This is a genomic window from Pseudochelatococcus sp. (genome assembly GCF_050946405.1).
Classification (GTDB): Bacteria; Pseudomonadota; Alphaproteobacteria; order Rhizobiales; family Beijerinckiaceae; genus Pseudochelatococcus.
In genome coordinates this window covers 502998-558229 of sequence record NZ_JBMNUS010000002.1, presented here as the reverse complement: position 1 = coordinate 558229, position 55232 = coordinate 502998, and the positions used below count along the sequence as shown (strand labels likewise).

General features: G+C 65.9%; 54 protein-coding genes, 2 tRNA genes and 1 pseudogene (2 of these 57 cut by a window edge). 36 read left to right on the top strand and 21 right to left on the bottom strand.

Translation table 11 applies throughout. The annotated features are described in order from the left end of the window. The 5 genes from ACOYJQ_RS06195 to ACOYJQ_RS06175 form a co-directional block, all read left to right on the top strand. Nucleotides 1-171: the 3' portion of an LLM class flavin-dependent oxidoreductase gene (locus tag ACOYJQ_RS06195; protein WP_433457126.1), read on the top strand. It extends 828 nt beyond the left edge of the window; 171 of the gene's 999 nt are visible here — the last part of the coding sequence; its start codon lies beyond the left edge, outside the window; the stop codon is at nt 169-171. Continuing rightward, on the top strand, nt 168-629 hold the full coding sequence (locus ACOYJQ_RS06190; protein ID WP_433457125.1) for a hypothetical protein: 462 nt from the start codon (nt 168-170) through the stop codon (nt 627-629). The genes ACOYJQ_RS06195 and ACOYJQ_RS06190 overlap by 4 nt, the downstream gene beginning before the upstream one ends. 161 nt (nt 630-790) lie before the next feature. Further along, nucleotides 791-1216 (top strand): OsmC family protein, encoded by a 426-nt coding sequence (locus tag ACOYJQ_RS06185; protein WP_433457124.1) that lies wholly within the window; start codon nt 791-793, stop codon nt 1214-1216. A gap of 68 nt (nt 1217-1284) precedes the next feature. Beyond that, complete coding sequence (locus ACOYJQ_RS06180; protein WP_433457123.1) at nt 1285-2481, top strand: MFS transporter; 1197 nt, start codon at nt 1285-1287, stop codon at nt 2479-2481. A 136-nt stretch (nt 2482-2617) separates the two neighbouring features. Further along, a complete protein-coding gene (locus tag ACOYJQ_RS06175; RefSeq protein WP_433457122.1) occupies nt 2618-3277 on the top strand; it encodes a phosphoribosyltransferase in 660 nt (219 codons plus the stop codon). A 76-nt stretch (nt 3278-3353) separates the two neighbouring features. Here the strand turns inward: ACOYJQ_RS06175 and ACOYJQ_RS06170 are convergent, their stop codons facing one another. Next, a complete protein-coding gene (locus ACOYJQ_RS06170; protein ID WP_433457121.1) occupies nt 3354-3806 on the bottom strand; it encodes a MarR family winged helix-turn-helix transcriptional regulator in 453 nt (150 codons plus the stop codon). 327 nt (nt 3807-4133) lie between these two features. On the opposite strand from ACOYJQ_RS06170, the gene ACOYJQ_RS06165 reads away from it, so the two are divergent. After that, entirely contained in the window at nt 4134-4487 is a 354-nt protein-coding gene (locus tag ACOYJQ_RS06165; RefSeq protein WP_433457120.1) for a DUF1428 domain-containing protein, read from the top strand. Nucleotides 4488-4497: 10 nt separating this feature from the next. Continuing rightward, nucleotides 4498-5265 (top strand): VOC family protein, encoded by a 768-nt coding sequence (locus tag ACOYJQ_RS06160; RefSeq protein ID WP_433457119.1) that lies wholly within the window; start codon nt 4498-4500, stop codon nt 5263-5265. Nucleotides 5266-5289: 24 nt separating this feature from the next. Here the strand turns inward: ACOYJQ_RS06160 and ACOYJQ_RS06155 are convergent, their stop codons facing one another. From ACOYJQ_RS06155 to ACOYJQ_RS06140, 4 genes are all read right to left on the bottom strand, one after another. Then, nucleotides 5290-6720, bottom strand: coding sequence for a bifunctional enoyl-CoA hydratase/phosphate acetyltransferase (locus tag ACOYJQ_RS06155; protein WP_433457118.1), 1431 nt, complete (start codon nt 6718-6720; stop codon nt 5290-5292). A 6-nt stretch (nt 6721-6726) separates the two neighbouring features. Beyond that, entirely contained in the window at nt 6727-8421 is a 1695-nt protein-coding gene (locus ACOYJQ_RS06150) for a PHA/PHB synthase family protein (RefSeq protein WP_433457202.1), read from the bottom strand. Nucleotides 8422-8762: 341 nt separating this feature from the next. Further along, on the bottom strand, nt 8763-9701 hold the full coding sequence (locus ACOYJQ_RS06145; RefSeq protein ID WP_433457117.1) for an aldo/keto reductase: 939 nt from the start codon (nt 9699-9701) through the stop codon (nt 8763-8765). A gap of 84 nt (nt 9702-9785) precedes the next feature. Then, nucleotides 9786-11348 carry an efflux transporter outer membrane subunit gene (locus tag ACOYJQ_RS06140; protein ID WP_433457116.1) on the bottom strand — a complete coding sequence of 521 codons (1563 nt, stop codon included), beginning with the start codon at nt 11346-11348 and terminating at the stop codon, nt 9786-9788. Between the two features lie 787 nt (nt 11349-12135). On the opposite strand from ACOYJQ_RS06140, the gene ACOYJQ_RS06135 reads away from it, so the two are divergent. The 3 genes from ACOYJQ_RS06135 to ACOYJQ_RS06125 all read left to right on the top strand — a co-directional run bounded on the left by ACOYJQ_RS06135 (nt 12136) and on the right by ACOYJQ_RS06125 (nt 16614). After that, a complete protein-coding gene (locus ACOYJQ_RS06135; protein ID WP_433457115.1) occupies nt 12136-12789 on the top strand; it encodes a hypothetical protein in 654 nt (217 codons plus the stop codon). Further along, nucleotides 12786-13835, top strand: coding sequence for a glycosyltransferase family 4 protein (locus tag ACOYJQ_RS06130; RefSeq protein ID WP_433457114.1), 1050 nt, complete (start codon nt 12786-12788; stop codon nt 13833-13835). Before ACOYJQ_RS06135 ends, ACOYJQ_RS06130 begins: the two co-directional genes overlap by 4 nt. Before the next feature lie 178 nt (nt 13836-14013). Then, complete coding sequence (locus tag ACOYJQ_RS06125) at nt 14014-16614, top strand: glycosyltransferase (RefSeq protein WP_433457113.1); 2601 nt, start codon at nt 14014-14016, stop codon at nt 16612-16614. On the opposite strand, the gene ACOYJQ_RS06120 is transcribed toward ACOYJQ_RS06125, so the two are convergent. Continuing rightward, a complete protein-coding gene (locus ACOYJQ_RS06120; protein WP_433457112.1) occupies nt 16604-17167 on the bottom strand; it encodes an SH3 domain-containing protein in 564 nt (187 codons plus the stop codon). The genes ACOYJQ_RS06125 and ACOYJQ_RS06120 overlap by 11 nt on opposite strands. Before the next feature lie 304 nt (nt 17168-17471). Between ACOYJQ_RS06120 and ACOYJQ_RS06115 the strand changes: the two genes are divergently transcribed. Then, nucleotides 17472-18467 (top strand): 2-hydroxyacid dehydrogenase, encoded by a 996-nt coding sequence (locus ACOYJQ_RS06115; RefSeq protein WP_433457111.1) that lies wholly within the window; start codon nt 17472-17474, stop codon nt 18465-18467. A 144-nt stretch (nt 18468-18611) separates the two neighbouring features. On the opposite strand, the gene ACOYJQ_RS06110 is transcribed toward ACOYJQ_RS06115, so the two are convergent. The 3 genes from ACOYJQ_RS06110 to ACOYJQ_RS06100 form a co-directional block, all read right to left on the bottom strand. Then, entirely contained in the window at nt 18612-19904 is a 1293-nt protein-coding gene (locus tag ACOYJQ_RS06110) for a methyl-accepting chemotaxis protein (RefSeq protein ID WP_433457110.1), read from the bottom strand. 505 nt (nt 19905-20409) lie between these two features. Beyond that, on the bottom strand, nt 20410-21861 hold the full coding sequence (locus tag ACOYJQ_RS06105; protein ID WP_433457109.1) for a methyl-accepting chemotaxis protein: 1452 nt from the start codon (nt 21859-21861) through the stop codon (nt 20410-20412). A 1-nt stretch (nt 21862) separates the two neighbouring features. Further along, the gene (locus tag ACOYJQ_RS06100) at nt 21863-22096 is read right to left on the bottom strand and encodes a hypothetical protein (RefSeq protein ID WP_433457108.1); all 234 of its coding nucleotides are present in this window, start codon (nt 22094-22096) and stop codon (nt 21863-21865) included. A 380-nt stretch (nt 22097-22476) separates the two neighbouring features. Here ACOYJQ_RS06100 and ACOYJQ_RS06095 point away from each other — a divergent pair, with 380 nt between their 5' ends. Next, entirely contained in the window at nt 22477-23229 is a 753-nt protein-coding gene (locus ACOYJQ_RS06095; protein WP_433457106.1) for a sulfate transporter family protein, read from the top strand. 112 nt (nt 23230-23341) lie between these two features. Here ACOYJQ_RS06095 and ACOYJQ_RS06090 read toward each other — a convergent pair whose 3' ends face one another. After that, entirely contained in the window at nt 23342-24343 is a 1002-nt protein-coding gene (locus tag ACOYJQ_RS06090) for a complex I NDUFA9 subunit family protein (RefSeq protein ID WP_433457104.1), read from the bottom strand. Between the two features lie 220 nt (nt 24344-24563). Then, nucleotides 24564-24866, bottom strand: a complete 303-nt coding sequence (locus ACOYJQ_RS06085; protein ID WP_433457103.1) for a GNAT family N-acetyltransferase — start codon at nt 24864-24866, stop codon at nt 24564-24566. Between the two features lie 678 nt (nt 24867-25544). Here ACOYJQ_RS06085 and ACOYJQ_RS06080 point away from each other — a divergent pair. The 3 genes from ACOYJQ_RS06080 to ACOYJQ_RS06070 all read left to right on the top strand — a co-directional run bounded on the left by ACOYJQ_RS06080 (nt 25545) and on the right by ACOYJQ_RS06070 (nt 27234). Continuing rightward, nucleotides 25545-26048 carry a MucR family transcriptional regulator gene (locus ACOYJQ_RS06080; protein WP_433457102.1) on the top strand — a complete coding sequence of 168 codons (504 nt, stop codon included), beginning with the start codon at nt 25545-25547 and terminating at the stop codon, nt 26046-26048. A gap of 387 nt (nt 26049-26435) precedes the next feature. Then, nucleotides 26436-26840 (top strand): hypothetical protein, encoded by a 405-nt coding sequence (locus ACOYJQ_RS06075; RefSeq protein WP_433457100.1) that lies wholly within the window; start codon nt 26436-26438, stop codon nt 26838-26840. 130 nt (nt 26841-26970) lie between these two features. Further along, complete coding sequence (locus ACOYJQ_RS06070) at nt 26971-27234, top strand: hypothetical protein (RefSeq protein ID WP_433457099.1); 264 nt, start codon at nt 26971-26973, stop codon at nt 27232-27234. Between the two features lie 56 nt (nt 27235-27290). On the opposite strand, the gene ACOYJQ_RS06065 is transcribed toward ACOYJQ_RS06070, so the two are convergent. The 4 genes from ACOYJQ_RS06065 to pncA form a co-directional block, all read right to left on the bottom strand. After that, on the bottom strand, nt 27291-28340 hold the full coding sequence (locus ACOYJQ_RS06065) for a YcjF family protein (RefSeq protein ID WP_433457098.1): 1050 nt from the start codon (nt 28338-28340) through the stop codon (nt 27291-27293). A gap of 377 nt (nt 28341-28717) precedes the next feature. Beyond that, complete coding sequence (locus ACOYJQ_RS06060) at nt 28718-30127, bottom strand: YcjX family protein (RefSeq protein WP_433457201.1); 1410 nt, start codon at nt 30125-30127, stop codon at nt 28718-28720. 248 nt (nt 30128-30375) lie between these two features. After that, on the bottom strand, nt 30376-30903 hold the full coding sequence (locus ACOYJQ_RS06055; RefSeq protein WP_433457097.1) for a SixA phosphatase family protein: 528 nt from the start codon (nt 30901-30903) through the stop codon (nt 30376-30378). A gap of 134 nt (nt 30904-31037) precedes the next feature. Next, nucleotides 31038-31673 carry a bifunctional nicotinamidase/pyrazinamidase gene (pncA, locus tag ACOYJQ_RS06050; protein WP_433457096.1) on the bottom strand — a complete coding sequence of 212 codons (636 nt, stop codon included), beginning with the start codon at nt 31671-31673 and terminating at the stop codon, nt 31038-31040. 408 nt (nt 31674-32081) lie between these two features. Here pncA and irrA point away from each other — a divergent pair, with 408 nt between their 5' ends. Next, entirely contained in the window at nt 32082-32540 is a 459-nt protein-coding gene (gene irrA / locus ACOYJQ_RS06045; RefSeq protein WP_433457199.1) for an iron response transcriptional regulator IrrA, read from the top strand. Between the two features lie 129 nt (nt 32541-32669). Next, nucleotides 32670-32759: transfer RNA gene (locus tag ACOYJQ_RS06040), tRNA-Ser, on the top strand. A 115-nt stretch (nt 32760-32874) separates the two neighbouring features. Here ACOYJQ_RS06040 and ACOYJQ_RS06035 read toward each other — a convergent pair. Both ACOYJQ_RS06035 and ACOYJQ_RS06030 read right to left on the bottom strand, forming a co-directional pair. Next, nucleotides 32875-33321, bottom strand: coding sequence for a hypothetical protein (locus ACOYJQ_RS06035; RefSeq protein ID WP_433457095.1), 447 nt, complete (start codon nt 33319-33321; stop codon nt 32875-32877). Nucleotides 33322-33339: 18 nt separating this feature from the next. Then, a complete protein-coding gene (locus tag ACOYJQ_RS06030) occupies nt 33340-33708 on the bottom strand; it encodes an antibiotic biosynthesis monooxygenase family protein (protein WP_433457094.1) in 369 nt (122 codons plus the stop codon). Nucleotides 33709-33806: 98 nt separating this feature from the next. Between ACOYJQ_RS06030 and ACOYJQ_RS06025 the strand changes: the two genes are divergently transcribed. Then, complete coding sequence (locus ACOYJQ_RS06025) at nt 33807-34283, top strand: MarR family winged helix-turn-helix transcriptional regulator (RefSeq protein WP_433457093.1); 477 nt, start codon at nt 33807-33809, stop codon at nt 34281-34283. 133 nt (nt 34284-34416) lie between these two features. Here the strand turns inward: ACOYJQ_RS06025 and ACOYJQ_RS06020 are convergent, their stop codons facing one another. Continuing rightward, on the bottom strand, nt 34417-36054 hold the full coding sequence (locus ACOYJQ_RS06020; RefSeq protein WP_433457092.1) for a methyl-accepting chemotaxis protein: 1638 nt from the start codon (nt 36052-36054) through the stop codon (nt 34417-34419). Between the two features lie 111 nt (nt 36055-36165). After that, nucleotides 36166-37260: an ABC transporter substrate-binding protein gene (locus ACOYJQ_RS06015; RefSeq protein WP_433457091.1), complete on the bottom strand. Its 1095-nt coding sequence runs from the start codon at nt 37258-37260 to the stop codon at nt 36166-36168. Nucleotides 37261-37682: 422 nt separating this feature from the next. Between ACOYJQ_RS06015 and ACOYJQ_RS06010 the strand changes: the two genes are divergently transcribed. Together ACOYJQ_RS06010 and ACOYJQ_RS06005 are read left to right on the top strand one after the other, a co-directional pair. Beyond that, complete coding sequence (locus ACOYJQ_RS06010) at nt 37683-38249, top strand: helix-turn-helix domain-containing protein (protein ID WP_433457090.1); 567 nt, start codon at nt 37683-37685, stop codon at nt 38247-38249. A gap of 119 nt (nt 38250-38368) precedes the next feature. Further along, nucleotides 38369-38899, top strand: coding sequence for an N-acetyltransferase family protein (locus tag ACOYJQ_RS06005; protein WP_433457089.1), 531 nt, complete (start codon nt 38369-38371; stop codon nt 38897-38899). Nucleotides 38900-38967: 68 nt separating this feature from the next. Here the strand turns inward: ACOYJQ_RS06005 and ACOYJQ_RS06000 are convergent, their stop codons facing one another. Both ACOYJQ_RS06000 and ACOYJQ_RS05995 read right to left on the bottom strand, forming a co-directional pair. Continuing rightward, nucleotides 38968-39357, bottom strand: a complete 390-nt coding sequence (locus ACOYJQ_RS06000; protein WP_433457088.1) for a barstar family protein — start codon at nt 39355-39357, stop codon at nt 38968-38970. 577 nt (nt 39358-39934) lie between these two features. After that, nucleotides 39935-40024, bottom strand: a tRNA-Ser gene (locus ACOYJQ_RS05995). Nucleotides 40025-40306: 282 nt separating this feature from the next. On the opposite strand from ACOYJQ_RS05995, the pseudogene rplU reads away from it, so the two are divergent. The 16 genes and pseudogenes from rplU to ACOYJQ_RS05915 all read left to right on the top strand — a co-directional run. Continuing rightward, nucleotides 40307-40621: pseudogene (gene rplU, locus ACOYJQ_RS05990) on the top strand (50S ribosomal protein L21); the annotation flags it as partial. A gap of 227 nt (nt 40622-40848) precedes the next feature. Further along, entirely contained in the window at nt 40849-41115 is a 267-nt protein-coding gene (gene rpmA, locus ACOYJQ_RS05985; protein ID WP_433457087.1) for a 50S ribosomal protein L27, read from the top strand. A gap of 407 nt (nt 41116-41522) precedes the next feature. Continuing rightward, nucleotides 41523-42062 (top strand): GNAT family N-acetyltransferase, encoded by a 540-nt coding sequence (locus ACOYJQ_RS05980; protein WP_433457086.1) that lies wholly within the window; start codon nt 41523-41525, stop codon nt 42060-42062. 155 nt (nt 42063-42217) lie between these two features. Continuing rightward, a complete protein-coding gene (obgE, locus tag ACOYJQ_RS05975) occupies nt 42218-43255 on the top strand; it encodes a GTPase ObgE (protein WP_433457085.1) in 1038 nt (345 codons plus the stop codon). A gap of 114 nt (nt 43256-43369) precedes the next feature. After that, nucleotides 43370-44545: a glutamate 5-kinase gene (gene proB, locus ACOYJQ_RS05970; RefSeq protein WP_433457084.1), complete on the top strand. Its 1176-nt coding sequence runs from the start codon at nt 43370-43372 to the stop codon at nt 44543-44545. 214 nt (nt 44546-44759) lie between these two features. Next, complete coding sequence (locus ACOYJQ_RS05965) at nt 44760-46001, top strand: glutamate-5-semialdehyde dehydrogenase (RefSeq protein WP_433457198.1); 1242 nt, start codon at nt 44760-44762, stop codon at nt 45999-46001. Nucleotides 46002-46066: 65 nt separating this feature from the next. Further along, on the top strand, nt 46067-46639 hold the full coding sequence (locus ACOYJQ_RS05960; protein WP_433457197.1) for a nicotinate-nucleotide adenylyltransferase: 573 nt from the start codon (nt 46067-46069) through the stop codon (nt 46637-46639). Nucleotides 46640-46928: 289 nt separating this feature from the next. Then, a complete protein-coding gene (gene rsfS, locus ACOYJQ_RS05955) occupies nt 46929-47255 on the top strand; it encodes a ribosome silencing factor (RefSeq protein WP_433457196.1) in 327 nt (108 codons plus the stop codon). 7 nt (nt 47256-47262) lie between these two features. Next, nucleotides 47263-47742: a 23S rRNA (pseudouridine(1915)-N(3))-methyltransferase RlmH gene (gene rlmH / locus ACOYJQ_RS05950; protein WP_433457083.1), complete on the top strand. Its 480-nt coding sequence runs from the start codon at nt 47263-47265 to the stop codon at nt 47740-47742. Between the two features lie 28 nt (nt 47743-47770). Further along, nucleotides 47771-49168 (top strand): murein hydrolase activator EnvC family protein, encoded by a 1398-nt coding sequence (locus ACOYJQ_RS05945; protein WP_433457082.1) that lies wholly within the window; start codon nt 47771-47773, stop codon nt 49166-49168. Next, on the top strand, nt 49168-50577 hold the full coding sequence (locus tag ACOYJQ_RS05940; protein ID WP_433457195.1) for a S41 family peptidase: 1410 nt from the start codon (nt 49168-49170) through the stop codon (nt 50575-50577). Before ACOYJQ_RS05945 ends, ACOYJQ_RS05940 begins: the two co-directional genes overlap by 1 nt. A 122-nt stretch (nt 50578-50699) precedes the next feature. Further along, entirely contained in the window at nt 50700-51251 is a 552-nt protein-coding gene (locus ACOYJQ_RS05935) for an RNA pyrophosphohydrolase (protein WP_433457081.1), read from the top strand. 114 nt (nt 51252-51365) lie between these two features. After that, nucleotides 51366-52976 (top strand): ABC transporter ATP-binding protein, encoded by a 1611-nt coding sequence (locus tag ACOYJQ_RS05930; protein ID WP_433457080.1) that lies wholly within the window; start codon nt 51366-51368, stop codon nt 52974-52976. Next, nucleotides 52966-54027: an ABC transporter permease gene (locus tag ACOYJQ_RS05925; RefSeq protein ID WP_433457079.1), complete on the top strand. Its 1062-nt coding sequence runs from the start codon at nt 52966-52968 to the stop codon at nt 54025-54027. The genes ACOYJQ_RS05930 and ACOYJQ_RS05925 overlap by 11 nt, the downstream gene beginning before the upstream one ends. Further along, the gene (locus ACOYJQ_RS05920; protein ID WP_433457194.1) at nt 54027-54944 is read left to right on the top strand and encodes an ABC transporter permease; all 918 of its coding nucleotides are present in this window, start codon (nt 54027-54029) and stop codon (nt 54942-54944) included. The genes ACOYJQ_RS05925 and ACOYJQ_RS05920 overlap by 1 nt, the downstream gene beginning before the upstream one ends. 134 nt (nt 54945-55078) lie before the next feature. Continuing rightward, nucleotides 55079-55232, top strand: partial view of a BMP family ABC transporter substrate-binding protein gene (locus ACOYJQ_RS05915; RefSeq protein WP_433457193.1) — the start only. 908 nt of this gene lie beyond the right edge of the window; 154 of the gene's 1062 nt are visible here — the first part of the coding sequence; the start codon lies at nt 55079-55081; the stop codon falls past the right edge of the window.

Below are 55232 nucleotides of genomic sequence, written 5' to 3'. Positions count from 1 at the left end.
CGCTCGATCGTAGGCGCGCCGGAAACCGTTCGTGCCGGCATCGCGGCGCTGGTGGCGGAAACGGGCGCGGATGAACTGATCGTCGTCTCCGACGTCTACGAGCATGCGGCGCGCCTGCGGTCGCTCGCGCTTATCGCCGCCGCCGCAGGGCTGGGCAATCCCCGCCCATGACGCAGAACCTCCGCCGCATCACGCTTACGACCGGCCGGGTGACGCAGGTGGCGCGCCACGATATCCGCGACGACGCTATCGCCGCCATCGCCGAAATGCTCGACGGCGTGCTGCTGGGCGGCCTGCTGCCGGCGCCCGGCGGGAGCGACGGATATCTGGTGGATGGCTCGCATCATCGCGACAACCTCATGGTCACGCTCTGGCGCGGATCGCGCGCGCAGCGGATGCCGATCCTCACGACCGCGGTCGCGCGCGGGCCCGGCCCGGCGCTGACGCTGTGGCGCGAGATGCACCGCAGCGCGCAGATGTCGCTGGCCACCGATACGGGTTCTCCGCCCCCGGAACCGTGGATTGCGGACCGTCCCGAGCCCGGCTCGCTTCTGCTCGCCGATACGCCCGCGTGGATCGAAAACTGGTCGCGCGGCCTGGGATGGGCGTGGATGGAATACGGCAGATAGAGCGTTTGCCGCCCGGACGGATTCAACCGAGAAACCGGAGGCGCATCGACGCCGAAATCCGGCGGCTTTCTCGATTTGTTAATTGCGGTTTATTAATTGCATTTTTTCGAAATAGACTGTACGGCTGCCCTCCGATCGGCAACGCAGCGAAAGGAACGGCCATGTCGGCTCTCGACCACCGCAACGTGGTTCATGTTCAGGAAAGCGGTCACGGCCCCTACGGCCAGTTCGTCAGCATCGGCCAGCACATCATGGGCGCGGACGAGCCGGGCGCGATGGGCGGGCGCAACACGGGGCCGGATCCGTTCGAGTTCGTGCTGGCCGGCATCGGCGCATGCACCGCGATGACGATTCGCATGTATGCCGACCGCAAGAAGTGGCCGCTGGACAATGTGCGCGTGTCGGTGAGGCATACGCGCGCGGGTGCAGACAAGGCGGGCGGCAAGCCGCATGCCGTCGAGCGCCGGATCGTGCTCGACGGCGCGCTCGATGACGAGCAGCGGGCCGCGCTGATGGCCATCGCCGCACGATGCCCGGTGGGCCTGGCGCTGGAAGCGGGCATGGAAATCACATCGATTGCGGGGTAAAGAAAATCCCTGCGTTCCGCGTTGCCGCGTCTCCGGCCTCGGGGCGCGTATCGGGCGAAAGCGACATCATGACGGCAGAAGCGCTCGCGCGCAGAAATATCCTCGTTCTCACGGCTGCGACGGCGCTCGGGGCGGCCGGCCCGCCGATCATCATCTCGCTCGGCGGTATCGTCGGCCAGATGCTGTCGCCCGACGCGGCGCTGGTCACGCTGCCGGTCAGCCTCTACAGTCTGGGCCTTGCGATGGGCACCATTCCCGCCGCGCTCGTCATGCGCCGTTTCGGCCGCCGCAGCGGCTATCTGTTCGGCGCCGGCATCGGCGTGTTCGCGGGGCTGGTGGCGACGCTGGGCATCGTGATGGCGGCTTTCGTCGTCTTCTGCCTCGGCACCTTCATGGCCGGTTTCTACGGCGCCTATGTGCAGAGCTATCGTTTCGCGGCGACGGATGCGGTGGAGGGCGCGCTCAAGGCCAAGGCGATCTCATGGGTGATGATCGGCGGCCTCATGGCGGCGGTGATCGGGCCGCAACTCGTCATCCACACGCGCGACGCCTTTCCGGCCGCGCCTTTCGCCGGCAGTTTTCTGAGCCAGGCGGCGCTGGCCCTGCTGGCGCTGCCGGTGCTGATGCTGCTGCGCGCGCCGCCTGCGACGGCCGGTCACGCGCCGGCGGGCCAGCGCCGTTCTCTGCGCGAAATCCTGCTCCGGCCGCGTCTGATGCTGGCGATCGCGGCGGGCATCGTGTCCTATGGCCTCATGAGCTTCGTCATGACGGCCGCGCCCATCGCCATGATCGGCTGCGGTTTCACCGTGGGCGAGGCGGCGCTCGGCATTCAGTGGCATGTGCTGGCGATGTTCGCGCCGAGTTTTGTCACCGGGCATCTCATGGCCCGTTTCGGCAAGGAGCGGGTGACGGCGGCGGGCCTGCTGCTCACCGCGGCCGCCGGCGGCGTCGCCTTGATGGGGCTGGAACTGGCCCATTTCTGGATCTCCCTGATCCTGCTCGGCGTGGGCTGGAACTTCGGTTTCATCGGCGCCACCGCGATGGTGACGGATTGCCATACGCCGGAAGAGAAGGGGCAGGTGCAGGGCCTGAACGATTTCCTGATCTTCGGCACGGTGGCCGCCGCTTCGTTTTCCGCCGGCACGCTGCTGACGGCATCGGGCTGGGAATTGATCAACTGGCTGATATTCCCGACGGTCGCTCTCGTGCTCGTGCCGCTGCTGTGGCGCTTGCCCGGCCGGCGCGAGCAGGGAGCGCTGCCGTAGGCCGGCGCGGCGGAAGGTTGACGCGGGTCAACGCGCCGCGCGGCGCGGCAGGGTATGCTGCGGAATGTGAAAGGCGGCGGCCGCGAGGAGCCGCACCGCAAACGCCGCTCCGGGAGGCGTGCAGTTCGGATACGCCATGCCGTTCAGGAATCGTACCGATGCCGGCCGGCAACTCGCCGCGGCGCTTCTGCCCTATCGAGACCGAAAGCCGGTGGTTCTGGCGCTGCCGCGCGGCGGCGTTCCCGTCGCAGCCGAAATCGCGGCGGCGCTCGATGCGCCGCTCGATCTCGTCATCGTGCGCAAGATCGGCCTTCCGCACGATCCTGAATTCGCCATGGGCGCGGTGGTCGATGGCCCGGAACCCCTGACCGTCCGCAACCTCGGCGTCATCGCCGGCAGCGGCGTCGGCGAACAGGCGTTCGCGCAGGTGCGCGACCGTGAACTGGCGGAGATCGAGCGCCGGCGCGCGCGCTATCTCGGCCGGCGCGCCCATCCCGATATCGCCGGTCGCACCGCCATCGTCGTCGATGACGGCGTGGCCACCGGCGCCACCACGCGCGCGGCGCTGCTGGCGGTGCGCGCGCGTGGGCCGGAGCGGATCGTGCTGGCCGTGCCCGTCGCGCCGCCGGACGCGCTCGAAACGCTGCGAGGCGAGGCCGATGATATCGTCTGCCTCGAAACCCATGCCGATTTCGGCGCGATCGGCTATTATTATCGGGATTTCGATCAGGTGCCGGATGATGAGGTCGTCCGGCTGCTCGCGCAACATCCGGTGCGGGATGGCGATTCAACCTGATCGCATCCCGCTTTGAATTCCATATCTTGCCGCAACTTGCGTTCAATTCGATGGATCGGCCTGAAAGCGGACTGCTTTAGCCGAAAGCCCCCGACAGGGCGATGAGGCCGGCGCGCAGGGCGTCGGGAGACTCCAGCCCCGCCTCGATCTCGGCATGCACGCGCTCCCAGATGGGGGTGGCGGAGGCCAGCACGGCGCGCCCGGCGTCGGTGAGCCGCAGCAGGCGCATGCGTTTGTCTTTCGTGTCCGTGGCGGTTTCGATCAGGCCGCGCCGCTCCAGCGGCTTGATGTTCGCCGTCAGCGTGGTGCGATCCATCGCCAGGAGGGCGGCGACGCTGCCAAGGTTCGGCGGTTGCGGCCGGTTGAGCGACATCAGCAGCGAGAACTGTCCGTTGGTGATGCCGGCCGGCTTCAGCGCGATATCGAACCGGCGCGCCAGCGCGCGCGCCGCGCGCTGCGCATGCAGACAGAGGCAGGTGTCGCGCACCCGTAACGTGGTTTCGAAGGGAACGTCGAAAAATGGTTTCATCGCCCGAGGGGTTGACATTCGTTGCATAAAAACGTTGATATCAACATTGGCGATGGCGCGTCAAACGGCAAAGATCACGATGCGACATCATGTCGGTGTTTTATCGCATCAGGCGGACAGCGCATGCACTTCCCGGTTCCTCGGGCCGGGGAAACCTGATGCGAAAACAATATGACGGAGCGGCGGCGCGATTCCGTTCGAACGTTCGCCGCTCCGGCCGGGGAACGCGGTGGGAAGCCTGCACGGACGGGCGCGCCGCGAGCGGGGGCGCACCTGCGGCCGTTTGTTCGGACGGCGGCCGCTTCATGCGGATCAGGGAGAGAAGCGATGAACTATGTCGACGGTTTCGTGGCGGCCGTGCCGGCCGCCAACCGGGAGGAATACCGCAAGCATGCCGCCGGGGCGGCGCCTCTGTTCAAGGAATATGGCGCGACACGGGTGGTCGAATGCTGGGGCGACGACGTGCCCGACGGCAAGATCACCGATTTTCGCGGCGCGGTGAAAGCGGAGGAGGGCGAGGTCGTCGTCTTCGCCTGGATCGAATATCCCTCGAAGGAGGTGCGCGATGCCGCCTACCGGAAGATGGAGGCCGACCCGCGCATGAAGGAAATGGGCGAACGGATGCCCTTCGACGCCAAACGCATGATCTTCGGCGGCTTCGCGCCGCTTCTCGACGTTTGAGGAGAATGACATGACCTCGCAGCACGGTGCCTTCATCTGGTATGAACTGATGGCGAACGATCCGGAAGCGGCCGCGGCCTTCTATGGCGAAGTGGTCGGCTGGACCAGCCGGCCCTTCGATCCCGCCGATCCCGGCCGCTATCGCATTTTCGCCGCGGGCGGGGAAGATATCGGCGGCCTCATGTCCGTTCCTGAAAACGGCGTTCCGGGCTGGGTCGGCTATATCGGCGTCGCGGATGTCGATGCAACCGTTTCCGCCCTGGCGGAAGACGGCGCGAGCCGGCATGTGCCGCCGACGGATATTCCGGGCGTCGGGCGCTTCGCGGTCGTCGCCGATCCGCAAGGGGCGGTCTTTTGCCTCATCGCCAGCGCGGAGGAGGGCGAAAGCCGCGCCTTCTCGCTGAACGACGCCGGTCATTGTCGCTGGAACGAACTGGCGACCAGCGACCCGGAAGCGGCTTTTTCCTTCTACGCCCGCCATTTCGGCTGGACGAAGGGGCAGGCGATACCGATGGGTGAGCAGGGCGTCTATCAGTTGCTCGATCGCGGAGACGTCACCTTCGGCGCCGTGCTGCCCGCTCCGCCGGAAGTGCCGCATCCGGTCTGGACGTTCTACTTCGGCGTCACGGATATCGACGCCGCCATCGCCAGAATCACGGTGAACGGCGGGCAGGTGGCGCATGGCCCGCACGAGGTGCCCGGCGAGGAATTCATCGTGATCGGCCGGGACCCGCAGGGCGTCTACTTCGCTCTCGTCGGTCCGCGCCCCGCCCGCTGAGCGGGGCGAACGGCGAGAGCGAAATCAGTGGATTTTGCTCTCGCTGCCCCAATATCCGATCCGATGCGCGCACATCAGCTTGATGAGCGCGGCGGAGGCGACGCGGGCGCGCAGCGAGTCGGCGCGGCTCGTGAGGATGATCGGCACCCGCGCGCCGAGCACCAGCCCGGCCGTGTCCGCGTGCGCGAAATAGACGAGCTGGCGCGCCAGCATGTTGCCGGCCTCCAGGTCCGGCACGAGCAGGATGTCGGCCTGCCCCGCCACCGGCGAGACGATGCCCTTGGCCGTCGCGGCGTCGCGGTTGATGGCGTTGTCGAACGCCAATGGCCCGTCGACCTTGCCGCCGGTGATCTGCCCGCGCAGCGCCATGACGGTGAGCGCCGCGGCCTCCAGGGTCGCGGGCATCTTGTCATTGACCTTTTCCACCGCCGCGAGCGCCGCGACCAGCGGTTCCTCGACGCCGATGGCGCGCACGAAATCGATGGCGTTCTGGCAGATGTCGCGCTTGTGCGCCAGCGTCGGGCGGATGTTGATGGCGGCGTCGGTGACGATCAGCGGCTTGTCGTAGGCGGGCACGTCCATGACGTGGATGTGGCTGATGCGCCGTTCCGTGCGCAGGCCGGCGGCGGGCGCGAGCACGGCGGCGAGCAGTTCGTCGGTGTGCAGGCTGCCCTTCATCAGCACCTCCGCCTTGCCGGCGACGACGAGTTCGACGGCGCGGGCGGCGGCGGCGTGGCTGTGCGCCGCCGGCTCGATGGCCATGCCGTCCAGCGCCACGCCGGCTTCGGCGGCGATCTCGCGGATGCGCGCCTCCGGGCCGACGAGCACGGGGTCGATCAGCCCCAGTTCCCGCATCTTCACGGCGGCGATGAGCGCATCCGACGAACAGGGATGCACGACGGCGGTGCGCGGCGGCGCGCCGTCCCTGGCGCGGGCGATGAAGCCCTCGAACAGATCGTGCCGTTGAACGGAAATCTGCGGCAGCGGCTTCTGCGGCCATTCCACCTTGGTGTCGGGGGCGATGACCGTCGCCGTGCCGGTGAGCACTTCCGCGCCGTGCTGGTTGGTGCAGCGCGTGTCGAGCGTGAGGATGCGCTTGTCGGGGCGCCGTTCCGCCACGGTGACGGTGGCGGTGATGGTGTCGCCGAGGCTCACGGGCTTGATGAAGCGCAGATCCTGCCCGAGATAGACGGTGCCGGGGCCGGGCAGCCGCGTGCCGAGAACCGCCGAGATCAGCGCCGCCGTCCACATGCCGTGCGCCACCACATGGCCGAACAGGCCGGTCGCGGCGAAGGCGCTGTCGAGATGGGCGGGGTTGACGTCGCCGGAAACGGCGGCGAACAGGTCGATGTCGTCGCGCCCGACGGTGCGCGTCAGCGACGCCGTGTCGCCGACGGCGATTTCGTCGAACGTGCGGTTGCGCAGGACGGGGCCGGCTTCCGGGGCGACGCTCATGATGCTCTACCTCTGCAACACATAGGTGCCGGGGGCGTCGGCGACGGCGGGAAAGCCGCGCTCGGGCGCGCCCAGGGCGGGGGGCGGCACGAGGCCGGGCGATGAGTGGCGGTGCAGCCATTCCGTCAGCGCGGGCCACCACGAGCCGTCGTGCGGCGCGGCCGCCTCGGCCCATTCCTGCGGGCTGAGGCAGGTGTCGGTCGCGGCCTTGCGCGCGATGCGGTAGCGCCGCCGCGGCCGGCCCGGCTCGCTGACGATGCCGGCGTTGTGACCGCCGCTGGTGAGCACGAACGTGACTTCGGTGTCCGTGATGTAGTGGATCTTGTAAACGGACGGCCACGGCGCGACGTGATCGCGCTCCGTGCCGACGACGAAAAGCGGCGTGCGGATGTTCTGGAGCGCCGCCGGCCGGCCGTCGACGAGGAGACGCCCCGCCGCCAGCTCGTTGTCGAGATAGAGCCGCTTGAGATACTCGGCATGCATCCGGTAGGGCATGCGCGTCGAATCGGCGTTCCACGCCATCAGGTCGATGAGGGGCGCGCGTTCGCCCAGCAGATAGTCGTGCACCAGCCGCGACCAGATGAGATCGTTGGAGCGCAGAAGCTGGAAGGCGCCGGCCATCTGGCTGGAGTCCAGATAGCCCCTGTTCCACATCACGCTCTTGAGGAAATGCACCTGGCTGTGGTCGATGAAGAGGGCGAGTTCGCCCGGCTCCGAAAAATCCGTCTGCGCCGCGAGCAGCGTCACCGTCGCCAGCCGGTCGTCGCCCGCGCGCGCCATGGCGGCGGCGGCGATGGCGAGCAGGGTGCCGCCCAGACAATAGCCGATCGCATGCGTCTTGCGGCCCGGCAGGACGGCGTTCACCGCCTCCAGCGCGGCGACGATGCCGAGCTTGCGGTAATCGTCGAGCTTCAGGTCGCGGTCATCCGCGTCCGGGTTGCGCCATGAAATGCAGAAGACGGTATAGCCCTGCCCGACCAGATAGCGGACCAGCGAATTGTGCGGCGACAGGTCGAGGATATAGTATTTCATGATCCACGCCGGCACGATCAGGACGGGCTCGGCATGCACGTTCTCCGTCGCCGGCGCGTACTGGATCAGCTCGATGAGGTGGTTGCGGAACACCACCTTGCCCGGCGTCACCGCGACATCGCGGCCCACGACGAAGTTTTCCGAACCCACGGGCGGCTGCCCGGTGACGGTGCGGCTCGCGTCCTCAAGCCAGTTCCACCAGCCTTGCAGAAAATTCGCGCCGCCGGTTTCCTGCGTCTTGCGGATCACTTCCGGGTTGGTGAACGGGTTGTTCGAGGGCGCGAAGACATCCAGGATCTGGCGCGCGATGAAGCTCACCACATCCTCGTTGTGCGGCGTGACGCCCGGCACTTCATGGGTGATGTTGTGCCACCACTGCTGATGCAGCAGGAACGCCTGCGCGATGAAGCAGAACGGCGCTTCCCGCCACGCCTCGCCGGTGAAGCGCTGATCGCCGGGCAGGGGCGCGATGCAGGGGGGCGTGTTCGGATCGACGGCCGTCGCCGTCAGGTAGTTCGCGAAGCGGGCGCCCTTGCGCACGGCCTTGTAGCCCAATTCCGCCCGCTTGCCGGGCGCGTGCGCGAGATGGATCGCCCAGTCGTAAAACGCCAGCGACAGCGCCGCCGGCGACAGGCCGCCGGAAAATTGAGCCGTCAGCGCCTCGCGCATGCGGTCGAACGATTTGAAACCTTCCTGCCCCAGCACCTCCTCGGCGCTCGGCAGCGAGAACAGCTCCCAATCCTTCGCGGGAGGGGCGAAAGGCGCCGCCGCCTGCCGCGGGAGGGGCGCGGGCAGGATCGACGTGCTGTCTGCGGTTTCGGTCGGCTTCGCCATCGGGACTGAGATCCTCGTCGCGTACACGCTTGACGGTTTCGTTGTACATCGCGGGCACCCGGCCCGCCAGCATTTCCCGTCGCGCCGGCGTTTTTCGTCCGAGCGCGCCTTCCGATGGAAGCGGAACATGCGCTCGGATTTCATATTTTACCGCAGCGACCGTTTGCCGCGGGCGGTCAGCGGCCGGCTTCCGTCAGCAGCGCGAGGTCCTCCGGCGCGAGGGCGAGGCGCGCGCCCCTGACGAGGCTTTCCAGTTGCGGGAGCGAGGTGGCGGAAGCGATGGGCGCGGTGATGCCGGGCTGCGCGATGATCCACGCCAGCGCGATTTCGGAATGGGCCGCCCCGGTCCGCCCGGCCACCGTGTCGAGGGCGGCCAGAATGCGCAGGCCGCGCTCGTCGAGATAGCGCCTGACGCTTTCGCCGCGCGCTCCCTTCAGGTCCGCCTCCGTGCGGTATTTGCCGGTGAGGAAGCCCGCGGCCAGCGCGTAATACGAGATGACGCCGATTCCCTCCCGCAGCACCAGTTCCTGCACCGGCCCCTCGAAGGTATCCCGCTTGTGCAGGTTGTATTCGTTCTGAAGCGTCCGGTAGCGCGGCAGGCCCTTGTCGGCCGATACCGAAAGCGCCTCCGACAGCAGCGCGGCGTCGTAATTGGACGCGCCGATGAAACGCACCTTGCCGGCCCGGATGAGGCGGTCGTAGGCGGTGAGCGTCTCTTCCTGCGATACGGTGGGATCGGGCCAATGGCTCTGATAGAGATCGATGTAATCCGTCTGCAGGCGTTGCAGCGACGCTTCGACGGCCTGCTCTATCCATTTGGCGGAAAGGTCGATCTTTCCCTGCCCGACATCCGAGCCCACCTTGGTGAAAAGGTGGATTCCGTCCCGGTTGCCGCGCGCCTTCAGCCAGCGCCCGATGATCCGCTCGCTCTCGCTGTCGTTGCCCGGCACCCAGCGCGAATAGACGTCGGCCGTGTCCAGCGCGGTGAAGCCTTCCGCGACGAAGGCGTCCAGCAGGGCGAAGGACGTCGCCTCGTCGGCCGTCCAGCCGATGACATTGGTGCCGAAGACGAGCGGGGCGATGGCGATGTCTGTCTGGCCGAGTCGGCGTGTCATGCTGGCTTCTCCTCATGCGCCCGGCGTCGGGCGACGCGATTCTTCCACTATAAGAAGTGAGCGTCCCGCTTCATGTGCGCTGTGTCACTTCTTTTCCGCCGTGCGCAGGAACGCGGCGGGGCGCGGCCCCATCCTGTCGACGATTTCGGGTTTGCCGGCGTCGGCCGCGCCGTCCCATCCGCCGCCGAGCGCCTTGTTGAGCGCGATATAATGCAGCGTGATGTTCACGCCGCTCTGGATGAGGGCATCCTCGGCGGAATAGAGCGAGCGTTCGGCGTCGAGCACCTCGATGAAGCTGGTCGAGCCACTTTCGAACAAGGTGCGGGCGAGGCGGGCGGATTCGCGGTAGCTCGCCGCCGCCTGCGACAGCTTCTGATAGCGCAGGCGCTCCTGCGCCAGCGCGACGATGGCGTTCTCGACCTCTTCCAGCGCGGTGAGCACGGTGGCGCGCAGGTTGAGGAACTGCTGGTCGCGCTGCGCCTGGGCCGCTTCCACGGCGGCCTGCAACTGGCCGGCGTTGAACACCGGCACGCTGAGGCTGGGCCCGAAAGACCAGCTTATCGAGGAATTCTTCGCCAGATCGCCGAGCCGTACGCCTGCGGTCGACACGTTGCCGGTGAGGCTGATGGCCGGGTAGCGCGCCGCCTCGGCCGCGCCGATGCGCGCCGTCGCCTGCGCGAGCTGGCGCTCGGCGACGCGGACGTCCGGCCGGGCGAGCAGGATGTCGGCGGGCACGCCGACGGGCAGCGGCAGGCGGGGCGAGGGCACCGGCGCGCTCTTGCGCAACTGGCCGGAAAGGGCGGTCGGCGCCTGGCCGGTGAGCACGCCGAGGCGGTGAATGGCCTGCGCCAGCGCCGCTTCCAGCGTGGGAATGCCCGCCTCCGTGCTGGCGGCCTGGCCGGTGGCGTTGGCGAGATCGACGCCTGACGCCGCGCCGGCCTCGTATTGCGCTTTCGTCAGCGCCGCCGTGGCCCGCTGGGCGGCGGCGGTGCGGCGGGCGAGGGCGAGACGCGCCTGGTAGCTGCGCACGTCGACATAATTGGTGGCGATATCGCCGATCAGCGTCAGCAGCGTGGCGCGCAATTCCTCTTCGGCGGCGTCGAGCCCGTAACGGGCGGCTTCCACGGTGCGGCGGTTGGCGCCGAACAGGTCGACTTCCCACCCGGCGTCGAGCCCGGCGCGCAGGCTGTTCGATATGTTGCCGGACGCCTGTCCCGAGCCGCCCGGCCCGCCGCTCTTGCTGCGCGAGGCGGAAGCGGAGGCGTCGAGTGAGGGAAACAGGCCGCCGACGGCCTGATCGTAGCTCGCGCGGGCCTCGCGGATGCGCGCCCGCGCGGCGGCGGCGTCGAGGTTGCCCGCCACGGCCTGCGCGACGAGACCGTCCAGAACCGGGTCGCGCAGGCGCTTCCACCAGCGGGCGAGATCGGCGGGCCTGGCGGCGGTTGCGCTGCCGCCGCCGCTCCAGGCCGCCGGCACGGCGAGCGGCGGCTTCTCGTAATCCGGCCCCACGGCGCAGGCGCAAAGCCCGCCGGCGAGCAACATCGCCACGCCGCCCCGCAACAGGCCGCGCGCGCGAGTGCCGTGGCCCGCGATGGCGCTTGTCGTGGTGTCCCGGCGGTGGTCGCGATGTCGCTGGCGGTGGATCATGTTCCGAAGTCATCCCTGAAGCGCATTCTGCCGTCGATGAGAGCCGCCGCGACGAGCCGGAGGACGGATTCGCGCGGAGGGGGCGCAAATGAAAATCGACAGGCGACGTTTGGCACGAGAACGCCGCCGATTCCATCCCGCATCTGCTTTTGGCGGACAAATGTATCTCGGATATGTCCGACGACATCAGCCGGCCCCGCGGGCGCGCCCTCCCTGCCGGTCGGGAAGGGCCTTCGGAGCCCGTGCAATGGTATAAACGCCACGCTGCCGGTTGAACGACAGTACGTTGCGGGACAACGCCCATAAAGACGATGATCACCGCGCCCCCGTGTATCGTCTAGAATGAATTTCTTCTTGCGTTTCGTGCACGTCCGCCGGGCAGCTCTTGCGTTGATCCGGTCAATTCGGAACAATAACGATCGTGATCCCGCCGCGAGATCGGCCGATCCGTCGGGTCTCGCCGTCCTGCCGGGCGCCGTGCCCGTTCGCCGTTTCGAATGCAGATGCAGGTGCGTGAAAATCATTAACCATTTTACGCTTATTAATACGCATATGTATTTCGGTATGCTGGATATCGAATTGAGAAGGATAAGTCCTGTGTATGGATCGTCAAATTGACTTGTTGTGATGAGTTCCGATGTGGGGTAAGAGGCGCTGTCCTGTCGATGTGAGCGCCGTCATGATGCCTCCGGGGTTCCGGCGGCGTCGGTTTTTGTCCGCGTGTATCGCTGTAGGCCGCAGGCCCGCGGGAGCGCAGGGAGGCTTCGTTGTTCGGGGGAATGGCGACGTGAGTGAACAGGTGCCGCTGGACGATCTCGATGCGCTGATGCAGCGGGTCCGTGCCGATGTGGAGGCTCGCAAGGCGCGGGCCAATGCCGAGATTGCGGCGGTCAACGGGGCGGATGTCATCCCTCCGCCTGTCGACGCCGCGCGGCTCGACTACACCGCGACCGAGCTTCTCGCTCATTACGATGTGGTGTTCATGCGGGCGGCGCATCTGGCCGTGCTCGGGCGCGAGCCCGCCGGCGAGGATGCGGCCCGCTTCCTGCAACGGTTGCGTCTCGGCGAGATGAGCCGGATCGAGGTCATCGACGCGCTTGCCGCGACCGATGAGGCGCAGGCGCGCGGCGCGCGGATTTCCGGCCTCGCGCGGGAGCGTTTCGTGGAGCGCGTTCGCCGCTCCCTGCTCGGCCGCAAGCTCGCGGCGCTGGCGCGCATCATGCGCAATATTCCCCGCCTCGCGAGCTACATGCGGCAGGTGGTGGCGCGCGTGGACGCGGCCGAGCGCAAGGTGCAGCAGCTCGAGCGCCGTCTGGAAGAGACGATCGAGGCGCGCAAGGCTTCCGAGGCGCAGCTTGGCCAGCGTATTCAGGCCCTCACGCAGCAGATCGGGGCTCTTGAGGCGCGCGCCGGCGGCGGACAGGACGGGGAGCGGCCATGAAGCCGAAGGTAGCCATTGTCGCCGCGGGCTCGGGATCGGGCGAGACGGGCGGCGCCGAGCGCTTTTTCGCCGGATTGCGCGATGCGCTGCGGGATATCGGGCTCGACGTCACCTTGCTGCAAATCCCGTCGAACGAGGCGGATTTCGACAGCATCAAGGAAACCTATCTGCGTTTCTACGACCTCGACGTGAGCGCCTATGACGGTGTGATCACCTCCAAGGCCCCGTCCTATCTCGTGCGCCATCCCAATCATGTCTGTTACTTGCAGCACACGATGCGCGTTTTCTACGATATGTTCGATGTGGAATTCGGCAGGGGATCGGACGAGTTGCGCACCCAGCGCGAGTTGATTCTCGCCCTCGATTCCGCCGCCCTGCGTTCGCCGCGCACGCGCAAGGTATTCGCCATCGGCGAGGAAGTGGCGCAGCGCCTGCGCCATTTCAACGGGCTCGACGCCGAAGTCGTCCGGCATCCGACGAGCCTCGCCGGCCTGCGGGAAGGCCCGTTCCGCCACCTGTTCATGCCGGGCCGCCTGCATCGCTGGAAGCGGGTCGATCTCGCCATCGAGGCGATGCGGCACGTCCGCGCGCCCGTGGAACTGGTCATCGCCGGGGCGGGCGAGGATGCGGAGCGCTTCAAGGAACGCGCCGCCGGCGATCCGCGCATTCGCTTCACGGGATGGGTCAGCGACGAGGAACTGCTCGGCTACTACCGCGATTCGCTCGCCGTGCTGTTCATGCCGCGCAACGAGGATCTCGGCCTGATCACCTTCGAGGCCTTTCTCAGCGGCAAGCCCGTCATCACCTGCGCCGACAGCGGCGAACCCGCGCGCGTCGTCGAGGACGGCGTGACCGGCTTCGTCGCGGAGCCGAACCCCGTCGCCATCGCCGAACGGATCGACCGGCTGGTGGAAGACCCGGCGCTCGCCGCCGACATGGGGCGAAAAGGCATGCGGGCCGCGGCGGATGTCACCTGGGAAAAGGTGGCCGTGAAGCTGGCCACCGCACTCGGGCTGCCCTTTCAGCCGCTCTCGCGCGCATCCTGAGCCGGCGTGGCGATTCCCCGCCGTGACGCGCCGTTGACGGCGGGATGGAAAGAAAATAAAACCTCTACATCAGATTCATGTGTGCGCGTTTACGTGTATTGTTGGCTCGATCAGGCGCGGATTCCATCGTTTTTCGTGCATTCGTTCGACGGTGTAACTTATCAAAAGGGCTGCTGTAATGACGTTGCGCACGGCCGTACTTGACATGCAGCCTATCGATCCGCCGACGGGCGGGGGCAGGCTGCGTCTTCTGGGGCTCTATCACGGCCTCGGCCTCGGCCACGGCCATCAGGCGCATTATGTCGGCACCTACGACTGGCGCGGTCCCGGAGCGCGCACCCAGCAGCTCACGCCGACCCTGCTTGAGGAACTCGTCCCGCTGTCCGAGGCGCATTTCGCGGCTGCCGACCGGCGGGCGGGCGAGGTCGGGGGCAAGTGCGTCATCGACACCACGTTTCACGCCATGGCGCATCTCTCGCCCGACTATGTCGAGGCGGCGCGCAAGGCGGCGCGGGATGCGGATATCGTCGTGTTCTCGCATCCGTGGATTTACCCGCTGGTGCGCGACGTGCTGACGCCGGAACGGCAGCTTGTCGTCTACGACGCGCACAACGTGGAGGGGCTTCTGCGCACGGAGCTGCTCGACGACGGCGCGGCGGGGTCGGAGGTGGCGCGGGGCGTCGTCGCCGTGGAAAGCGAGATGTGCCGCGCGGCGGATCTGATCCTCGCCTGCTCCCACGAGGACCGGGAAGCCTTCGCGAACCTTTACGGCGTGCCGGCCGGGCGTATCCGCGTGGTTCCCAACGGCACCTTCACACGCAAGATTCTGTCTCCCTCCGTCGATGAGAAGCATGCCGTGCGCCAGCGGCTCGGCGTCGAGGGGCGGCCGGTGGCGTTCTTTCTCGGCAGTTTCTACGGCCCCAACCTCGCCGCCGCGCGTTTCATCGCCGATGTGCTGGCGCCCGCGTTGCCCGATGTGCTGTTCGTCATCGCCGGCGGCGTCGGCGAGGGGCTGCGCGACATCGCCCAGCGGGCCAATCTCAAGGTGACGGGGCAGATCCCCGAGGACGACAAGATCGCCTGGCTGCATGCCGCCGATATCGCCGTCAACCCGATGTTCGGCGGTTCGGGCACCAATATCAAGATGCTCGACTTCATGGCCGCCGGCCTGCCGATCGTCTCCACGGACATCGGCGCGCGGGGCATCGAGACTTCGGAAAGGTCTTTCGTCATCGCGCATGCCGGCACCTTCGCCGACACGGTGCGCGGCCTGCTCGCCAACCCCGACGAAAAGGCGCGGCTCGCGGACGGTGCGCGGGCACAGGCGGATCGCTTCTATTCGTGGGAGCGCATTTCCGACAACCTCGGCGCGCTGCTCGCCCGCTGGGCGGAGCCGAAGCGGCAGGGAAGGGCGCGGCCGTATTTCTCGGTCGTGGTGCCCACCTACGAGCGGCCCGCGTTGTTGACGAAGCTCGCGGGTTACCTCGCCCGGCAGACGTGGCGCGACTTCGAGGTCGTCATCGTCGATCAGAGCGCGGAGCCGTGGCCGGACCGCGAGCGCGATTTCGGTTTCGAGATGCTTTATATCCACACCGACCGCAAGGGCGCGGTGACGGCGCGCAACACCGGCGCCGGGCTTGCGCGCGGCCATGTCATCGCCTTCACCGACGACGATTGCGAGCCGCACGAGGGCTGGCTCGCCGGCGCTCACGGATGTTTCTCCACCGCCGATATCGTGGGCCTCGAAGGGCTGATCACATCGGACCGCGCCGGCGATCCCAACTGGCGGCGCGTCACCAACGACGGTTTCGAGGGCATCGGTTTCATGACCGCGAATCTGTTCGTGAAGGCGGACGTGTTTCACGCCATCAACGGTTTCGACATCGCTCTCGAAAAGCCGCATTTTCGTGAGGATACCGATCTCGGCTGGCGCTTGCAGGCGGTCGGCGAAATTCCCTTCTCGCGCGAGGCGTGGGTCTATCATCCGCCCCATCCGCGCGTGATCGAGCGCGAATCGCTCGAGGTGCGCTCGAAATTCTTCCTCAACGACGCCATCCTGCTGCGCAAGCATCCCGACCGTTATCCCGATCTGCTGCTGCGGGAAGTGCAGTGGGTGCACAATCCCTATTTCTGGGATTATTTCCTGAAGGGCGTGGAACTGCACGGCGTGGACGTGCCCGAATCCGTGCGCCAGATCATGCGCGACAACGCCGGTATCACCTATACCGGCCTGCTGGCCGCGTGCGCCGATGCGGCCGAGGCGACGCCGCCGGCCGATGCGCCGGAGGCGGCTTTCGGCGCGACGTCGGAGACCGGGCGGGAACTGCCTCCCAACATCGCCCTGCGCGACAGCATGCGCCGCTCGGTTTCCTGGGCGGTGCGGCCCGTCTGGCGGCGCATCTGGGCGCGCATCGAGGAGCGCGTGCGGCCCATCGATACGCGGATGGACGAGGTGCACCGGTCCCTGGCGGGCCTGCGGCAGGAAGTCACCGACAAGCTGCGCGAGATCGACGCCGGTATCGAGGCGCTCGACGCCCGTATCAGCGCGGCGCTGGCGCGGGATGAGAAGGGCGCCGGAAACGGCGCGGCCGTCGACGCGCGCCGCGCCGGGCAGGCTGCGGATGCGCCGCCGCCGGACGCCGAGGAGGTGTTGCGCGCGGCGCTGCTCGTGCTGCGTCAGCGCGCCGCGCTGACGGCCGTCTGCCAGCGCCTCGACGGCGACGGCGAGACGCCGGACTGGCGACGGGCCGGGCTGAAGGCGGGGCAGTCTATTCGATGACCTCGTCGGGATAGACGCCCCAGAGGCGGCCTTGCTGGAGGTATCCCTGCACGTTGCGCACGGATATGCGGCACCAGGCGCCGTCGCAGGTCTCTATGCTGACGATGACGCCTGGCTCCAGCCGCGCCTTGACGTCGGCGTTTTCAGAGGCGCGTGCGAGAAGCGGCGTGGCGGGCTTGCCCTTGTCCCGGTCCCACGGGGTGACGAGCGCCGTGCGCCGGCCGGAAAGGAGGCTGTGCAGCACCCATCCCTCGGTGCCTTCCGAATCGCGGATACGCCGCCATGTCGCGAATTCCGCCGTGATCTCGACCGGCAGGCCCGCGCGCTGGAACACCCAGAGCGTGCGGTGATCCTTGGCCGGACCGGCGCGCAGGTTCACCCGGTCCGACTTCAGGCTCACGTATCGCGGAACCGGCAGCTTGCTGTTCGAGCCGATCGTCTGCCCGGCTGCCGGCTGTTGCTGGGCGCGGGCCGCGGCGGCCGGCAGCAGGGCGAAAGCGGCAAGGACGAGGACGGCGCGGACGAGAGCTGTCGGAACGGCGGCTTTGAGCATGGTCGACTTTCTGTAGCGGGCATTCTGTGCGGACTTGACCGTTGAGACGTGATGGAGCCGGCGGCGCTGTTGCATCTTCCCGCCATCATGCTCTAACAGAGAACGAGCGGTTGCTGCATGTGGGGAAGCCGTTTCTCCGCGGATCATGATCGGACGATGTTATGCGGTGCGATATCATGTTTTCGGTCGAAGCGGGTTTCATACAGGTGGAACGGCGTCGGAATTGTACGATACCGCTTGCAGTTGTGCCTCCCTGGTTCTTAACGTGGCGTGAAATCGAGCGCCGGGATCGGAACTTTCATCCATGAAGAAGAAGCCCCTTGTCGTCGTGACCCGCACCCTGCCGGAGAGCGTCGAAACGCGCATGCGCGAGCTGTTTGATGCCCGTCTCAACATGGACGACAAGCCGCTGACCTCCGAGCAGCTCCTCGAGGCCGTGAGGATCGCCGACGTACTGGTGCCGACCATCACGGACCGGATCGACGCGGAACTGATCGCGCAGGCCGGCCCGCAACTGCGCCTGATCGCCAATTTCGGCAACGGCGTCGACAACATCGACGTGGCGGCGGCGCTGACGCGGGGCATCACGGTGACGAACACGCCCGGCGTGCTCACCGAGGACACCGCCGACATGACGATGGCGCTGATTCTCTCCGTCGCGCGGCGGCTGTCGGAGGGCGCGCAGCGGCTCATCGGCCAGGAGCAATGGGCCGGCTGGTCTCCGACATGGATGCTGGGGCGGCGCATCACCGGCAAGCGCCTCGGCATCGTCGGCATGGGGCGCATCGGGCAGGCGCTGGCGCGCCGGGCCAAGGCGTTCGGGCTCTCCATCCACTATCACAACCGCCGCCACGTCTCGCCCGAGATCGAGGCGGAGCTGGAAGCGACCTATTGGGAATCGCTCGATCAGATGCTGGCGCGCATGGACATCGTGTCGGTCAATTGCCCGCACACGCCCGCGACCTATCATCTGCTGTCCGCGCGCCGGCTGCGGCTGCTCAAGCGGGACGCCATCCTGATCAACACCGCGCGCGGCGAGATCATCGATGAGGAAGCCCTCATCCAGATGCTCGAATCCAGGGAACTGGGCGGGGCGGGGCTCGACGTGTTCGAGGCCGAGCCCGCGATCAACCCGCGCCTCCTGAAGCTGGCGCGCAACCACGGCGTCGTGCTGCTGCCGCATCTGGGCTCCGCCACCATCGAGGGGCGCACGGAGATGGGCGAGAAGGTCATCGTCAACATCAAGGCGTTTCTGGACGGCCACCGCGCCCCCAACCGCGTGCTGCCGAGCATGGTATGAGGGCGTCCGCCCGCAAGGTCGCATGATGGATCGGCCGGGGCGGGGGCTTCCCCGCGCGACGTCATGGCATTTCCGCTTGCCGTCGAGATGCGGAAATGCCCCAAGTGCTCGATCGCCGCGCGGTTCGCTCCTTTGAAAGACGCCCTATCGGGCCGGATTCGCCTGCGCGGCGCCTATGGCGGCCGAGAGCACGTTCAGCCGCTCTATGACTTCCTCGCTGGCCTGATCCATTTCGGCAAGATGGCGGATGGCGTCATCCATCCGGCCTGCCTCGTGACATTGCAGGGCGGCGCGCGCCATTTCATGGATCCGCTTGTGGGGCTCCACGAGACTTTTGAACGCCGGCAAATCGCAGATGCAACCGGCGCTCGTCGCGTTATACCATTTCCCCAGCCGGCAACTGTCGTGATCGGGCACCTCGCCGGAAGGCCATGACGCCCTTCCGGTGAGGCTGTCTACGACGCGCTTCTTGAACAGCACATGGTCTATCTTGGCCATTTCGCAGAGCGCTTGCGGCGAGGTCGCCTTGAACCAGTCTTCCGCGCTGGCCGAAAGGTGGTCGTTGCCGAGATGAAGCTTTTCGCTCATGTGATGAAGCGAGGCTTCATTTTCCACGTTGAGGCGCGCTTCCGTTTCGATCGTCGCGGCGATCTCGCTGCTTGCCTGGCCCTGTTGCGACAGTACGGTCGTAATCTCGTCCATGTGATTCATGACCAGGGCGATTTGCGCGCAGGTGCGCTCCACGGTTTCGGTCACGTTGTCGATGGCCGTCCGGCCTGACAGCACCGCAGCCTGCGAGCGTGCGATCGTTTCCACCAGCGTGGCCAGCACGTCCCGCATGTCGGCGATGCTTTGCCCGATTTCCTGCGTGGCGCTTGCCGTCTGCTGGGCGAGCGCCTTCACCTCGGCGGCGACGATCGCGAACCCGCGCCCTGCCTCGCCCGCCCGCGCGGCCTCGATCGTCGCGTTGAGCGCCAGCAGATTGGTCTGGCGCGCGATCGCGTCGATGGCGCCGAGCGTGCCGGCGATGTGCGTGAAAGCGTTTTCCACGCCCGCGACGGTCGTCTGCGTCTCCTGTGTCGCCGCCGTCACGCCGGATATCGCCGTACGCAGACTTTCGATGTCATCACTGACGGCAATCGACCCCTGATTGACGTTGTTTATCTCGTTCAACGCCTGATTGCTGGAATGTTCGATGGCCTGGATCGAAGCGACCAACTGCGTCGCGGCGGAGGCGACGGAGCGCGCGCCGGTCGCCGTTCTGTGCGCATTGTACGACAGCGAGACGATCTCGCTCGTCACGTCATTGATGCTGACGACCGTATCCGACAGCCGGCGAAGATTGATCAGGTCGTTCTCATCCCTGTGGCGCGCGACGGCCGTATCGGCGGCTCGCGCGCAGGCAAGACGCAGCAACGCCGCCAGCGAGGCATGCAATTGCCCGGCTGCATCGCGCGCCGCCTCGGCGTCCGATGACGATGCGGATAAACCCGACCACCATCTGCCGCCCTGCCGGAGCGTAGAAACCGATGCCGAAATCAGTTTCTCAACGATGGTTTCAGCCGGGACGCCCGAATCGAGCAATGATTCGAGCGTTGCGTCAACCGTATGCGAGGACGTAAGCAGGGCGCGAGAACTATTATCCAGTCGGGAGGTATTGTGAAGTTCATAGTCTTCTTTTAATTCAGAATAGAGCATTGGTTCGTGTCACCTTTTTATATAGATGAGAGAAATATAATGCTCTTTTGGCGATATAGCCTTCATTTATGTCAAATTTCTACCGCGCAATTCGTTCGCATCAAGCATGAAGCCGTTGGTATGATGTGAGCCTGACGGTCGCCGTCAGGGCTTGTGGCGTTCGACAGGCGACGGGGCGCCGGGCGGGCGCCCGTCGCTCCATCGCATCGAAGTCGTCCGGTCACGATGCCTCCGCGTGCTGCGGTCAGGCGGCTTTCAGTTCGTCGACGAACTGGCGCACCTCCGCCTGAAGGCTTGCCGCATTCTGTTCGAGGGTTACGGACAGTTCCTTCAGTGTGGTCGAGGCGTTTCCTGTGCGGGCCGTGTTTTCGCTGACGCTGACGATGGCGGCTGCCACCTTGGCGGCATCGTTTGCCGCGCGATGCGTGTTCTTGGCGATGTCGCTCGTCGCCGCTCCCTGTTGCTCCACCGCGCCGGCGATGCCGGAGGTGGCGTTACGCATGCGGTCTATGGTGTTCGTGATGTGGCTGATGGCGGTGGCGGTTTCGTCGGTCGCCTGCTGGATTTCCCCGATCTTGTCCGCGATCTCGTTCGTCGCGGCCGCGGTGCGGCCCGCCAGCGTCTTCACCTCCGTCGCGACCACGGCGAAGCCGCGGCCGGCCTCGCCGGCGCGCGCCGCCTCGATCGTGGCGTTGAGCGCCAGCAGATTCGTCTGCGCCGCGATGGCGCGGATGAGTTCGAGCACGCCGCCGATCTGGCGCGTGGCGTCGAGCAGCCGCTGGGTGTTCTCCTGCGTCTGCGCGGCTTCGTTGATCGCATCGTGGGCGATCTCCGCCGATTCGCTCGTCTGGCGGTTGATCTCCTCGATGGAAGCGGCGAGCTGTTCGGAACCGGCGGCGACGGTCTGCATGCTTTGCGCCGCCGAATCGGCCACGTCGGCCACATAGCGCGTGCCGGACGATGCCTCTCCGACGGTCGACGACAGCACCTCCGCCGCCTGCGCCACCTCATGGGAAGACCGGCTGAAATGATGAACGAGATTCTCGATGCGGGTGACAAAGTCCTCCGCGAGCGTGTGGCGCGTGCTCAGCTTGTGCAGCTCCGCGTCCTGCCGCGTGTTGGCGTCGTTGGCCAGCAGGCGGGCGATTTCCTCTGCCTTCCGCGCGCTCAGCACGGCGGTGTTGGCGTCGGTAAACAGCTTTTGCAGCACCGAGACGATCCATATCTGCACGGCCGTCTGAAGCACCACGATGACGGCATGCAGCAGCACGCGCGGCAGATCGGGCTCCGCTGCCGGGAAGACATAGGCGGGCATGAGATAGTTGAGCAGCAGATGATGCACCGCGACCGTGGCGCTGTAGGCCAACAGCGCCCGCATGTCGCACCAGCCGATGACGACGGCCAGGCTGGCGAAGAAATACATGTGCACGTCAATCTGATAGCTCTCGCCGTTGAGGGCGGAGACCAGCAGCGCGATGAGGCATGCCAGCGCGATTGACGTGATGATGCGCGTCGTGCCGCCGATCCTGTCGCGCCACCAGACGGCGGTGGCCGCGGCGGCGAGCGCGATCCCGCCGACGGCGGCGGGCGCGTGGTCGAGGAAGACGGCGATCAGGGCGATGAGAGCGGCGTTGCCCCACAGAAAGCCGATCATGAGCACGCCGAAGCGCATGCGGAAAGTGTCGAGGGAATTCATGTCAAAAGTCCGTTGAGAGACAGCCGGCAAGGATGCCGGGATTGAAGACGACCGCCGCTCCTGAAGCGTAAAGGCGGTCGATAAAGGCGGAATCGGGCGAGCGGGCGATCAGGATGAACGGCCATCGCGCCCCCGCAACCAGCGTGCCGCCGGCGGCGGCAACAACCTCGACCGCGCGGGCCGGGCCGGCCCACGGCCAGACGACGACGGCGACCTGCTCTTGCCCACGAGGCATGAGCGAAACGCTGAAAGTTATCGATGCCGCAAGAGCAGCAAATGCGATAATTGCTTTCAGATCATAGTTTTTATTGCTTGGTATAATTTTATCGTCCCTCAATATCTGAATATAAGATGCTGATTATTATTCTCGTTCATTTTTATTTTTCCGTTTTCTATCAGGATTTAGCCATACGGTAAGCGCATATTCGGCGGCGATCTTGGGATCGTGTCGCTTACATGTGCAATGTATGACATTTCTTGCTTTATTATCACACGCGCCCGGAGCGTGAAAATGACAAAATTGGCATCTATGGGTTGCCGATGCCAAGGTATGCAAGGCTGCGGGCCGTTGCGGCGTCCGTTGACCGGGTGGACGGAATCTGCTCAGATTCCGCCATGATGAGCGATAATTTCCCTGACCGGCGGCGGAATTCGTCGTCCTTGTCCATTGTGGCGAGCGCTGCCGCGGGAGCGGCCGGCGACGTGCTTTCGCGGCCCCTGCGCGGCGTTCTGTGGCGCTCGCTGGGGCTGACGTTGCTGCTTCTGCTGGCGATCGGGGCGGGGCTGGCGCGGCTCGTCGGCTGGCTTTCGGAGCAATCGGCCTGGCTTGCGGGTTATCCGCTCGTCGGCACGTTGGCGGTGGTGCTCGCGGGCGCCGGGCTCTTCTTCGGGCTGATATTCCTGATTCCGCCGGTTTCGGCCGTGGTTGCCGGTTTCTTTCTCGACGACGTGGCGGAAATCGTGGAGGCGCGCTGCGATCCCGGCGGTCCGCCGGGAAAGGCGCTGCCGACCGGCGAGGCGCTGCTCGGCAGCCTGCGCCTCGCCGCCGTTTCAGCCGGCGTCAACCTGGTGGCGCTGGCGCTGCTGCTGGTGCCCGGCGTCAATCTCGTCGCTTTTCTCGGCGCGAACGCCTATCTGTTCGGGCGGGAATATTTCGAACTTGCCGCCGTGCGTCACAGGCCCCCGCCCGAAGCGGCGGCACTGCGCCGCCGGAACAGCGGCACGGTTCTGCTTGGAGGGCTGGCGGCGGCGCTGTTCGTCATGGTGCCGATCGCCAATCTCGCCACGCCCCTTTTCGCCACGGCGCTGATGGTCCGCATCCACAAGGCCGTCGGTTCGCTCGCGGTGGAGGCGAAAAAGGGCGGCTGAAGCGGAATCATTCAATCGATCGGAACGCGCCCGGAAGCGAAACCTCCGGAGCGACTTGCGTTCAAGCCGATATTTGGAGCGGCGTCACGATTCCACTTGAAGGCACGCCGCTCTATGCCCGCGCCTCGTCGAACTGGCCACCCTTGCGGAAGCGCCAGAGATAACCCGAAATGATGGCCTGGTGCGCCGTCGGTGCGATACCGATGCCCTCGAGCGTGCGTCCTTCCGCCTTCGCTTCCCCGGAGACGATGTTGTCGGCGGCGAGCAGCCTCACCTGATCGCGCGTGATGATGATCGTCTCGGGCAGCAGGCCGAAGGTGAACTTGTCGAGCGTCTCGACCACGGCGGCCTGGATATTCGCGACGCCGGGGGACAGCGCGATGACCGGCCGACGGCGGCCGGTCACGGCCTGCACATCGTTCACGAGTTCGTGCAGGGTCCGCACTTCCGGGCCGCCGAGTTCGTAGACGCGCCCTTCCGGCACCGTGCCGTCCACGGCGCGCGCGACCGCTTCGGCGACGTCGCCGACGAAAACCGGCTGGAGTTTCGTTTGCGCGCCGACGATCGGCAACACCGGGAAGATGCGCGCCAGCGCCGCGAAGCGGTTGAAGAAGGCGTCCTCGGGACCGAAGATGACGGAAGGACGGAAAATGGTCGCTTGCGGATTCGCCGCCAGCACGGCTTCCTCACCCAGCGCCTTGGAGCGCGCATAGAGCGAGGGTGAGGCGCTGTCCGCGCCGATCGCGGAAACATGAACGAGGCGCGCACCTTCCGCCGCCGCTGCCGCCGCGACGGCGCCGGCGCCCTCATGATGCACGGGCGAGAAATTCTGGCGTCCGGTTTCCCGCAGGATGCCGACCAGATTGATGACCGCCTGCGCGCCGGCGACGGCGCGGGTGACGGAATCGCGGTAGCGGACATTGGCCTGCACGGCCGTGATCTGGCCCACCGTGCCCAGCGGCTGCAAATGGCCGGCGAGATCGGGGCGGCGCACGGCGACCCGGATGCGGTAGCCGCGCCGCGCCAGCGCCCTCACGACATGGCGACCGACGAACCCCGATCCGCCGAAGATCGTCACGAGTTGCGATGAAGCCAAGGCCGTATCGGTTGTCATCGGTCCACTCCCGCAATTCCGCCGCCCGGCGGCGGCGCTGATGTCAGCAGGGCGGGAAAACGGTTTCCGCCCGTCGATCCATGGCAGTTGCATAGCCAATTGCCGCGCTTCTGTACAGATCGCCGGAACGATTCAAATCTGCCCGCCGCGGCATGGTTCGCTGATCGGTGGCCCGACAGGATCTTCGCGGGGTTGGCGGGCCGGTATTTCGCCGGCGTTCTTACGCGGCGACGAGATCGTTGTATTCGCCGTGACGGGAAAGATAATGCGTCACGAACGAGCACTCGGAGCGCACTTTCGCGCCCGTGTCGCGGATATGGGCGAGGGCGCCGGCGACGAGCTGCCCGCCAACGCCCCGGCCGCCCAGCGACTCGGGCACCTCGGTATGTTCCAGCACATAGACCGGCGGCGATCCCGCGGCCTCCTGCGGCGGCTCGATGCGGTAATCGATGAAGGCGACATCATCGTCGATCGCCAGTTCGAAGCGGTGGGCATTCGCGTTGTCGGTTACGGAAAGCGTCATGACTTCAAGTCTCCCTGTGTCCGGTTTCCAATGGTCTGCGACCGGCCGGACAACAATTCCCCGGCCGCGCCGAAAGTTCCGACGGCATACTCGCTTGCGGAAGTCGTCCGCCGGGCGCGCCGCCGCCGTAGAAGATATTCTCTGCATAGAATATAGGCACGCTGACGGCGCGTCCATCGCGCCGCCGGCCGGGAACGGGGGAAATGCTCCTGCGGCACAGCCTCAGTTTATTGGCTGCCTATACAAGTTGTGCCCTGTAAAGGAGAAGTTATTCACAGGTTCGTGCGCGCGGCGCGGTGCCGGTTTCCTCTCCGCCAGTGCAACTGATGAGAATGCGAGGTAAACTGAAGTCATGGTCTCGTTTTCCGTTTGCAGCCTGTCACTATTGCCGCAGAACGCAAGACGGGCGGATAATGCTTGCCTTCGGCGCCGGCGACGGGGGTTATCGGGCGCGCAGATGTGGGGGCGAGGTTCTGTACCGGGCTAAAGTAAATGTGTTCGTACAGTCGCCGATGTTGCGCTGCAAAAGAATCCCGGCGGGCAGGCTGGGGGCCGAATGTTGGAGAATGCCTTGAGTTTGCCATAAATGGGGGTATTTTGGTATTGCGTGATTAAAAGTTATGAACTAAGAAGACTTGGAGACAAAACATTTTATTCTCCCTTTATTGAGGATCTGAAGTGACTGACGACACACAGCAAGCAGATAAGGTGAACTACGTCGAGCTCGCTGCCGACATTGTTTCGGCGTATGTCGCCAACAATTCGGTTGCGGCTGTGGAGTTGCCTGCGCTCATCAACGAGGTTCATTCCGCGTTGCGGCGTGTCTCCGTCAGCGCCAGCGAGGTTGCTGCCGAACCGCCGAAGCCTGCTATCCCGATCAAGAAATCGATCACGCCGGATTACATCATCTGCCTGGAAGATGGTAAGAAGTTCAAGTCGCTCAAGCGCCATCTTCGGACGCAGTACGACCTGACGCCCGAGCAATACCGTGAGAAGTGGGGTCTTGCGCCCGACTATCCGATGGTTGCGCCGAACTATGCTCTTGCCCGGTCCCAGCTTGCCAAGGAAATGGGTCTCGGCCAGCAGCGGAAGCGCGAGGCGGCCGCGCCGGCGCCCGTCGTGCCTGCCGCGCCTGCGAAGAGAACGCGCCGCAAGGCTGCCGCTTCCGCCTCGGCGGAGTGATCGGTTTTCCGTGAGTGGCGAGGTTCTCGTCAAATGCTCGCGCCGTCCGTCCCGTGACGTCAGCTCGGATGCTTCTCGCGCGCCGGGCTGTAGTCGTTTGCGCCCGTCTCCGGTGAGGCGTTGGGTGTTTTAATTTGCAAACGCCGGGAACGACGGCCGTTTCATGCGCGTTCATGCACCGTGTCCATCTTGCGGGACTTCGGCCGGCGTGGATGATGCGAGGAAAATAGTGCTGCGGGCGGGTCTTTGTTAAATGTTTGTTCAGGTCATCCCCTTTCATTCGGAGACGGCGCAACTTCGTTGAGGCGTTCCTTTCGGATCCGGGCGGAACTCGACTTGTCTTGAGCGCGCATTTTCTTTATCGCCGTATTGAACCGGAGCATCAGAATGACTTCTCTTTCCACGCATGCAGAACCCGATCAGCAGAATTCCGTTTCGTCGTTCGGGCTCCGTTGGGCGGCTTTGCGCGGCATGCTCGATTCTCCGCTCATCAACGCGGACGATCAGCGCTCGCTCAGGGACGAACTGCTGCGCGAGCTGAAATCCATCGAGCGCGCCGTCGGCGGTCTCGCCGCCCGCAACGAGTTTGAAGTCGCCGCGAAGATCGAGATCATCCGGCAGAGCATTTCCGACACCGTCGGCAAGGAAAACGTGTGGCTTATCGATCTGCTGGACAGCATCGGTCAGGACGTCAGCCTGTTGTCGAAGCGCTATCGCGCCGGCGCATCCTCGTCTGCTCCGTCATCCGTGCAGTCGGGGCGGTCGGGGAGCGGCGTCACCGGGCAAGGTTGATCTTTATTCTGCCGCAAGCCGCCGTTCGCGCTTCGCGTTACGGTGTCATCTGACGGTATCACTCGGTGACGGACCGCGCGGCATTCGGGAATGTCCGGGCGGGGTGTGATCACGTTCTGGAGGATAGCCTATGAAAAACCTTGTGATCGTTTCTCTGCTGGCGCTGGGCCTGGCGGCGTGCAACACGTCCAGCCCGACCGATCGCGCGGTCGGCGGGGCGCTGATCGGCGGCGGCGCCGGCGCGCTCGTTGGCGGTTTGGCGTCCGGGACGGCCGGCGGCGCTCTTGCGGGCGGCGCGATCGGCGCGGCCGGCGGCGCCGTCGTCGGCGCTGCGACGGCGCCGCGCTGTGAGGAATACTGGTACGGCGGGCGCCGTTATCAGCGCTGCAACTGATTCGGGCGGCGGCCCGTTTCGATTCGGCTGACCGCGCCGGCGCTTGCCTTGCGCGGTCAGCTTGCTGCGCCGTCAGTCACCTTGTCGCGGTCGAACAGACCTGAGGCGACATCGGTGAAGCGGGGAGGCTCCACGGCGATGAAGGGCAGGGGGCGGCATACCTCGATCGCCGCGAGGCCGACGCGGACGGTCAGCAGGCCGTTCAGAACGCCTTCTCCCAGCTTGGCGGACAGGCGGGCGGCGAGGCCGAGCCCGACCACCTGCTGAATGATATCGTCGCCGACGGCGATGCCGCCGGTCACCGCGAGGTGCGAAAGGACGTTGCCCGACAGGCGCAGGAAGCCGAACAGCCCCGGACGGCCGCCGTAGAGAGCCGAAATCTGCCGCACCATTTTTGCGCTCGCGTAGAGAACGAACGCCACGTCGACGATGGCGCGCGGGCTCACGGCTGTCACGAGCGACACCTGTTTCGCCTGATTGGCCACGATGCGGCGTGCGACCCGGTCGAGCGGTGCGAGCAATTCCCGCTCCGCCATTCCCAGACGATCCGGCGCGTCGATGATCGCATCGGGGCCGATGGCGGCCAGGTTGGTGCGGGCGCGCGCCGTTTCCGGGCGCGCCGCGTAGAGCGCCACGAGATCGCGGACGACGGCGGTCGCGGCGGCTTCGTCGTTGGCGTCGCGTGCCGCGGCGGCGGCCTGGCGCAGCGACTCGATACGCCTTTCCCGAAACACGCCCCGCAGCTCCCGCATGATGACGGCCGCGAACGCGACGACCGCGACCAGCGCCAGCGCCAGCGCCAGCCATCCCAGCGCGGGGAAGGTGACGAGCAGTTGCGACACCATCTGCCCGATGGCGAGAAAGATCCAGAGCGCCGCAAGCCCGCCCACCGCCGACAGCAGCAGGCCGAGCCACGGCGCGCGCGCGCCACGCGCGGAAGGAGGCGAGAGATCGACCGTATCCTCGGGCGTATCGGGCTCCTCAACAAGCACGTCGCCATGTTGCAGCGGGGTTTCCCGAATGTCGTCCTCCGCGGGAGCGGCCGATTGCCGCTCTCCCTGCTGATCGAGGCGGAAAGCGCGAGGTGGCCGAGGTGCGTTCGTCATCGCCGATGCCCGTTCTTTCTGGAGCTCTTTCCGATTGAATGGAATCATTCGATCGATCAGAGTTTGCTCTGGAGCAGTTTGCGTTCAAGTCGATTCATCGAATTGAGCGCAAGTTGCGGTAAAATAGAAAATTGAGAGCGGCGTGACGATCCCGCTTGCATGCACGCCGCTCAAAATCGAAAATTGGATGACTTCACCGTTTCAATGAAACCGGAAATCATCTGGAGCGCTCTTCGGTTAAAGCGTTTTCAAGCAAAGCGGATACCGCTTTGCGTGAAGAAAACGCGTCAAGTCAATAAGATAGAGCGTTTCTGCGTTTCAACGAAACGCCGAAATGCTCTAGACCGTATTCAGAGCGCGCACTTTCCGAGCCGACGCTACAGCCGGTCGCCGATCAGGAATTCCAGTGCGCGATCGAGGCGAATATGCGGCAAGGGCGGCAGTCGGCCTGCGGCGTCGGGTATGCGTGGCGGCGGGCGAAAGCGCGGAAACCGCAGCGCTCCGGGCGGGACCGCGCCGGAGAACACGGCCTGCGGGTCCTGCGGCAACTCGCCGGGAAAGATGGCGGCTTCCGTGGTGCCGTCGAAAACGTCATCCCCGATTCGTTCGCCCGCCTCGGGCGTGCCGACGATGGCGGGAAGGGTATCGCGCCCGGAGCGCACGCTGGCCTCGCGCGTGGCGCGCACGGAGGCGAGCGCAAGCGTTTCGACGCGCGCGCCGGCGCCGCGGGTGCGGCGCAGGGCGCGGTCGACGAGCAGTTGCAGGATGGCCTCCAGCCGCGCATGGTCGCTGCGATGCAGGTGGTCGGCCTTGGTGGCGGCGAACAGAACTCTGTCGATGCGCGGGGCGAGAATGCTGCTCAACAGCGTGTTGCTGCCCGCGCGGAAGGCGATCAGCACCTGATCGAGCGCTTCCTCCAGCTCGGCGAGGGCGCGCGGCCCCGAATCGAGCGCCGACAGGACGTCTACGAGCACGATCTGCCGGTCGAGGCGCGCGAAATGATCCCTGAAGAAGGGCCGCACGACATGCGTGCGGTAAGCGTCGTAGCGCCGCTCCATCTGTGCATGCAGGCTGCGGGGCACGGGCTCCGCGCCCGACGCGAGATCGAGCGGCGTGAAGGTGAGCGCGGGCGAGCCGGCGAGATCGCCGGGCATGAGGAAGCGGCCGGGCGGGGTTGTCGCCACGCGTTCCGGCCCTTCGCGCAACGCGGCGAGATAGGCTTTGAAAAGATCGGCGAGCCGGGTGATCTCCGTTTCGGCAGCCGGGCGGCGCGGATCGGCCTCCGCGAGCGCCACATGCCATGGAGCGGCGATCGCGGCGCGTCCCGCCGTCCTGCTTGCGGCGAGCGTCTCGCGTGACCATTCCGCAAAGCTTTTGTCGATGAGCGCGAGGTCGACGAGCCATTCGCCCGGATAATCCACGATGTCCACGGCAAGGCTCGCCGGCCCGGCGCGCCAGCCGGAGCGACGCTCATAATCGATGGCGATGCGCAATTCGGCGATGCGGGTGGTCGATTCCGGCCAGCGGCGCAACGGCTCGCCCAGCGTGGCGAGGTGCTCCTCGTAGGGAAAACGCGGCACGGCATCGTCCGGCTGATCGTCCAGCACCGCCCGGCGGATGCGCCCTTCGGCGGAAGCACGGAACACCGGCATTGGCGTCACCCCGATGAGGTGATGCACCAGCGCTGTCGTGAACACGGTCTTTCCCGACCGCGAAAGGCCGGTGACGCCGAGCCGCAGGCGCGGTGAAAGGGCGCCGGCCGCGAAATCCCCGAGATTGCGCAGCAAATCGTAGGCGCTGTCGAACGACGAAGTCACTGTCACGGCATTTGCGCCCGATTCGCGGCCCCTGAGGCAACTCCAGCAAAATCGGATACCATTTTTGCGCCCGAAATTGCGTCAGAACAAGAAGACAGTGCACTTCCACGTTTCAGCGAAACACGGAAAGCTTCCAGGGTGAAGCAGCGGCAACCGCCCGGTAGCCGCGCAAGCCTCACGCCGACGCTCCGGCGGAGCGCACCGCCACGGACATAGGGTCAGTCGTCCTCGTCGGCAAGGCTGCGCGGGGTGACGAAACGGTCGAGAGCGCCCGAGCGGGCCTCGATGTCGCGCCAGTCGCCGATGTTGAAATCAATGATCGCCAGCCCCCCTGTCGGATATTTCTGGGCGAGCCGCTGGCGTGCGTCCTCGTTGCCGCTACCGATCAGGAAGCGGGCAAGATCCTCGAAACCCGGATTATGGCCGATGAGCAGCAGGCTGCCGACGGCGGGCTCGGTCTCGCGGATGAGGTACAGGAGCGCTCCCGGCCTGGCCTCGTAGATGCGCCGGTCGAAACGGGTCGGCACCGAGCGGCTGAATTCCTGCTCCACCAGATCCCACGTCTCGCGCGTGCGCCTCGCCGTCGAGACGACGGCGAAATCCGGGATGAGCCCGTGCGACTCGAGATAGCTGCCGATGCGCGGCGCATCGGCCTGGCCGCGCCGCCCCAGCGGCCGTTCATGATCGGCGATGCCGTCCGGCCAGTCCGATTTGGCGTGGCGAAGCAGAATGAGGCGTCGGGACATGTTTCAGGCATCCACTATGTCGGGCGGTCAGAACAGGGGCGGGCATATTTCGGAGCAGACGGGACGCATCCAGTATCCCGGCATGAAGTGACTATTCGGTTAATCGTCCTGCGGGTCATCCTGCTTCCGCCTTGCTATCGGTCTGCCGGGAGAGCCGAGGCGGAGGGAATGCGCGTGACGCCGGCGGCCGTCATGTCGCGCCATGCCTGGTCGAGAGAGCCGTCGACATCGATGCCGCGGCAACCTTCCTCCAGCACCCCGACGTCGAAGCCGAGCCGCCGCGCGTCGAGCGCGCTCCAGGCGACGCAGAAATCGGTCGCGAGCCCCGCCAGCACCAGCGTGGTCAATCCCCGCTCGCGCAAATATCCGGCCAGACCGGTCGGCGTGGCATGATCGGCGGCGAAGAAGGCCGAATAGCTGTCGACGTCCGGCTGGTATCCCTTGCGGATGATCAACTGCGCGTGGGGAATGTCGAGATCGGGGTGCAGGTCCGCGCCATGCGTGCCTTGCACGCAATGGTCGGGCCACAAGGTCTGTCGCCCGTAGGGCAGGGCGATGCTGTCGAACGGCGTCTTGCCCGGATGGGACGACGCGAAGGAAACATGCCCCGCGGGATGCCAGTCCTGTGTCAGGACGACATGAGTGAACTGCCGGGCGATGCCGTTGACAACGGGGACGACCGCTTCCCCATCGCGCACCGCGAGGCTGCCGCCTGCCGTGAAATCGTTCTGCACATCGATGACAAGCAACAATGCGTCGGATCGGTTCATCGTGATCACGCTTTCGTAAGCGAAGCCGCTCACCTGCTGCGGTCAGGCGAAGCTACGTCGCGCCGGTTGGCGAGTGTAGTCCATCAGGATACATTCAACTTCCTTCGTTGTAATATAGTCCGGTTGATGCAGGTTCAAGCGCCGGGCGGGCAGTTGTTGCGTCACCATGCGGTTTCCCGGCGGTTTCCCGGTGGATTCGTCGGGGAAAGGGAACGTTGCAAGCCATGCGGAAAATGCAACGAGGGAGTGGCCTGTTTGTCGTCCGGCGGCTTGCGGTTATTGCAAACCATTCTTATGATAGCCTGCAACAGCGTGTCTGTGGGGCACCGGTGAATCAGGAAGTCGACGGGAATGGCGGAAGTGCAGGTGAGAGCGGTGGCGGTGAGGCAGGCGGACAAGGAAGCGCCGATGCCGGAGGTGCTTGTCGCCGCGAGCACGCCGCAGGGCTTGCACAAGGGCTGCCCCGTTCATCAGTTGCGGGAGGAGCTGCGCCGCGTCGGTCTTCGTCCGACGCGTCAGCGCATTTCTCTTGGGTGGCTGCTGTTCGCCAAGGGCGATCGTCACGTCACCGCCGAAATGCTGTACGAGGAGGCGACGCGGGCGCGCGTGCCCGTATCGCTTGCGACCGTTTACAACACGCTGCACCAGTTCACCGAGGCGGGTCTCCTGCGCGAGCTCGCGGTCGACGGCTCCAAGACGTATTTCGACACCAACGTTTCGGATCATCATCACTTCTTCGTGGAAGGGGATGACGATCTGATGGACATTCCCGATTCGGGTCTGTCGGTCGCTGCGCTGCCCGACATCCCGGAGGGAATGGAAGTTGCGCGGGTGGACGTCATCGTGCGGCTGCGCCGCAAGGCGTGAGCCGGGCGCTTCGCTTTCCTTCAGCCGCCAGATCCGTGCAGAAGGCTGGTGAAAAGCAGCGTTGATGCTGTTTGACGGCTGTTGTGCACTTGATCGGCGGCTTGTGCTCCACTACCGTCGCGCGGCTGTGGATGGGTGGCCGAGCGGTTTAAGGCACCGGTCTTGAAAACCGGCGGCGGTGCAAGCCGTCCGTGGGTTCGAATCCCACCCCATCCGCCAAACATCATTGATTTTATTGGTGTTTTTCGAATACCTATTAACGATCTACCACGGTAAATCAGACGGCAGGATGGGGCATTATGCCCACGCTCGGCGGCTTGTGCCGTCGCAGCGATCATGTCGACAGGCGGCGGAGCCTTCCCTTCATTTTCAAGCCGTCGCGCATGTTAAGGCCGAGAAGGGTGATATTTGTAGCTCCGGCCGCCAATTCGAGCGCCTGCACCGCATAGAAAACCGTATCGAATTCGGAAGCCTTGGCCTTGACGGCCAAGAACAGCGCAGCCGGTATCAGAACCAGCATGCCGTTCGCCGCGATCAGAGGCATACGCTTGATCTTTGCGTTGACCAGTCCGGTCCGCCGTTCCTTGGCCAGGGCAAATCCCGTTCCTCCCGTAGCGGCCAGTGCTGGAACGAGAAGCAAGAAACCCCACGGAATGGCGGTTTTGACCGCCGCCACGGTCGCTTCAGAAGCGAATAATTCCGAAATCGCCGTCGAGAGCCAGAAGGCTGCAATTGTGAGGATGGCGATCAGACCGGCAATCGGATGGATGATCTTGGGCATGGTGCTCCCCTTCGCCGGTCAGGCCGTGCAGATGCCGCCGACGCCGACCTTCTGAAACAGGTGCGGGGTCGCGACGGCGGATGACGGATAGGCGTCGAGCTTGGCCATAAAATCGGGATGCGTGAACGCGGCGCGAAACGCGTCCGTCGATTCCCACACCGCATAGTTCAGGTAGGTCGGACTCCCGCCGATGGCGCGATGAAGCTGCGTCGAGATGAAACCGGGCCGGCGCTTCATAAACTCGGCATCGTCCTTCCAGACTGCGAGGAAGCGCTCTTCGTCGATGGCATCGAGCGTAAAGAGGTTGACGAGCACGACCGGCGCGGCTTCGATCGCGAGCTGACGCTCGATGGGGAATTTCTCGTCCACAGGTTTCAAGAGGGACATTTCGTAGCTCCGTTCATATCGTAATCATGATGTCAGTACGATATCATAGAGACATATTGATTTGACATCATAATGTCAAGATGGGTCTCTGATGACAGATGAGGGAAATGGCAGTGAACCCAAAAGGCGAAGCCTTAACCGACCTGATCTTGAGCTTGTTTCGCGCGAACAATCTGACCCTCGCCTGGGGTGACAGGCTCGTTGCACCTTTCGGGTTGACCAGTGCGCGGTGGCAGATTCTCGGCGCAATCGCTCTTTCTGAGCGCTCCCAACCGGTGGCTTGGATTGCTCGCGATCTCGGCGCAAACCGGCAAAACGTGCAGCGCATCGTCAACGACCTGCACAAAGAAGGGTTGGTCGAGTTTCAGCCCAACCCGCACCATCGTCGGGCGCAACTCGTCGTGCTGACCGATAAGGGATGCCGAGCCTACGAAGCAGCAATCAACGCATACAACCCAATGGTCGATGCGCTGGCAGAGGGGCTTTCGCTTGAAGAAATCAGGACAGCGCACCGCGTAGTGGCAATGCTGCGAGAAAGACTTGAAAAAGAAATAGATGCTGAAAGACATCCCTAAAGTGTGGCCCAGATATTGATACGGCCCTCCGGGGAAGGGGCCGTCTTGTTTTGCATGATACGACACCACTTACGGGGTGGCCTCAACGGCCGCCGTCGCCGAACTGTCCGCGCCGCCGATCGCCTGTGAAATGTCAGGAAGAAAAGCGCCAGACTTTCGCGAGGAAGGCGTCGATGCTGGCCGCCAGCTTCCCGGCGTTCTCGCCCACCTGGCCCGACACTTCGGAAACGTGGGCGGCGGACGTCGCCGTTTCCTCCACGGCGCCCTTCACCGAGTTCATGTTGATCGCGATGTCGCGGGTGCCGATCGCCACCTCCTGAACGGCGGTGCTGATGGACGTCGTGGCGCCGCCCTGCTGGGTCAGCGCGCCCATGATCGAGGTGGTGTAGGAATTGACCTCGCCCATCACATTGGCGATGTCCTGAATAATATGAACCGTGGCGGCGCTGTCCGTCTGAATGACGCCGATCTGGGCGGTGATCTCCTCCGTCGCCTTGGCGGTCTGCCCGGCGAGGTTCTTGACCTCGGCAGCCACCACGGAGAAGCCGCGGCCCGCGTCACCGGCCCGCGCGGCCTCGATCGTCGCATTGAGGGCGAGAAGATTGGTCTGCTCGGCGATCTCCCGGATCAGGCCGATGATGGCGCTGATCCGCTGCGCGGAATCGGCGAGGCGGCCGACCTGGTCGTTGGCGCTGACGGTCTTGGTGTTGGCATCGTTGACGATCGCGCTCGTTCGCGTCACCTGCTGCGAGATTTCCTCGATGGACGCGGACAGTTCCTCCGCCGCGGCCGCCACGGTCTGGGCGTTGGCATGGACCTGCTGGGTTGCGACCGCGACCGATCTGGTGCGCCCCTGAGCATCGGTGGAGAGCCCCATCAGCGAGGTGGAGACGGCAGCCATCGCCTCGGTGCTGTCCGCCACCGGCTTGAGGAGGCTCGACGCATCGTCGCGGAAGCCGGCGATCAGCTCCTCGACGACGATCTGGCGCTCGCGCTCCTTCTCGAACCCCTCCCGCCGCTCGACCTCGAGCTGAAGCTGGCGGCGGGCGTTGTCGCGGAATACGGCGAGGGTGCGCGCCATCTCGCCCATCTCGTCCGTGCGCTCCGTGCACGGTATCGTCGCGTCGAGATCGCCCTGGGCCAAGGACACCATGGTCCCGGACAGCCGGCGGATCGCCCCCGTGATGCGGCCCAGGAGCCCGGTCAGGATCAGGCAAACGAGGCCGATCGCGCCGCCTGTCATTCCGATCATCATCGTGAGCGCCTCGGTACGGGCTTTGCTCACCGCCGAGCGGTCGAAGGCGATCACGACGACGCCGATCGTCGATCCGTCGCGAACGACCGGCAGGGAGCCGACCTCGAACCTGTCCGTCGAATGGAAGGACACCGCATCGCTGGCATCCCCTGCGAGAGCGTCGTCGCCGAGGGCCGCCAGAAGGGCGGCCAGCTCCGCCTCGCCGTCCACGCCCTCCGCATGCGTCGATACGAAGATCGAGCCGTTGGGCTCCCGCACCACGGCCCAGGAGAAATTCGGGTTTGCGGTGAGCGGCGCGAGAACGGTGGCGGCGAGATCGCGGTTGAATTCCCAAATCGCGTTGCCGAGCGGCTGATTGGCCATGATCGCGCTGAGGCCGATCTCGGAGCGGAACGATCCCTGGAGTTGCTCGATGCGCTGCGTGAGATTCAGAAAGGAGAAGCCGGCGAAGGCGAGTGTCACGACGGCGACGACCGGCACCACCATCTTGAACTTGATCGACTGCCAGAATTTCATGAATGAAGCCTCCGCCGCCTCGGGTACGGGAACGATTCCGCGTGAACACACCACGGAAGATGCCCTTGGGCGCACCGTTCGGACGGCGCGGCCAAGGGCGGTAGATTTGCGTCAGTCGCCGGCAGCGGCGAGGATCGCATCGGCGGAGAACGTGTAATTCGCGACGCCCGCCTTGGCTTTCGAGAAGCTGGCGAAGTCGATACGTTCCCAGTCTCCGGCGCCAAGTTTGGCCAGGAAGGCATCCACATTTTCACCCGTCACGGCCGACATGGGGAATTGCACGTCGGCGCCGCCGCCCGACGCGAAGTCGGCGCCCTTCATGTAGTCGTAGAGCAACACCATGGACCACGCGCCGCCGAAGAAGTGGCCGCCGTGGGTGAGCGTCATTTCGCCGGCCTTGACCGCCTTCAGCGCATCGGCCGACCAGTTGAGGCCGGCGAAGCTGATGTCGACGCCGGGCTTCAGCCCCTTCTCCCTCGCCGCCTCCATGGCGCCGAAGGCGATCGGATCATTGGCCGCCCAGATCGCGTCGGCCGTTTCGCGGGCGAGGAAGGCGGAAGCGCGGTCCTTGGCGGTGTCGCGGTTCCAGTGGACGGGAATGGCGCGAACGATCTTCGCCGCAGGGTCTTCCTTGACGGCGCGCTTCAGGCCGGCTTCGCGCTGGAGAGCGGCCGGCGTCGCCGTGTCGCCGATGAGGGCGAGAATCGAGATGCCGTCCTTGTCCTTGCCGGCTTTCCTGGCGGCGACGATCAGCGAACGGCCCATCTCGTAGCCCGCGATCTCGTTGTCGGGGATGAGCGATCCGATCAGGTTGGGGACGCCCTGGCGGGCCTTGCCGGCCTTGGCCTCCTGCTCGTCCGTGAGCTTGTTCAGCAGGAAAAAGGTCTTGATGCCCGCCTTGTCGAGCGTGGCGAGCAACTCCGGCCCCTGCTGAAGCTCGTTAACGATGACCACCACGTCGGGTTTGCCGGTGCGGGACGCGATGTCCTGCGCGGCCTTCGCCATGGCGAAGCGGTCGCGGGAGGTATCGATCACTTCCAGATCGATGTCGAGATCGTTCGCGGCCGCGCGCATGGTTCCGGCAACCTCGCCCCAGAAATCGGTGCTGCCGCCGGGGTTGATGAAGGCGACGGAGAATTCACCGGCCTGGGCAGCCGCCGTCGTCAGAAAGGCGCAGGTGGCAAGCGTCGAAAGAATGGCTTTCATGTTTTCCTCCACACAGGGGTGCGCTTCAGGAAGATTTTCGATGCGACACAGAGAAATAGACGAGAAGAATAAATCGAATGTGACAAAGTATATGCTCTATAATGATGGTAAAAATATAACATATTTTGCACCATTGTCCGTTATCTCACCCGGCATAAGGCGGCACTTTATGCTATATGATGAATGTATATTCATAAATATTATAATAATATTCAAAATATTGAAAATTATGCAATAATTATTATTAACTATTGAATATACGTGATAATTTTATTGAAATATCCACGGGCGTCATCAAGCTTGCAGCGATCGCAATGATGGCTTGAACGGTTAAGTCATCATCCCGCCCATGGGCTTGGCGGCCTTCCGCATGCTGCCGACGATTTGTTGTGTCGGCGCGGCCCGTCTATTATAGTAGCACGATGAGCAAAATCGACGATATGGACCGGCGTATCGGTGCCCGCGTTCGCGCTGAACGCGAAAGCCGGGGGTGGTCCCTCACGGAACTTGCTGAAAAGGCATCGGTTTCGCGCGCGATGATCTTCAAGATAGAGCGCGGGGACAGCAGCCCGACCGCCAAGGTGCTCGGAAAGCTGTCCGGCGCCTTCGGTCTGAGCATGTCGACACTCATGGCGCGCGCCGAAATCGGCCAGGGGCGCTTGCTACGAAAGGCGGATCAGCCGGTCTGGATCGATCCCGAGACCGGCTATGTGCGCCGCCATGTTTCGCCGCGCTCCGATATGCCGCTCGATCTGGTGCGGATCACGCTGCCTGCGGGCAAGGATGTGCCCATGCCGGCATCCACTTACGCGTTTCTGCGCCACCTGATCTGGGTTCTGGACGGCGAACTTGTGTTTGTGGAAGGAGAGGTGCGGCATGAGATGCAGGAAGGCGACTGCCTGGAACCGGGCCCGCCGGCCAACTGCGCCTTCAGGAATGAAAGCGGGCGGCCTTGCACCTACGCCGTGCTCGCCTTGAGGGCTTCCTGAAGCCGTATGGCCGAACGCCGACGTTTCGCGTTCAGGCTCCCCACCTATGGGCATTGAAAAGGATAATCTACTATATTATACAAATCGTGCTTTCATAGTGATACGAAAGGACGGGCAGGATGGAAATCCGCGACGCAGGCACGGCCGACATTGAAGGAATCACGGCGATTTACAACGACGCCATAGAGCACACGACGGCTATCTGGAACGAAAGGAAGATCGATGCCGCGAACCGCCTGACCTGGCTCACCGACAGGCAACGGGCGGGCTATCCCGTGCTTGTCGCGGTAGACGACAGCGGCGGCGTTCTGGGTTGCGCTTCCTTCGGGGATTGGCGCGCGTGGGACGGCTATCGGCACACCGTTGAGCATTCCATCTATGTCCGCGCCGATCAGCGCGGAAACGGCATCGGTAAGGCCCTCATGACAGCTCTCATCGAGCGTGCGAAGAGCATCGGCAAGCACGTGATGGTGGCCGGTATCGAAGCCGGGAACACCGGATCAATCCGGCTGCATGAAAGGCTCGGCTTCAAGCATGTCGGGCATCTGAAAGAGGTCGGTACGAAGTTTGGCGCATGGCTCGATCTCGCGTTTCTCCAGCTCACGCTTGATGCGCGCACCGTCCCCGACGAACCCCGGCGGGAGCAATGACCCTGTTCATCTTCGCGCTGCCCGTCGCCGCCTGTATAAGGTTATCTCACCGGGGAAAACGGGCTCGGTCAGCCGGCCACCAATCGAATGCGCGGATGGCTTGCAATGATCTCCAGCACGATCTCAAAATATGTGGGACCCGCGCCGCTTTCGAGCTCGGCCAGACGCCGGTTTACCTGGGCGGCGTCGAACATCTCGGGTCTCTCCAGCTTGTGCGCATAAAATTGCTTCGTTGCCTCGAAGCCGAGCGCATTGCGGCTCTTTTCCATGTTCTTCCAGACGAGCCCTACCGGCGCATCGCCCGCAGCAGCACCGTAAGAGCCGTACAGCATATCGTCCAGCGCATCGAGACTTGGAGCGAGTTTCCAGTCTTCGTCAGCCATGAATACATGGTTGATCTCGTCGTAGAACGACGGAATGTCGGTGATTTTGTCACCGTCAATGGTAAGCGTTTTCATCGAACCTTAAGGGCAAGCGACGGCGAAGGAGAGTGGAGAGCGATCCCTGCGCCATCGCCCCCTTGCAGATTTATATGCGGGAGAGCAGAAACATGAAAGCGGCTTGGCTCCTGTTTTCAGTGGCGGCTGCCGTCGGCATTCCAGAGGGGATGTAACGCTCCGGTGCGTCGAAGCAGGCGGAACGGTGCGCGATATCGAGATCGTTACCGGCAAATAGGCAACTTCCTCGCAGGGGGCTGACGCCCAGCGCCGCTGTGGCGATCCGTCCTTGGCCGTATAACGCCCGTCGCCCTGACGGCGCGGGCATAACTCATGAGGGCGCCGTCCGGCCGCCTCTTTTCCGTTTCGGTCGCTGTGGCCTTCACCGGCGGCGTCTCGACCATTCATGCCAGATGACATAGAGCACGCACCCGCCGATGAAGGCGACGACGGTTTCAGGCGTGATCGTCACTGCCGCGCCCCTACTTCGATCCGCTGAAAGGCGGCAGCGGCCGTCGCCGTGAGGGTTGCGGTTGGGCTAGAATTGGTATCGCTTGGGAAATTGTCGCATTTTTTCAATACGTTGAAGGAATGCAAATGGCGGAGAGGGAGGGATTTGAACCCCCGATGGAGTTGCCCCCATGCCGCATTTCGAGTGCGGTGCATTCAACCACTCTGCCACCTCTCCGCTCGCGGTGATGCTCTTAATAGCCGAGTCGCGCCGAAGATCAAGAGGGTTTCGCGCCGATTTTCGGGATTGTTCGTTGACAATTTCCGCATGCACGATTACGCAGAAAGCTTCAATGTGGTACCTGCCGCATTCATTGAGAACCTGAGGCGTCGGCGATTCCGGCCTGGCGCCCGAGCGTTCTTGCATAACTGACAAAAAGCCGCTCTGTCGCACGATGGCTCCGGTCGCAAAGGCCGTGCCGGCGCCGGCAAGAGGGGTTCGGAACACAGGATAAAAAAGATGTTCGCAGTCATCAGGACTGGTGGCAAGCAATATACCGTCGCGGCGGATGATGTGATCGCCGTCGAGAAGCTGGATCTCGAAGCCGGCGCGGCCGTGACGTTCGACGACGTGCTGGTGCTCTCCAAAGGCGCGGACGGCATCGAGGTCGGCGCGCCGGTCGTCGCCGATGCATCGGTCGCGGCCGAGGTGGTGGAGCAGACGCGCGGCAAGAAGGTCATCGCGTTCAAGAAGCGCCGCCGGCAGAATTCCAAGCGCAAGCGCGGCCACCGTCAGGCGTTCACGGTCGTGCGCATCACCGATATTCTCGTTGCGGGCAAGGCGCTTCCGCGCCCCGAAAAGCCTGCGAAGGCCGAGCCGGCCGAAGCCGCTCCGGTCGCCGCGGAGTAAGTGCGCCGAACACGCGGCTCGAGCGGGTTTCCGATTTCGGTCGAACGAAGCTGCTCAGGCGCGGATCATCGTTTTCCCGGTGCGCCGGAGCTGTCGCGACCATCGCATGACATCCGGGCGCCGCATTTGATCAGGATATTGGGAGTTCAGTCATGGCTCATAAGAAATCGGGCGGCTCGTCCCGCAACGGGCGCGATTCAGACGGTCGCCGCCTCGGTGTGAAGAAATATGGCGGCGAGGCTGTCATTCCGGGCAACATCATCGTGCGCCAGCGCGGCACGAAGGTTCATCCGGGCGACAACGTCGGCATCGGCAAGGATCATACGCTCTTCGCTCTCGTCGAGGGGCGCGTGGAGTTCCTGACGCGGCTCGGGCGCGCCTATGTGCGCGTCGAGGCGGTGCAGGAAGCAGCAGAGTAAACAAGGCGAAAGCTGTCCGACAAAGAGCTTTCGCCGGTATCCCTTGACCCCGGCGGAGGGCGGCATGTGTCGGCGCGCAATCCGGTTGACGGGGGAAATGGGATACCATTTCCCCCTTTGTCGTTTCTTGGCCCGGCGGATGCCGGGCCGCAGGACCGGAGCACGCAGATGACCATTCGCACCATGATCGCCAAAGCCATTGCCGCCCTTGCCCGCACGACGGGTATCGCGCAGGGCGCGGCCGCCGGTCGCGTATGGCGATTCGTTCCGGGCCTGTCGCTTCACGGCGGCCAAGGGCTCAAACACCTTCCCGTGCGTGCATCTGCGGAACGCGCCGCATGTGCACGCTATCTCGCAGACGTCCGCATGCGGGCGTATCTGTCGGCGAGAGCGGGGAGGCAGGGGCTATGCTGAGCGAGGCGGTGAGAACCGGCCGGTTGCTGCTGAGGCCGGTCAGGGCGGATGACGCGCAGGCGCTTTTCGCGCTGGAGACATGGAATGTGGTGCGGTGGCTCGCGCCCGTTCCCTGGCCGTTGGCGCCGGCGGATGTCGAGGGCTATGTGGCGCGCGCGGCGGAAGAAAACGATGCGGGCGTGAGCGCCAATTACACCATCGTCTGCAACGGCGCGCCGTGCGGCGTGATCGCGCTGCATCCGCGGGACGGCGCCTACAGCCTCGGATACTGGCTTGGCGAGCCTTATTGGGGCAGGGGGCTGATGAGCGAGGCGACGGAGGCTTTCGTCGATGCGTTCTTCGCGCGAAGCGGCGTCCTGCATGTGATATCGGGCGTGTTCGCGGGCAACGCGGCCTCGCTCCGGGTGCAGGAAAAGCTCGGCTTCGTCGTCGTGGGCGATACGCTGCGCTTCTCCCGGCCGCACGGACGGCCGATGCCCTATTACGAAACGGTGCTCGGGCGCGAGCGGCATGCGCGCGGGCTTGCCGCATAGAGCGTTCTCGGGAGCGTCGATCGGGCGGCATCGTCCGGGTCGCGGGCTCGGGGGCGGTCGGACTAATGAGCCGCCGGGACGGTCTCCCGGCGGCGTTCGGTTTTTGAAGAGGCGGGGCGCTGAAGATCGCGTCCGGCGCGGGTGCGGAACAGGCGATGAAGTTTCTTGATCAGGCAAAGGTTTATGTGCGCTCCGGCGACGGCGGCGCGGGCTGCGTCTCGTTTCGGCGTGAGAAGTTCATCGAGTTCGGCGGCCCCAACGGCGGTGACGGCGGGCGCGGCGGCGATGTCGTGGTGGAGTGCGTCGACGGCCTTAACACGCTGATCGATTATCGCTACCAGCAGCATTTCAAGGCCCGGCCCGGCCAGCACGGCATGGGCAAGAACCGCACCGGCGCGCGCGGCCCGGATGCGGTGCTCAAGGTGCCGGCCGGCACGCAGATCTTCGCGGAGGACAACGAGACGCTGCTTGCGGATCTCACCGAGGTCGGGCAGCGTGTGGTGCTGGCGCGCGGCGGCAACGGCGGCTTCGGCAACGCCTATTTCAAGTCCTCGACCAATCAGGCGCCCCGCCACGCCAACCCCGGCTTGCCGGGCGTCGAGATGTGGATCTGGCTGCGCCTGAAGCTGATCGCCGACGCGGGCCTCGTCGGCCTGCCGAACGCGGGCAAATCGACGTTCCTTGCGGCGGTGAGCGCTGCGAAACCCAAGATCGCCGATTATCCCTTCACCACGCTGCATCCCAACCTCGGCGTCGTGGGCATCGACGGGCGCGAGTTCGTGCTTGCCGATATTCCGGGGCTGATCGAAGGCGCGCACATGGGTGCCGGGCTGGGCGACCGCTTTCTCGGCCATGTCGAGCGCTGCCGCGTGTTGTTGCATCTCGTCGACGGCACGAGCGAGGACGTCGCCGGCACTTACGAGACGATCCGCGCGGAGATCGAGGCTTACGGCGGCGGTCTCGCCGACAAGCCGGAGGTCGTGGCGCTGTCGAAGATCGATGCGCTCGACGATGAAACGCGGCGGGAGCGCGCGGAGGAACTGGGGCAGGCGGCGGGCCAGACGCCGCTGATGCTGTCGTCCGCATCGCGCGAGGGCGTGGAAGCGGCGCTGCGCCGGGTGGCCGACATCATCCGCGCCGCGCGGGAGGAAGAGCAGGAGCTTGAAGGACCGCCGGCCGACTGGCAGCCGTAAGTTTCGTCGGTTATCGCGCGCCAGCCCTGCCGCTGCCGCATATGGCCTCGTCTTTTCCCGCGCGCGCATAACGGTTAAGTATTTCGCGCGTCGTCTCTCGCCCGAATGAGTATCATGACCGATTGTTCCGTCATCCCCGCATCGGCCCGGCAGGTGCCGGAACTGGCGCAGTTCCGCCGCATCGTCGTCAAGGTGGGCTCGTCCCTGCTGGTGGACCGCGAGCGGGGGCGCCTCAAGCGTAGCTGGCTCGCGGCGCTGGTGCAGGATATCGCGCGGCTGCACGAGCGCGGGGCGGAGGTGATCGTCGTCTCCTCCGGCGCCATCGCGCTGGGGCGCACCGTGCTGCGGCTGCCGCCGGGACCGCTGAAGCTGGAGGAAAGCCAGGCGGCGGCGGCCGTGGGGCAGATCGCGCTGGCGCGCCGGTGGACGGAGGCGCTCGCCATCCACGAGATCGTCGCCGGCCAGATCCTGCTGACCTTTTCCGACACCGAGCAGCGCCGGCGCTACCTGCACGCCCGCGCCACCATCGGCAAGCTGCTCGAACTCGGTGCGGTGCCGATCATCAACGAGAACGATTCGGTCGCCACCAGCGAAATCCGCTACGGCGACAACGACAGGCTGGCCGCGCGCGTCGCGACCATGGTGGGGGCGGATGCGCTGGTGCTGCTGTCCGACGTCGACGGACTCTATACCGCGCCGCCGGTCGGCAATCCGCATGCGCGCCACATCCCGCTCGTCACCCACATCACGCCCGAGATCGAGGCGATGGCGGGCGGCGCGGCGTCGGAACTGTCGCGCGGGGGCATGCGCACCAAGGTGGAGGCCGGCAAGATCGCCACCGCCGGCGGCGCGTGCATGGTCATCGCGGACGGGCGCGTCGAGGGACCGCTCGGCACGGTGATGAACGGCGGGCGCTGCACGTGGTTCCTGTCGCCGTCGAATCCGGTGACGGCGCGCAAGAAGTGGATCGCCGGCACCTTGCTGCCGCTGGGCACCCTGCATGTCGACGCCGGCGCGGAACGCGCGTTGCGCCGGGGCGCGAGTCTGCTGCCGGCCGGCGTGCGGCGCATCGAGGGCGCGTTCCATCGCGGCGACGCGATTTCCATCCGCGGGCCGGACGGGCGGGAAGTCGGCCGCGGGCTCGTCGGCTACGATGCCGACGAGGCGGGGCTGATCGCCGGCCATTCGACGCAGGATATCGAGACGCTGCTCGGCCACGGCGGCCGGGCCACCATCGTGCACCGGGACGATCTCGTCGTCTTCGGCAGCGAGGTGCCCGAAGGCGAATGACAGGCATGACGGCCGCCGCGCTTGACCGCGGTTGCCGCTTGCGTAGACAATAATGGTATCGTCGCATGACGTTGGGGCATTTGACATCGGGGCATTTGCCCGTTGGAGGAGCATGACCATGGCGGATCTGGCCGCGGACGCGGAGAAGCGAAACGAAGGGCAGGGCACGCCTGCGGGCGCGCAAGCGAACGCGCCTGCGCCGCTTTCGGCGCTGATGTCCGACATCGGCCGGCGTGCCCGCAGGGCCGCCCGCACGCTGGCGCTCGCCTCCGACGCCGACAAGATCGCGGCGCTCGAGGGCGCCGCGCGTGCGATTCGCGCCGATGCCGAGGCGATCATCGCCGCCAATGCCGAGGATGTGGCCGACGCGCGCGCCGCCGGCCGCCCGGCCGCGTTCGTCGACCGCCTGCAACTCACGCCCGCCCGCGTGGAAGCCATCGCGCAGGCGGTGGAACTCGTCGCCGGGCTGCCCGACCCGGTCGGGCGGGTGCTGGCGACTTTCGAGCGCCCCAACGGCCTCGTCATCGAGCGCGTTTCCGTGCCGCTCGGCGTGATCGGCGTGATCTTCGAGAGCCGGCCGAACGTGGCCGCCGACGCGGGCGCGCTGTGCGTGAAGGCGGGCAACGCCGCCATCCTGCGCGCGGGCTCCGAGAGCTTCCGCTCGGCGCAACGGCTGGTCGCGGCGCTGCGCGCCGGACTCGAGAGCGCCGGCCTGCCCGGCGACGCCGTGCAGCTCGTGCCGGTGCGCGACCGCGAGGCCGTGGGGCTGCTGCTCGGCGGGCTCGACGGGAACGTGGATGTCATCGTGCCGCGCGGCGGCAAGGGCCTCGTGGCGCGGGTGCAGGCGGAGGCGCGCGTGCCGGTGTTCGCGCATCTCGACGGCATCTGCCATGTGTTCGTGCATGCGCAAGCCGATCTCGACATGGCGCGCAAGGTGCTGATCAACGCCAAGATGCGCCGCACCGGCATCTGCGGCGCGGCCGAGACGCTGCTCGTCGACCGGGCGGTGGCGGATACGCATCTGAAGCCGCTGGTGGAAGCGCTGATCGAAGCGGGCTGCGAGGTGCGCGGCGACGCGCGGACGCAGGCGGCGGACGCGCGCGTGAAGCCCGCGACCGAGGAGGACTGGCGCACCGAATACGAGGACGCCATCATTTCCGTGCGCGTGGTCGACGATCTGTCGCAGGCCATCGACCATATCGAGACATACGGCTCGCACCATACCGATTCGATCATCACGCAGGACAGGGAAGCGGCGGCGCGCTTCCAGCGCGAGGTCGATTCCGCCATCGTGGCGCATAACGCCTCGACCCAGTTCGCGGACGGCGGCGAGTTCGGCTTCGGCGCCGAGATCGGCATCGCGACAGGGCGCATGCACGCGCGCGGCCCCGTGGGCGTGGAACAACTGACGTCGTTCAAATACCGCCTGCACGGCAACGGGCAGACGCGGCCTTGACGGACAAGAGCGCGGCGGGATCGCTGAAACGGCATGCGCCGGCGTTGCCGCCGCACGCGCCGGGCATGCGCATCGGACTGTTCGGCGGTTCCTTCAACCCGCCGCACGCCGGCCATCGCCTTGCGAGCCTGATCGCGCTGAAGCGCCTGCAACTCGACCGCGTGTGGTGGATCGTCACGCCGGGCAATCCGCTCAAGGACAATTCCGCGTTGCCGCCGCAGGCGAAGCGGATGGCGGCCGCCCGCGCGCTGACGCGCCATCCGCGCATCGACATCACCGGCTTCGAGGCCGAGATCGAGACGCAGTTCACCTTCGACACGATCGACTGGCTCGCGCGCCGCTGCCCGGAGGTGGATTTCGTCTGGATCATGGGCGCCGACAACCTCGCCGGGTTTCACCGCTGGCAGCGCTGGCGCGACATCGCGCGCCTCGTGCCGCTCGCGGTCATCGACCGTCCGGGCTCCACCCTGAAGGCGGCGCGATCGAGAGCGGCGACGGCGCTCGCCCGCTATCGATTCGCGGAGACGGAAGCGGGCCTGCTTGCCGGCGCGCGTCTGCCGGCCTGGGTGTTTCTGCACGGCCCGCGATCGCCGCTGTCTTCCACCATGCTGCGCGCGGCGCAGGAGGCCGCGCCGTAAGCAGGCAAGTACGGCGGCCTTTTCCCCGCGGATTTGCGGGATCGGGCGTTCGTTGCCGTTGAAGCGCGGGTCGCCTGCGACTATCTTGATCGAAGATGCGAGGATGAGCGCCGCGGGGCTGTCGTTTCCGGCCTGTTCATCCGCAGGATTTGTTTGTTGATGCATCGGGCCGAAGCGGACGCGGATTCCCGGCTTGATGCGCTAGTGTGAGGAACGGGCACTGAGCCAGATTTCGGAACATGGCGCCTCGCCGGCGCCGCTCGATCAGGCGTCCGACGGCGCGGCGGCGCTGATCGCACGCGGTCAGCTTGAGGACATGAAGGCGGAGGATATCGTCGAGATCAATCTCGTCGGCCGCACCACCATCGCCGATACGATGCTCGTCGCCTCGGGCCGTTCCGACAGGCACGTCGGCGCGATCGCCGAGAAGGTCGTCACCGCCCTCAAGGATGCGGGCTTCGGGCCCGTGCGTGTCGAGGGCGTGCCGGCTTGCGACTGGGTGCTGATCGACGTGGGCGATGTCATCGTGCATGTCTTCCGGCCCGAGGTGCGCGGCTTCTACAATCTGGAGAAGATCTGGAGCGCCGACCGGCCCAAGGAACCGCGGGACAGTTGAGCGGGCCGTGCGTATTACCGTTCTGTCGGTCGGGCGGCTGAAGGCCGGTCCCGAAAGGTCGCTTGTCGAGCGTTATCATGAACGCGCCGTGCCGCTCGCCCGCACGCTCGGCTTCGGTGCCATCGACCTGCCGGAGCTTCCCGAGAGCAACGCCCGCCATGCGGACCAGCGCAAGGCGGAGGAGGGCGCGGCGCTGCTGGCGCGTTGCGCGTCCGGCGTGATCGTGGCGTTCGACGAACGCGGGGCCAATCTGTCCAGCGCCGATTTCGCCCGCAGGCTTTCCGGCTGGCGGGACGCCGGCGAGGCGGGTGTCAACCTGATCGTGGGCGGGCCGGACGGGCTTGACGCCGCCGTGCGCGAACGGGCCTCGCTCGTGCTGTCTTTCGGGGCGCTGACGATGCCTCACCAGATTGTGCGTGCGCTGGTGCTTGAGCAGGTATATCGTTGCCTGACGATTCTCGCGGGCCACCCCTATCACCGCGTTTGACGCCCCGTCGATGTGTTGCAAGGCGCAGATGGCTTTTCCTTTTCAGCGGTTTGGCGGTTTGCTGGTGTGTGCCGTCGCGCTCGCCGCAGGCATCCCTGCGCGCGCGCAGCAGCCGGCTGCTGCGCCGGCCGGCGCTTCGGCGCAATCGTCGGCGCAATCATGGGCCGATGCGGAGGCGGACCGGCGTCGGCGCCAGCAGGAACTCGAGGCGATGGAGGCCGATCTTGCCGCCCGCGCGGCGCGGCGCGATGCGCTGCGCGCCGAGATCGAGGGCCTGAGCAAGGACCGCGCCGAACTGAACCGCATCCTGCTGGAGACCACCCGGCGCATCGGCGCGGCGGAGGAGCGCGTGTCCGCCATCGAGCAGCGGCTCGCGACGCTGGACGGGAGCGAGCAGGCCATCCGCCAGTCGCTGGAGAGCCGCCGGGACGTCATCGCCGAGGTGCTCGCCGCCTTGCAACGCATGGGCCGCCACCCGCCGCCCGCCGTGCTCGTGGCGCCCGAGGACGTGCTGCGCGCCGTGCGCACCGCGATCATGCTGGGCGCGACGGTGCCGGAACTGCGGGCGGAAGCGGAGGCGCTCGCTTCCGACCTTGCGGAACTCGCGCGCCTGCGCCAGCAGATCGCCAGCGACCGCGAGGCGCTCAAGGCGGATATCCGGACCCTCAACGGCGAGCAGGACAGGTTGGCCGCGCTGATGGAAGAGCGCCAGCGCCGCATCAGCGAGGTGGAGAAGATCGACGCCGGCCAGAGCGCGCAGGTCGCCGATCTCGCCAGCCGGACGGAAAGTCTCAAGGATTTGATCGGCCGCATGGAGCGCGAGATCACAGCCGCCCGCAACGCTGCCGAGGAAGCGGCGGAAGCCGCGCGCGCGCGCGACAAGGCGGTGGAAGACAGGCTCGCCGCTGCTCCCTTCGGCGATCCGGCGCGGCTCGAACCCAAGATTTCCTTCGCGAAAGCGTTGGGGCTCCTGCCTTTTCCGGCGCGCGGCGAGGTTGTCCGCGCCTTCGGCGCCCCGGACGGCTTCGGCGGCGTGGCCGACGGCATTTCCGTCGCGACGCGGGCGGAAGCCGTCATCTCGTCGCCCACCGACGGATGGATCGTCTATTCCGGCCCGTTCCGGTCCTTCGGTCAGCTCTTGATCATCAACGCGGGCGAGGGATATTATGTATTATTGGCGGGCATGGAGCGGATCAACGTGGCGTTGGGACAATTCGTGCTTGCGGGCGAGCCTGTCGGGCTGATGGGCAAGGAAACGTCTGCGGGGGCGGGATCGCCGGCGGGAGCCGGAGCCCTTGCGGGCGCCAGCACATTTCTCGGTGGCGCCACGGGCCCCATTCTGTATGTTGAGTTTCGCAAGGACGGCGGATCGATCGATCCGTCGCCGTGGTGGGCGAAGGCGAAGGGCGAAAAGGTTCGCGGATGATGCGCAAGATTTCTCTCGTGGTGGCGGGCGCCCTCCTTGGCGCGGGCGTGGCGCTTGTTGGCACGCAATCGCGCCTGTTCTCCGGTACAAGCGCCATCGCCGCCTCCGTCGATACTTATCGACAGCTCACCCTGTTCGGCGATGTGTTCGACAAGGTGCGCAGCGACTATGTTGAGCGGCCGGACGAAAGCAAGCTGATCGAATCGGCCGTTTCCGGCATGCTCTCCTCGCTCGATCCGCATTCCAGCTACATGGACGCCAAGAGCTACCGCGACATGCAGGTGCAGACGCGCGGCTCCTTCGGCGGGCTCGGGATCGAGGTGACGATGGAGGACGGCCTCGTCAAGGTCGTGAGCCCCATCGACGAGACGCCGGCCGCCCGCGCCGGCATCCTGGCCAACGATCTCATCGTGGCCATCGACGGCGAGCCGGTGCAGGGGCTCAATCTCAACCAGGCGGTCGAGAAGATGCGCGGCGCGGTCGATTCCGAGGTGACGCTCAAGATCCAGCGCACCGGGCGCACCGATCCGCTCGAGGTCAAGCTCAAGCGCGACATCATCCGCATCCGCTCCGTGCGCTTCGAGAACAAGGACGACATCGGCTATCTGCGCGTCACCCAGTTCAACGAGCAGACGTTCGACAATCTCAACAACGCCGTCGAGAAGCTGAGCAAGGACATTCCCGCCGACAAGCTGAAAGGCTTCGTCATCGACCTGCGCAACAACCCCGGCGGGCTGCTCGATCAGGCGGTGCTGGTGTCCGATGCGTTCCTGGAACGCGGCGAGATCGTGTCCACGCGCGGGCGCAACACCGATGAGACGCAGCGCTTCAACGCGCGCACGGGCGACATCGCCAAGGGCAAGCCGCTCGTGGTGCTGATCAACGGCGGTTCCGCCTCGGCGTCGGAAATCGTCGCGGGCGCGCTTCAGGATCATCAGCGCGCCAAGCTCATCGGCACCCGCTCGTTCGGCAAGGGATCGGTGCAGACCATCATCCCGCTCGGCCAGAACGGGGCGCTGCGCCTGACCACGGCCCGCTACTACACGCCCTCCGGCCGCTCCATCCAGGCCAAGGGGATCGAGCCCGATTTCGTCATCGAGGAAGTCATCCCGGACGATCTCAAGGGCAAGGATCAGATCCGGGGCGAGGCTGGCCTGCGCGGCCATCTGAAGAACGGCGAGAACACCGCCGCCGAACAGGATGTCAAGGCCGAGGGCGACAAGGACGAGAACGCGGCGGGCTCCTCCGCTTATGTTCCCACCGACCCGGCGCAGGATACGCAGCTCAACGCCGCCTACGATCTGCTGCGCGGCATCGACAATCCGGCGCTCATCCCGAGCAAGAAAACCGAATCGGCCGCCAATCTGACCGACAGGAAGGACGAGAGCGCCAAAAAGGACACGAAGTAGGACTTTCCCGGACAAAGGCCGCTTTTCGGCCGCCCTTCCCGCAAGGGCGGCCTTTTCCGTGGGGGCGTTTGCGGGTAGTCTCCCGCGCGTGTGAGCGGCTGTGTAGCGGGCGGGGCGGCGTCATGTCGGACAAGGTCATTCATTTACGCAAGAAGGTTCGGGCGGAAGACCTGCCCTATCGTGCATGCGTGGGCGTGATGCTGCTCAACGATGCCGGCAGGGTGTTCATTGGCTCGCGCCGCAAGGGCGATGTCGCCGAGGGTTCCGTGTCGCCGGCCTATGTCTGGCAGATGCCGCAGGGCGGCGTCGACAAGGACGAGGACCTGCTGGAGGCGGCGCGGCGCGAACTCTACGAGGAAACCAACGTCCGTTCCGTGAGGGTGCTGGCGCAGACGCCGGACTGGCTGACCTACGACCTGCCGGAACACGACATCGGCGTCGCGCTCAAGGGCAAGTATCGCGGGCAGAAACAGAAATGGTTCGCCATGCGCTTCACGGGCGACGAATCCGAGATCGACGTGCTGCACCCCGGCGACGGCACGGTGCCGCCCGAGTTCGATGAATGGCGCTGGGAAGAGGCGTATCGCCTGCCGGAGCTGATCGTGCCCTTCAAGCGGCAGGTTTACGAACAGGTTGTCGCCTGCTTCGAGGTGCTGACGAAGGGGCGCGGCTGATCGCGACTCTGTTTTACGCGGGATTCGTGCTAAGGGAGCCCCGCGTCGCTCTCTTCGATGAAGGATGCGCCGTCGGCGGGCGTCGTGCGTGACGTTTCCGGCGGAGCGCTTTCCTTGGCGGAGGCGGGCGCGGGCGCATCGGCAAGATGGGCCGCCGGTCTCGTTCAACTTCTGGAAGCGCCCATCCTCATGCCTGCCGTTCATCCCCGTCTTGCCCTTGCCGGCATCACCAGGCGATTCGGCGCGGTGGTGGCGAACGAGGATGTTTCGTTCTCGGTCGAACCCGGCGAGATTCATGCGCTTGTCGGCGAGAACGGCGCGGGCAAGAGCACGCTGGTGAAAATCATCTACGGCCTGCTGCGGCCCGATGCGGGCGTGATTCGCTGGGACGGCGCGGTCGTGAGCCCCGGCGATCCGCGCGAGGCGCGGCGGCTGGGCATCGGCATGGTGTTCCAGCATTTTTCGCTGTTCGACGCCTTCACGGTGGCGGAAAACATCGCGCTCGGTCTCGACGGCGCACAGGATCGGCGCGGGCTTGCGCAGCGCATCGCCGCCATATCCGACAGTTACGGCCTGCCGCTCGATCCCGGCCGCGTCGTCGGCACGCTCTCCATGGGCGAGCGCCAGCGCGTCGAGATCGTCCGCTGCCTGTTGCAAGGTCCGCGCCTGCTCATCATGGACGAGCCGACATCCGTGCTCACTCCGCAGGAGGCGGAAGTGCTGTTCGGCACCCTGCGGCGGCTGGCGGACGAGGGCTGCTCCATTCTCTATATCAGCCACAGGCTGGACGAAATCCGGGCGCTGTGCCGGCGTGCCACCGTGTTGCGGGCGGGAAAGGTCGTCGCGACCTGCGATCCCGCCCGTGAGACGGCCCGGTCGATGGCGGAAATGATGATCGGCACGCAGTTGCGCGCCGTGAAGCGGACGCCGCGCGCGCCCATGCCCGATGCGGTTGCGCGTCTGTCGGTCGCGGGGCTGGAACGCCCGGCGGAACAGGCTTTCGGCGTGGCGCTGCGGGATATCCGCTTCGCGGTGCGGCCGGGCGAGATTTTCGGCATCGCCGGTATCGCCGGCAACGGGCAGGACGAATTGATGGAAGCGCTGTCAGGCGAGTGGCGCGCGCCGGGCGCCGCCGTGATCGCCGTCGACGGGCAGCCGCTCGGCGATCGGGGGCCGCAGGCGCGCCGCCGCGCGGGCTTCCATACGCTGCCGGAGGAGCGCAACGGCCATGCCGCGGTGCCCGGCATGAGCCTTGCCGCCAACACGCTGCTGTCGGCGCGCCATCGCCGGGACATGACGCGCGCGGGTATCGTCAGCCGCGCCGCCGCGCGCGAGTTCGCGCGCCGGATCGTGTCGGCGTTCGATGTGCGCACCTTCGGCGTCGATGCGCCGGCGGCGAGCCTGTCGGGCGGCAACCTGCAAAAATTCGTCGTGGGGCGGGAGGTGCTGCAAAACCCCGCCGTGCTCGCCGTGGCGCAACCGACATGGGGCGTCGACGCGGGCGCCGCCGCCGCGATCCGCGGGGCGCTTGCCGATCTCGCGCGCGAAGGCGCGGCCATCGTGGTGATCTCGCAGGATCTCGATGAACTGCTGGCGCTGACGGACCGGATCGCCGTCATCAGCGGCGGGCGGCTGTCGCGGGTGCTGATGACGGCGGATGTGACGGCGCAGGAGATCGGCCTGCTGATGGGCGGCGCGGACGGGGGCAGGCGCGATGCGGCTTGAACTCGTTCGCCGGCCCGACAATCCGTGGATTGCCGTGGCTTCGCCGCTGCTGGCGGTGGCGCTCACCGTCGCCTCGGGTTTTGCGCTGTTCGCGCTGCTCGGGCTCGATCCCGGGCGGACGCTGTATGAATTTCTCGTCGCGCCGCTGACGAGCTTCCAGAGCCTGACGGAACTCGGCGTGAAGGGCGCGCCGCTGGCGCTGATCGCCACCGGGCTCGCCATCGGCTTTCGCGCCAATGTCTGGAACATCGGCGCGGAGGGGCAACTCGTCGCCGGCGCCATTGCCGCGGGCGGCGTGGCGCTGGCGTTCTGGAACGAGACGGGCTGGTGGATCCTGCCGCTCATGGCGTTGGCGTCGGTTGCCGGCGGCATGGCCTGGGCCGCCATTCCCGCGTTTCTGAGGACGCGCTTCGGCGTCAACGAAATCCTCACGAGCCTGATGCTCACCTATGTGGCCACGCTGATCCTGCAAATGCTGGTGTTCGGACCGTGGAAGGACCCGGACGGCTTCAACTACCCGCAAACGCGGCTCTTTTCGGAATCGGCGCTGTTGCCGGTCCTCATCGGGGGCACGCGGCTGCATGTCGGGGCGCTCGTGGCGCTCGTCGCGGCCGCCGTGGCGTGGTTCGTGATGACGCGGACGACGATCGGCTTCGAGATCGCGGTGATCGGCGACGCGCCGCGGGCGGGCCGTTTCGCGGGTTTCGATGCGCGGCGCATGGTTTGGCTGGCGTTTCTGGTCGGCGGCGGCGTTTCGGGGCTTGCGGGCGCGTTCGAGGCGGCGGGGCCGATCGGGCAGCTCGTGCCGGTGCTCACGCCGGGTTACGGCTTCACGGCCATCATCGTGGCGTTTCTCGGCCGCCTCAGCCCGCCCGGCATCGTGTTCGCCGCGCTGCTGATGGCGCTCACCTACATCGGCGGCGAAAACGCGCAGATCGCCGCGGGACTGCCGCAAGCGGCCACGGGCGTGTTTCAGGGCATGCTGCTGTTCTATCTGCTCGCGACGGACGGCCTGTTGCGCTTCCGCGTCCGGCTGGCGAGGGCGGCATGATCGAACTCGTCATCCCGATCATGGTGGCCATCGTCAGCGCCGCGACGCCGCTGCTGCTGGCGGCGACGGGCGAAATCGTCGCGGAGCGCGCCGGCGTGCTCAATCTCGGCATCGAGGGCATGATGCTGATGGGGGCGATGGCCGGCTTCGCGGCGGCGCTCGTCACGGGGTCGCACGCCGCCGGCATCGCGGCGGCGGCGCTGGCGGGGGTGCTGACGGCGCTGGTGTTCGCCTTTCTCACGCTGACGCTCGCCGCCAATCAGGTGGCGGCGGGGCTGGCGCTGACCATTTTCGGCATCGGCCTTTCCGCGCTCGTCGGCGCGCCTTATGTCGGCCAGCCGGTGCCGGCGCTGCCGAAACTCGCCGTTTCCGGCCTGTCGGATCTGCCGGTCGCGGGGCCGCTGCTGTTCGGCCACGATGGCCTCGTTTACCTGTCGGTCGCCATGGTGGCCCTCGTGTGGTGGTTTTTCAACCGCACGCATGCGGGGCTGAAACTGCGGGCAGTCGGGGAATCGGCCCAGGCGGCGCATGCGCTCGGCCATCCGGTCGTCGCCATCCGCTACGCCGCGAGCCTGTTCGGCGGCGCGATGGCGGGGCTGGCGGGGGCCTTCCTTTCGCTCTCCTACACGCCGATGTGGATGGAGAGCATGACGGCCGGGCGCGGCTGGATCGCGCTGGCGCTGGTCGTGTTCTCGACGTGGAAGCCGTGGCGGGCGCTCGTGGGCGCTTATCTGTTCGGCGGCGTCGGCATTTTCCAGCTCCATGCGCAGGGCGCATGGGGCCTGCCGTCGGAAGTATTCTCGATGCTGCCTTATCTGGCCACCGTCGCGGTGCTGACCGTCATCAGCGCGCAGGCGCGGCGCGGCGGAATGGGAGCGCCTGCGGACCTCGGCAAGCCTTTTCGCGCGCCCTGCTGAGACGCGGTGCCCGAATTAACGCCATCGCATATGAAGCTTTGCCGTTCAAAGCGGGCGCGAAATTCTCTATAAATCAAGGCGATAGATTCTCGCTTCCGAAAGGAAACACGATGTCGGAATTTTCCCCGTTTTCCCTGTCGCGGCGCGCGGCGATCCTGGGCGCCGGCGCGACGGCTCTGGCCGGAAGCCGGGCGGCCTTCGCCGCCGATCCGCTCAAGGTCGGCTTCGTCTATGTCGGGCCGATCGGCGATCACGGTTACAGCTATTCGCACGATCTCGGCCGCAAGG

Bases quoted from the DNA above. Each gene is read 5' to 3' on its own strand.
- ACOYJQ_RS06190 (WP_433457125.1), top strand. From the start codon at position 168: ATGACGCAGAACCTCCGCCGCATCACGCTTACGACCGGCCGGGTGACG.
- ACOYJQ_RS06185 (WP_433457124.1), top strand. From the start codon at position 791: ATGTCGGCTCTCGACCACCGCAACGTGGTTCATGTTCAGGAAAGCGGT.
- ACOYJQ_RS06180 (WP_433457123.1), top strand. From the start codon at position 1,285: ATGACGGCAGAAGCGCTCGCGCGCAGAAATATCCTCGTTCTCACGGCT.
- ACOYJQ_RS06175 (WP_433457122.1), top strand. From the start codon at position 2,618: ATGCCGTTCAGGAATCGTACCGATGCCGGCCGGCAACTCGCCGCGGCG.
- ACOYJQ_RS06170 (WP_433457121.1), bottom strand. From the start codon at position 3,806: ATGAAACCATTTTTCGACGTTCCCTTCGAAACCACGTTACGGGTGCGC.
- ACOYJQ_RS06165 (WP_433457120.1), top strand. From the start codon at position 4,134: ATGAACTATGTCGACGGTTTCGTGGCGGCCGTGCCGGCCGCCAACCGG.
- ACOYJQ_RS06160 (WP_433457119.1), top strand. From the start codon at position 4,498: ATGACCTCGCAGCACGGTGCCTTCATCTGGTATGAACTGATGGCGAAC.
- ACOYJQ_RS06155 (WP_433457118.1), bottom strand. From the start codon at position 6,720: ATGAGCGTCGCCCCGGAAGCCGGCCCCGTCCTGCGCAACCGCACGTTC.
- ACOYJQ_RS06150 (WP_433457202.1), bottom strand. From the start codon at position 8,421: ATGCGCGAGGCGCTGACGGCTCAATTTTCCGGCGGCCTGTCGCCGGCG.
- ACOYJQ_RS06145 (WP_433457117.1), bottom strand. From the start codon at position 9,701: ATGACACGCCGACTCGGCCAGACAGACATCGCCATCGCCCCGCTCGTC.
- ACOYJQ_RS06140 (WP_433457116.1), bottom strand. From the start codon at position 11,348: ATGATCCACCGCCAGCGACATCGCGACCACCGCCGGGACACCACGACA.
- ACOYJQ_RS06130 (WP_433457114.1), top strand. From the start codon at position 12,786: ATGAAGCCGAAGGTAGCCATTGTCGCCGCGGGCTCGGGATCGGGCGAG.
- ACOYJQ_RS06125 (WP_433457113.1), top strand. From the start codon at position 14,014: ATGACGTTGCGCACGGCCGTACTTGACATGCAGCCTATCGATCCGCCG.
- ACOYJQ_RS06120 (WP_433457112.1), bottom strand. From the start codon at position 17,167: ATGCTCAAAGCCGCCGTTCCGACAGCTCTCGTCCGCGCCGTCCTCGTC.
- ACOYJQ_RS06115 (WP_433457111.1), top strand. From the start codon at position 17,472: ATGAAGAAGAAGCCCCTTGTCGTCGTGACCCGCACCCTGCCGGAGAGC.
- ACOYJQ_RS06105 (WP_433457109.1), bottom strand. From the start codon at position 21,861: ATGAATTCCCTCGACACTTTCCGCATGCGCTTCGGCGTGCTCATGATC.
- ACOYJQ_RS06100 (WP_433457108.1), bottom strand. From the start codon at position 22,096: ATGCCTCGTGGGCAAGAGCAGGTCGCCGTCGTCGTCTGGCCGTGGGCC.
- ACOYJQ_RS06095 (WP_433457106.1), top strand. From the start codon at position 22,477: ATGATGAGCGATAATTTCCCTGACCGGCGGCGGAATTCGTCGTCCTTG.
- ACOYJQ_RS06090 (WP_433457104.1), bottom strand. From the start codon at position 24,343: ATGACAACCGATACGGCCTTGGCTTCATCGCAACTCGTGACGATCTTC.
- ACOYJQ_RS06085 (WP_433457103.1), bottom strand. From the start codon at position 24,866: ATGACGCTTTCCGTAACCGACAACGCGAATGCCCACCGCTTCGAACTG.
- ACOYJQ_RS06075 (WP_433457100.1), top strand. From the start codon at position 26,436: ATGACTTCTCTTTCCACGCATGCAGAACCCGATCAGCAGAATTCCGTT.
- ACOYJQ_RS06070 (WP_433457099.1), top strand. From the start codon at position 26,971: ATGAAAAACCTTGTGATCGTTTCTCTGCTGGCGCTGGGCCTGGCGGCG.
- ACOYJQ_RS06065 (WP_433457098.1), bottom strand. From the start codon at position 28,340: ATGACGAACGCACCTCGGCCACCTCGCGCTTTCCGCCTCGATCAGCAG.
- ACOYJQ_RS06055 (WP_433457097.1), bottom strand. From the start codon at position 30,903: ATGTCCCGACGCCTCATTCTGCTTCGCCACGCCAAATCGGACTGGCCG.
- pncA (WP_433457096.1), bottom strand. From the start codon at position 31,673: ATGAACCGATCCGACGCATTGTTGCTTGTCATCGATGTGCAGAACGAT.
- irrA (WP_433457199.1), top strand. From the start codon at position 32,082: ATGCCGGAGGTGCTTGTCGCCGCGAGCACGCCGCAGGGCTTGCACAAG.
- ACOYJQ_RS06035 (WP_433457095.1), bottom strand. From the start codon at position 33,321: ATGCCCAAGATCATCCATCCGATTGCCGGTCTGATCGCCATCCTCACA.
- ACOYJQ_RS06030 (WP_433457094.1), bottom strand. From the start codon at position 33,708: ATGTCCCTCTTGAAACCTGTGGACGAGAAATTCCCCATCGAGCGTCAG.
- ACOYJQ_RS06025 (WP_433457093.1), top strand. From the start codon at position 33,807: ATGAGGGAAATGGCAGTGAACCCAAAAGGCGAAGCCTTAACCGACCTG.
- ACOYJQ_RS06020 (WP_433457092.1), bottom strand. From the start codon at position 36,054: ATGAAATTCTGGCAGTCGATCAAGTTCAAGATGGTGGTGCCGGTCGTC.
- ACOYJQ_RS06015 (WP_433457091.1), bottom strand. From the start codon at position 37,260: ATGAAAGCCATTCTTTCGACGCTTGCCACCTGCGCCTTTCTGACGACG.
- ACOYJQ_RS06010 (WP_433457090.1), top strand. From the start codon at position 37,683: ATGAGCAAAATCGACGATATGGACCGGCGTATCGGTGCCCGCGTTCGC.
- ACOYJQ_RS06005 (WP_433457089.1), top strand. From the start codon at position 38,369: ATGGAAATCCGCGACGCAGGCACGGCCGACATTGAAGGAATCACGGCG.
- ACOYJQ_RS06000 (WP_433457088.1), bottom strand. From the start codon at position 39,357: ATGAAAACGCTTACCATTGACGGTGACAAAATCACCGACATTCCGTCG.
- rpmA (WP_433457087.1), top strand. From the start codon at position 40,849: ATGGCTCATAAGAAATCGGGCGGCTCGTCCCGCAACGGGCGCGATTCA.
- ACOYJQ_RS05980 (WP_433457086.1), top strand. From the start codon at position 41,523: ATGCTGAGCGAGGCGGTGAGAACCGGCCGGTTGCTGCTGAGGCCGGTC.
- obgE (WP_433457085.1), top strand. From the start codon at position 42,218: ATGAAGTTTCTTGATCAGGCAAAGGTTTATGTGCGCTCCGGCGACGGC.
- proB (WP_433457084.1), top strand. From the start codon at position 43,370: ATGACCGATTGTTCCGTCATCCCCGCATCGGCCCGGCAGGTGCCGGAA.
- ACOYJQ_RS05965 (WP_433457198.1), top strand. From the start codon at position 44,760: ATGTCCGACATCGGCCGGCGTGCCCGCAGGGCCGCCCGCACGCTGGCG.
- ACOYJQ_RS05960 (WP_433457197.1), top strand. From the start codon at position 46,067: ATGCGCATCGGACTGTTCGGCGGTTCCTTCAACCCGCCGCACGCCGGC.
- ACOYJQ_RS05945 (WP_433457082.1), top strand. From the start codon at position 47,771: ATGGCTTTTCCTTTTCAGCGGTTTGGCGGTTTGCTGGTGTGTGCCGTC.
- ACOYJQ_RS05940 (WP_433457195.1), top strand. From the start codon at position 49,168: ATGCGCAAGATTTCTCTCGTGGTGGCGGGCGCCCTCCTTGGCGCGGGC.
- ACOYJQ_RS05935 (WP_433457081.1), top strand. From the start codon at position 50,700: ATGTCGGACAAGGTCATTCATTTACGCAAGAAGGTTCGGGCGGAAGAC.
- ACOYJQ_RS05925 (WP_433457079.1), top strand. From the start codon at position 52,966: ATGCGGCTTGAACTCGTTCGCCGGCCCGACAATCCGTGGATTGCCGTG.